This is a genomic window from Rhodothermales bacterium, from assembly GCA_041391505.1.
Lineage (GTDB): Bacteria > Bacteroidota > Rhodothermia > Rhodothermales > JAHQVL01 > JAWKNW01.
The window spans coordinates 115,344-173,014 of the sequence record JAWKNW010000008.1 but is presented as its reverse complement, the minus strand read 5'-3'; the positions used below and the strand labels follow the sequence as shown (position 1 = coordinate 173,014).

Here is a 57,671-nt window from a genome sequence, read left to right as displayed (position 1 = left end):
CGTCCCGATATAGCCTTTATGTCCGGTTACAAGAATACGCATGGTAACGTTGGTTTTATCGTTGCAGGGTGCGCCGGGCGGGTCTCAGTCTTCCCAGATCTTCCACGGCGCGTGGCCTGAATCCCACATGGTTTCGAGAATATGTTTTTCGCGCAGCGTGTCCATGCACTGCCAGAACGAATAGTGTTTATAGGCCATCAACTGGCCTTCCGCGGCGAGGCGCTCCATGGGCGCCTGCTCCCACATGACGTCTCCCTCGATGTAGTCGAAAACGCCGGGCTCCAGCACGAAAAACGCGCCGTTGATCCAGCCTTCGGCCGTCTGAGGTTTCTCGGTGAAGCGGACGACCCGGTTGTCGTCCAGTTCGACGTGGCCGTAGCGCGCCGGCGGACGCACCAGCGTCACCGTAGCCAGCTTGCCGTGGGCCTTGTGAAAGGCGAGCAGATTGTGCAGGTTCACATCGGATACGCCGTCGCCCCAGGTGAGCATGAACGTGTCGTTGCCCAGATAGGGCTCGAGCCGCTTGATGCGGCCGGCCGTGAGCGTCTCGGAGCCGGTGTCGATCAGATCGACGTTCCAGTCCGGGCTCCCCGAGCGGCCGTGGTGGTCGACCTTTCCGCTGCCGAGGTGGACGGTCAGGTTGTCGTGCAGGGAGCAGTAATCGACCATGTACTTCTTGATGACGTCGCCCTTGTACCCGAGCGCCACCACAAAGTCGTTGAAGCCGTAGTGCGCGTAGTGGCGCATGATGTGCCAGAGGATCGGGTGATCGCCGATCTCCACCATCGGTTTCGGCTTGAGCTGGGTTTCTTCGGAAAGCCGCGAGCCCTTCCCGCCGGCCAGGATTGCTACTTTCATATGCAGTGGACCGTCAGGCCGTGATCAGTTGGGGGGTGAGGTTCATGGTGGCCAGCGTCTGGCGAACTTCCTCCTGGTAGATGGCATTCATCAGGATGACGACGTCGGGTTTGTAGGTGGTTAAAAACTCGGGAGGGCGGATTTCCTGCCCGGTGCCCGTGATGAATTTTCCCAGCTTGCGGGGATTGATGTCGATGGCGTAGGCGATGTCCGCCAGCCGGCCCACGGTGTTCAGGAACGTGTTGCCCTTCGAGCCGGCGCCCCAGATCACGGCCCGCCTGCCGGCCGACGCGACGGCGCGAAGCTCGTCGGACCAGCGCGCGATCTTCGCCCGGTAGGCGTCCGCGAAGGCGGCCACGTCGCGGGCCAGGCCCGTCGTGTCGGGCTCCTGCGCCGGCTTCCGTTCAGGCAGCGGGCGCGCCTCGATCGAGAGAAACTGGCCGGCGTACCGCGGCGTCACGCGGAGCACCTCGAAGCCGTTCGAGGCGAAGAGGTAGGCGATCGACTCGGGCGTGTAGTAGCCGCAGTGTTCGTAAATCAGATCCCAGATGGCGTCCTCGCGGAGGGTGGCCATGGTGTTCGGCACTTCCATGTAGACGACCGTGTCCGGCCGGCCGGCGATGGTATCGTGCAGGCTGCGAATGAAGCCGGCGGGGTCGGGGATGTGTTCGAGCACATGCCGGCAATAGACCATCGCCGCGTCGAGGTCGGCGTACGCGGGCGCGTAGGCCGCGCGGGCGATCCGCACGCGGTCCGACACGACGTCGGGGCCGATATAGCTCGGATCGAAGCCGATCCCGTCGCATCCGCCGCGCGCGCAGAGGAGCTTCAGGAAGTCGCCCTGCCCGCACCCGATCTCGACGACCGTGCGATCCTTCAGCGCGTACCGCTCCGCCAGCTCGTCCGCCAGCGCATCGGCGAAGGCCTGAAAGCGCGGAGAGTGGTGGAGCGAGTTTTCGTAGGTGGTCGTGTAGTCGATCCGCGCGGGGTCGAACGCCGCGTTGAAGAGGTGGCCGCAGCGGGTGCAAAAGACGACGTGCAGGTCTCCGAGGACGGCGTTGAGGGCGGACGCTTCGCTGTCGTGCAATTCGTTGCAGAGTACCGGCACCCGATCGATGACGACGACATCGGTCGGGCGGGGGGCGTGACAGACCGGGCAGTTCGACATGGCAATCAGGCGTACTCGGTAATGGGTTCGAGCGCGGGGCGCAGACCGCGCTCGTCGAGACTGCGCCTGATCTCTTCCATGTAGACGGGATTCATGACGATCACGCGATCGGGAGGATCGGCGATGAGCGCGTCCGGCCCGACGACCGGGTGCCCGGTGCCGGCCAGGAAGGAGCCGTGTTTATACGGGTTGATGTCGACCGCGCAGGCGATTTCATCCCCTACGCCGAGGGTGGTGACGAAGGCGACGGCTTTGGATCCGCCGCCCCACAGCACGACGCGTTCGCCCCGATCGCGCCAGGCGGCGAGCCGGCTGCGCCAGTCGGTCAGGACGCCCTGGATCGTGCCGGCGAAGCGGTCGACGAGGCTGCGCAGCTCGGTGAGGTCCGGCAACCGGTCGTGGTCGGGCGCATCCGGGACGGCTTCGATCATCAGGTACTGATCGTCGTAGTCCGTCCAGGTCCGCAGCGGCCGGAAGCCGGCGCGGCGGAACAGGACATCGAGCGACTCCGGCGAGAAATAGCTGCAATGCTCGTAGTAGACATCCCAGAAGGCGCCCTCGCCGAGCACGCGACGCGTGTCGGGGATCTGGAAAAAGACCAGGGCTTCCGGCTGGGCGTCGAGAGCGCGGCGGACGGTGCGGATAAAGGCTCCGGTGTTGGGGATGTGTTCGAGCGTCATCTTGCAGCAGACAAAGTCCGCCACGCGGTCCGCGTAGGCCTCGGAGTAAAAATCCTGCACGAACGTGGCGCGTCCCTCGCCGGCGCCGGAGTCGCGCTCCGGAATATAGCTCGGATCGAAGCCGATGCCGGTGTTGTCGCCCAGGGCGCACACCATGTTGAGGAAGTCGCCTTTCCCGCATCCGATTTCGATCACGCGCTTCCCGTGCAGGTCGTGGCGTTCGATGAGATCGCGCGCCAGCCGTTCGTGAAAGCGGTTGAATGTCGGCGAGAAGCCCTGTGTCTCCTCGTATTCGCGGGAATAGTTCAGCAGGCTGCCGTCGAACGCCTTGTTGCCGATGAAGCCGCAGACGCCGCAGTAGCCGAGGGCGATGGAGCCGGTAGGAAACGACCGCGCTTCGCGCTGATCCTTGAGCAGCAAAACGCTATGGACGGGCACGCGGGGGACTTTATAAAACGTCTCCAGGGCGCCGGAAGAGCAATTGGGACACTCAGAACGCATGACGAAAAAGTGGTGCGGGGGAGCAAAATACCGGCTCAACTCACGGGGTAGTCACCGGGCGATCTTTTTTTTTGAATCGAAGGTAGCTGTTCTTGTGGCGAACGCTGAGCCGGCTGAGTTTTTCCGGGCTCAGAGCGTACTGAAGGACGGCCTTGAGTCCGCGCATCCGCTGCCCGACGGGCAGCCGGGCGTGGAGCGCGGCGTGGATGTAGCCGGCGAGCACATGACGCTGCGGGAAGACGAACAGCCCGGGCTCCTTGCCCGAGATCCAGCGCTCGCGTTCCATGATGGGGCGCTTGCTCGACTGCACCGGGTGGCACCGGCGGTAAAACAGCGAGTCGAGCAACTGCTCGAATCGGCCCTGGAGGCACAACTCGGCGAGCAGCACCTTGTCCGAGCCGTAATAGGCGCCGATGAGCGAGGTATGCGAAAGCGCCTCGGTCCGGATCACGCCGAACACCTCGTGGCACAACTTGGACCGCGTCAGGATCGCGGAGAACCGCTCGATGGGGTCTTCGGAGAACATGGACTCCTCGAAGTAGATCACCCAGTTCCGGCCGCCGCTGTCGACGTACGCATTTTTGGATGGATCGAACACGACGAGGGAGCCGTCGTCGTTGATCAACTCCGTGCCGGTAAAGGCGAGCACCGTATCCGGATGCTCATCCAGGACCTGCACGCAGGCTTCGATGAAGGTCGGAGCGCACACGTCGTCGTGAGCGGCCCACTTGAAGTACTTCCCGCGAGCGTACGTGAAGACTTCATTGAAATTGGCTGCAGCGCCTACATTGGCCGTTTGACGACGGTATTGAATGCGGTCGTCCTTCGCGGCATACTCGCGGCAGATGGCTTCCGTCTCGTCGGTTGAGGCGTTATCCAGGATAACGATTTCCAGATCCGTGAAGGACTGGTTCAACAGCGAGTCGAGGCAATCCCGAATATGCTTTGCGCCATTGTAAACAGGCAACCCGATGGTAACGATCGGGGCTTTTTCGGCAGACATGTTGGGTCTTGTAAATGTGGTGGCTCTTAATGCGTTAAGATCGTATCGTCTGACACGACTGGCGAAGCTTGGGGATGATTCTAAGCGAAAATTAATGAAGCATCGTTCGCCAGAGCGACCAGACCGGAGCCTCTTGGGGGGGAAAGTGGGGGAGATCCTGTCAGAAGAGCTATCGGATGTTTTTCTATAATCAATAACTCTCGTTTTTGAATTCGTTCCTTCGGCCGCTGTCCATGTTCGATCATCAACAGGATTTAATCTGCGTATCCGCCAGCGTAGTGCTATTGCTGGGGTATTTTTTCTTCACCCTGCTTCGTGGCCGGCGCCGGCCGGGGGCTACCATGCAGAACGCCAACCAGGCCGTCCGCGCCATGTGGGTGAAGCACATCCTGGAGGATCCTCCCAACCGGTCGCTCCTGGCGATTCAGACGCTCCGGAATTCGACCATGGCGGCGACGTTTTTTGCGACCACGGCGGTCCTGCTGATGATCGGCACGCTCAACCTGTCGGGTCAGGCGGACAAGTTCATGCCGGCGCTCGAGCAGATCGGCATCCTGTCTCCGTCGCATTCGGGCCTCTGGCTTTTTAAGGTGCTGCTGCTGACGGGCGATCTCTTCGTCGCCTTCTTCGCCTTTGCGATGGCTGTCCGGCTGTTTAATCATGTCGGCTATCAGGTGATCGTCCCCCAGGCCGTACGCGACCCGCTGATCGACGAAACGGCCATCATCGGCTACATGCAGCGGGCCGGCGGTTATTATTCGTTCGGGATGCGCGCCTACTTCATCGCCGTGCCCCTCACGTTCTGGCTCTTCGGCCCGGTTCTGCTCCTCGCGGCGACCGTGGTGGTGGTGGTGGTGCTTTCTGTCATGGATCGCGTCCCGCACGAATAGTGGCCCCCGATCGGCGCGTTTGATAAGAAGGTTCTCATGAAGCCGGGACACGATCCGGCCCGGCCATTCGTTCCTGCCCCATGAGCGTGCGCTGATCGCGACAGGATGCGAACCGCATAAACAGGCTTCCGTGCCGCGCTCGGTGACCGCGCTCGATGTGTCACGAACGGAGCCTGTGCCATGTACATTTCCCCCAGGATTCCCCGCCCAATCGTCGCTACGACGCCTTTCACCCCGCGTGCCCGGTCCATCGGGCTGGCGACCGCCCTGCTGGTGGTGCTGACGCTGACCGGATGCACGGATCAAACCGCCGTCCCGGACCCGGCCACCGCCGAGGAGGCCTTGCCGATCGCCGCCGCTTCCGATGCCGATGTGGGGCTCCATGCCTCCAATCTGGCTCGCCGCCACCTGCACGAAGCGCGCGCCAACGTCGACGGCGGCCAGTACGCCCTGGCGATTGCCCCCCTCCGGGAGTCGGCCGAACTCCTGAACCGGCGCGCGGCCGAAGCGAGCGGCGAGGCGAAAGCCGACCTCGAGCGCAGCGCGCGCGTCCTCATACGGCTGGTCGAACGCGAACAGTTTGGGCCGAGCCTCAAGCCGCAGACGGTCGACCACGCGCTCGCCTACGCCTACTTCGCGCTGGCGGAATTTCACGTCCAGCAGGCGCTGGAGGTGTGGCAGCGGAAGGAAACCGACGAGGCGACCGCCTTTCAGCTGAATACTGCCGGCGTCTTCCTCAACGACGCCAACGAACAGTTCACCGACGATGCGCATCCCGACCTGCACGGAGTGGTGATCGATCTCGAGGCGATCGGCCGCAGCCTCGCGGAGCATCGCCCCGACGATCGCCAGCACATCACCGCACGGATCGAAAGCACCCGTGACGATCTGAACCGGTTGCGGCCCTTTTTCGAGGAGACCGCGCCGGACTGAGGGCGATTTCCGCCCACTTTTTCTCACGACGGGTCTGCTCGCCCGGCGAGGAGACCCCCAACCAGAGGCCACAACGCGTGGCGAGGTGATAGACTTATGAAACGCACCCCTATCGTACTTCTGTTCACGATGTATCTGGCGCTGACGAGTCCCGCATGGGGCCAGACGCTGGAAGAAACACCACGGGACCCGGCTCGCCGCGAGGCGGCGGGTCATGACGAGGGCTACCTCACGCTCACCGTCCCGGCATCGGATTTTAATCAGGTCCGCTACCTGCTCGACTACCTGCTCGAGCGCTCGCGGGACAACAGCAACCTGGGGAATCTGACCGTCGCCGCCGAAGAACTCACCCGGGCGGCTTCTTTGATGCGCGTCGACGCCGGCGAAGGAAATGACGATGTGCAGAACGAAGTCTACAGCGCCGCCGATCAACTCGAAAAAATCGCCCGGGCGGCGGAAACGGGCTCGAAGACGCCGGTTTCGGTGTTCGACAGCGCGATTTTTGATGCCCACCGGGCCATCGCGCACTACCATCAGCGGCGCGCCCGCACGTTGATGGAGGCGACGATGGAGACGAACGCCGGCCTCGCGCTCCAGGCCGCGCTCCTGCACTACGAACATGCCGCCGTGGCCGCGGCCCGGATGAGGAGCCGGCCGGCCGATCCCGACCTGTACGCGCAGGTAGACGACTGGGAAAAAATCGCCGAGCTGATGATACATAACGAAAACCAGAACACGCCCCTCGCGCTGGAAACCATCGATCAACTCGGAGACCGCATCCGTATGCTGGGCGGTGCCGTGAACTAGGCGCTCTCTACAAATTCTTCAGCCAGCGCCGTCTCCTGAACCTGATTCAAGGTCCATTCAAACCGAAGGTTCAGATACGCCCCTGCCACGGACGGCCCGTGCTATTCGAGGCGTAACAATCAAAAGGACCGCCGGGACCATCGCGTCTCGGCGGTCCATTTATACAGGATGGCGCGTGTTTACCTCGTTGTTGCGAGGAGGAGGTCCGGCCATGTACTTTGCGTACCCAGGGCGGCCGCCGTACGCCCGCTCCTCGAAGCTCGCGCCCCCACCCTTTTGTCCTGCTCATCCATGGCGATCCTCTCTCGACTCAAACGCTGGGCGCCACTCGGTATCGTCATCGTCTTTGCGGCCGCGCTCTTCCTGCTTCTTCGGGAACTCGAATCGCTCCAACTGGCCGATATCCTCGCCTATTTACACCAGCTGCCGGCGTGGAAGCTGATCCTGGCCGGCGTCCTGGTCGCGCTGAATTATCTGACGCTGATCGGCTACGACTTCCTTGCGCTGCGCCATCTCGGGAAGCAGGTGCCCCGGAGCCGCGTTTTTCTGGCGTCGTTTGCGGGGTATGCGATCGGAAACAACGTGGGGCATAACCTGCTCGCCGGCGGTGGCGTGCGGTATCGCATCTATGGCGAGGGGTACCTGAGTCTACCGGAGATCGTAACGCTCGTCATGATCGGCAGCCTGACGTTCTGGTGTGGTCTGGCCGGCCTCGCTGGGGTGGCCTTCCTCGTCGATCCACCGCTCATCGATGCGCGTTTTGCGCCATCGCCGCACGTGCTGCGGGGCATTGGAGCCGGCCTCGTGGCGCTCGTCGCGGGCTATCTCGCGTTCGGTTTTTTTGGAAAGAAGATGCTGACCATCCGAGGGTATGCGATACACATCCCGGAGCGGTCCATGCGATGGCGGCAGCTGGCGCTGGGGATGACCGATATGGCGCTGATCGCCGGCATCCTGTACGCGCTGCTCCCCGCATCCGGCAGCCTGTCCTATCTCCAGCTGATCAGCATCTACCTCGCGGCCCAGCTCATGGGCATCCTGAGTGCGGTGCCCGGCGGTCTCGGGGTGTTCGATACCCTGATGCTGATCGGGTTGCAGTCCGACTACCCCAAAGCCACGGTCGTGGGCGCCCTGCTCGTGTATCGGGCCCTGTATTACGTCATCCCGCTCGTGGCGGCGGCGCTGGCCTTGCTCAATCATGAGATCGGCCGGCACGGGCCGCGCTGGGCTTCCTTCGGAGCACGCTGGAATCTGTGGGTGTCGCCTGTGCTCCTGAGGGTGCTGACCGTTTGTGTGTTTCTGGCCGGCGTGGCGCTGCTTTTTGGCGGGGCGCTGCCTGCCGACTCCGCGCGCATGGCGCAATTGCATCGCCTCGTGCCGCTCTCCGTGATCGAGACCTCCCATTTCCTGGCGAGCGTGCTCGGGACGCTGCTGTTTTTTGTGGCGTACGGGATCATGAGGCGCATCGATTCGGCCTATTACGCCACGCTGATCCTGCTCGGCGCCGGCGTGGTGCTGAGCCTGCTGCGGGGGCTGGACTACGAAGAGGCGCTGCTGCTCGGTGCCGTGGCGGTGCTGCTTTATCCAGCCAGGAGCCTCTTTTATCGAACGACGCGCCTCGATCGGGAGCCGATCTCGATGCGCTGGTTCGTCGCGGTGGCGATGGCCTTCCTCGCGGTAGGCTGGCTGGGGTTTTTTGCCTATCGGGAAGTGGCCTATGCGCACGAATTGTGGTGGCAGTTCGAGCTGGACGCCAGTGCGCCCCGCTTTCTCCGTGCCGGCGTGGGTGTCGCCGCCACGCTGCTGTTGGTAGGCTTGACGCGCCTGTTCAATCCATCCCGGCTCCATACCGCGACAGCCACCGCCGATGAGCTCCAGGCCGCGATGCCCATCCTACAATCTTCAGCCAACCCGGAGGGCAACCTGGTTTTGCTGGGCGACAAATCCGTGTTGTTCGACGAGGACCGGACAGGTTTTATCATGTATGCCGTCCAGGGCCGCAGCTTCATCGCGTACGGCGACCCGATCGGGCCGGCGAAGACGCGCAAAGACCTGATCTGGCGTTTTGCCGATCGTTGCGATCGCGTGGGAGGCCGGTTGGTGCTGTATCAGATTGGTGAGGAGTCGCTGGGCGTCTGTGCGGATCTGGGCATGTCCTTCTACAAGCTGGGCGAGGAAGGACGGATCGATCTGGCCTCGTTCAGCATGGAGGGCGGGCACCGGAAAGGCCTGCGACGCACGGTGCGTTCGTTAACCGAGGCGGGCTACGGGTTTCGTGTCGTGCCGGCGGAAGAGGGCGCCCGGATGGTGGACGAGCTGCAGCGGATCTCGTCGAGCTGGCTGGCGAGCAAACATGCGCGCGAAAAAGGATTCTCGCTCGGTTATTTCGACGCGGCCTATCTGCGTCGCTTCCCCATCGCGGTCGTCGAGCGCGCCGGCGAGGTGGTGGCGTTTGCCAACCTGCTCCCGTCCACGGAAGTCCTGTCGGTGGATCTGATGCGTTACAGCGAGGCGGCCCCCGATGGGGTGATGGACTTCCTGTTCGTGCAACTCATCCTGTGGGCCCAGACGCAGCACTACAGCGCGTTCAGCCTGGGGATGGCGCCGTTGTCCGGGCTGGAGGTAGGTCCCCTCGCGCCGGTCTGGAATAAGGTCGGGACGTTCGTCTTCCGCCACGGCGAACATTTCTACAACTTCCAGGGATTGCGGCAATACAAGGATAAATTCGACCCCAACTGGTCCACTCGATACCTGGCCCTGCGTCGCGGCATCGATCTGCCCATCGCGCTCATGGACGTGTCCACGTTGATTTCCGGGGGGGTGCGGGGTATGGTCGGTCGGTAGCCATGCGGCGGTAAGCGGCGCGTCCCGCCGTCAGGCAGGGCGCGCGATGGAGTGGCCGACCTGCCAGCGGGTTTTGGTGTACGCGCGTGGGAGCCGCTCGACCCGGTAGCCGGCTTCCTCGACGGCCCGATCCAGCGCATCCCACCGCTCCTCGAAGGCCTTCGGGTCGTTCGCGTCCACTTCGTAGATCAGCACCGGGCGGATGGTGCGCAACGTGGTGCTCATGCCGCGAATCACCGCCAGTTCGGCGCCTTCGACGTCGATCTTGACGAAATCGGGCGGCGGCAGCTTGCCGGCCATCAGGAGGTCGTCGATGGAGACGACCGAGACGTTGACATACTCGCGCATGTCGGGCGGCACGATGCCGGTGGACCGCAGCGTGGCTCCGCCGGGATGGTCGGTGATCGCCAGCGCCTCCTCGCCCGTCGTCGCGCCGACCGCCATGGGCTTGACGACGATTTGCGCGAACTGGTTGAGTTCGGCATTGCGCCGGATGGCGTCGATATGGTCCGGCACGGGCTCGAACGCATAAACCCGGCCAGCCTCCCCGGTCAGCCGCGCCGCGAGGACGCTGAAAAAGCCGCAGTTGGCCCCGATGTCGTAGACGACCTGTCCGGGCTGCACGTTGGCGACGAGCGCTTCCTGGACCGCCGGCTCCATCGTGCCCTGCACGTACGCGAGGGGGAAGCCGGTGGCGTCGAAGCGGAGCCCGGCCGCCGGCCCCCGCTGGATGCGTCTGAAAAAACGCCAGGCTACGCGTTTCAGGGCGTTAGTGAGTGTCCGTTTCATGGCTGGTACGCCAAAACTGCTGGATGGTCTTCACAAAAGGGGGCATGGCCTTATCCCGGGGATGCGCCGTGACGACCCCGCAGGATCAGGCCGCTGAAGAGGCTTCCCGTGTCATCCCCCCATTCCCAGTTGGCCGCGAGGCCGGCACGGGTGATGCGAAGCGGCGCGATCTCCGGGTAGATATCCTGGAGCGAGCGATAGAGCACGGGCTCGTCGTCGATCGAGACCAGGTACCGGAGGCCGTCGAATCGGGCGCGCATCCGGTACGGCCGCCCCCAGCGGATGCGCCGGCCCACGTTGGTCCACACCGCCCGGAACGGGTCCTCGTACCCGTCGAGCCGGTGAAAGGACGACACGGAGGTGCCGTCGAATTGATCGTCGAGCCAGGTGTTGATGATGAAGTAGTTGGCCGGATCCTGCCAGAAGACGAGGCCGCCCCGGCCGCGTTCGTCCTGGCCGCGCTCGGTCCCGGGCGGATGGATCTCGACCTCCAGATCGGCATAGGCGGGGTTCGCCCAGGGCACCGTGTAGGCGGTGCGCCCCGGGTTGGGCCGCTCGCGTGTGGCGCGGATGCGCACGCGTCCGTCGCCCGTGCGCTCGAAGACGCCTTTTCCGATGGAGCGCTCCCAGTCGCCCGCGGCATCCAGCGGGCCGGCAGGTCCGTCGAGCGCGGGGGCGGTTTCCGGCGCCGCTTCGGGCGGATGCCAGGGCGCGGGCAGCGCCAGGGCCGCCGGAATTGGCACGGCGCGCGGGTGCGCCTCGAAGCGCCGGCAGCCGCCGCCCACGATGCCGACGCCGTCCGCGGGGTCGTCCGGTTCCACCGCGCAGGCGAGCAGGACCCCCTCGTTCAGAAAACAGCGGATCTCCCGTCCGTCGTCGAGGATCTGGAGGGCGCGGAGGTCGTCGTCCAGCGGCGTCTCGGCCAGCGCGCGTCCGTCCTCGGCACGGATCAGCTGAAACTGCCCGTCCGCGGCGACGGCGGCCAGATGGCGGGAAGGGCCGGCGTAGCGCAGAACGACGCCGCGCGGCCCGGCCTGGGGACCCTCCCAGCGAGCCGCCAGCAAACCGGTCGCCTCGCCGGGATGTAGCAGCAACGCTGGATGGGCGCCCGCGGCGCCGGCCGTCCAGTCCCCGCCGCGCGCGGCCGTTCGCCCCGCGCGCCAGGCCTCGCCATCCCGGTCGGCGGCATGCGCCGACCCGCACCAGGCGGACAACGCCTCCACGCGCGCTATGCTGGCGGCGTAGAGCCGGCTTTCGATGCGGAATCCGACCTCGCCCTGCGTGCTCTGGGCGACGACGGCGTAACACGCCGGCGCCGCGCCGTCCTCTACGACGGCGACCGGGCGCATCATCGGGAAGGCGGTCGAGCCGTGCGCCTGCGGCAACGAGGCCACGTAGTACGCCGCGCCCGTCTCGCGCAGCACGACGATGAGGTAGAGGGGGATGTTCTGGATGTCCGAAGCGACCGCGAGGGGGGTGCGTTCGTGGCCACAGGCCCACAGTTCGCCGTTGCGCGGACCCAGGGCATGCACGATCAGGCCGTGCCCCTCGTCGACGGGCGACGCCGGGGCGGGGTCGCCGTACCAGCCCACGGCGAGGTTCTCCTTCAACGCTGGCGCGTGATGCAGCACGGGGGGATTCTGCGGCGCCTCGAGGATCCCGAGGCGATGCAGTATCGGGCCGACGAGCCGGCGAAGGCTTCGTTTCAGTGAGGGCCTGGCGGGGGGAAGCGACTGCGAGCTGTGGTGGCCGTTGAGCAGGAAGACGCCGAAGGCGAGGCCGGCCTCGCGCTCGAAGGGGCCATACGCGAGGCATTCGCGCCCCCAGCCGGCCTGCGACGGGTAGCCAAACCGCAGCGCGCCGTGATCGATGCCGATCACGCCGTCGAGGTCTTGCACCAGCCGCTGCGGCCCGGTGGCGGACGGGGTCTCCCGAACGCGCCCGGGAGCGCGGTCATCCGCGAAGGTGTCCCTGAGGATAACGGTATCGGAAGAAGAACTCATGCGCTTGAAAGAAACAGTCGAGAAACTCGCCGTCGGCGACGTCCGCCAGAATGGGCCAGCGGTCCTTCAGGCGCTGGGCCTGACTCGCGTGAGCCTCCAGGGCGTTGCGCTTGCGGTCGAGCGCGTCGCCGATATACACGGCGGTCCGGAAATCCCGGAAGGCACGGGCGCCGAAACGGTTCAGCAGCGAGTCCCGCCAGACGCGGAGCGTCTTGCGTTCCAGCGTGAGCGGGAGGCTGATGAAGGGCCAGTGATGCCAGTGCCAGATCGGGTATTCGTTGATCCAGACCGGGCGTTTGGATGAGCGAAGGGCTTCGCGCACGATGCGCCAGGTGGCCAGGTGGTCCGGCGTGACGTCGTGCCGGTAGGGGATGAACACATCCTCAGGGCCGAACTGATCCATCAGGCCGCGGACGCGGGAGACGGCATCCGCCTCGCTCTGGCCGAGCCGGCGGTCCTCATACATCAAAAACGTGCTCTGGCCCGGATCGACCCCCAGCGCCGCGAGGGCGGCCCGGGCCTCATCCACCCGAAGCAGCCCCAGCTCCCGGGGGTCCATCAGGTGCCGATGGGAGCGGCTGCCGTCGGTCATAAAGACGACATGGACCGACGCGCCGGCGGCGAGCTTCTCCACGATCGTTCCGCCGCAGCCGAGGGTCTCGTCGTCGGGATGCGGCGCGAACACGATGGCGGGGCGGGCCAGCGCCTCCGAGGGGAGCAGCTGGGCCTGCTGGAGCAGCTTCTGGTCGAATGCAGGTCGTCTGGGGATTTTCACGCCGTTTCGGGTCGTTGTCGCCTTCAGGAGGCCAGGGTCGCGGGCGTCCGGGTCTGCGGGGCATCGGCGAGCAGGGACGCGTAGATGGCGCGCAGCTCGCCGGCGAGCACGTTCCATCCGAAGAGGGCTCGCGCCCGCTTCTGGCAGGCATCGCGCATGCTGGTGCGGAGCGACGCGTCGCGCAGGAAGCGCACGACGGCGTCGGCCATGGCCTGCGGGTCGTCGCGCTCGACCACCGTTCCGGTGACCCCTTCGTCGATCACCTCCACCACGCCGCCCGAGCGGGCCACGACGGAGGGGACGCCGAACACCATGGCTTCCGCCGGCGTCATGCCGAAGGCCTCGTTGCACACCGAAGGCAGGACGAACAGGTCGGCGTTCCGGTAAAACGCATCCATCCGCTCGCCGTGGGGCACGTAGCCGTGGTAGGTGGTGCGCGCCGCCGCGTCCGGCGTCTGGATGCGTTTCAGGTAGGCAAGATAGCTCTTTTCCTTCTCGATCAGCTGGATGCGGATCTTTTCAGACAGCGAGCGGCCATAAAACCGCTTGAGGTTGGCGGTCTTGTCGTCGTCGCTGAGGCCGACGAGGAAGTTGTATGCCAGCAGTCCGGGCGGGCCGACGACATCGAGATGGACGTTCGGCACCTGCTCGGCGATGCGGTTGAAGGCGTCGATCAGGACGTGGACGCCTTTTTCGGGCGAGAGCCGGCCCACATACAGCAGGCGGAGGGGCGCATCCGCCGCGCGGGGATCGAGCGGCAGGTCTTTCTCTGGGATCTGCACGCCGTTGAACAGCGTGGCGAAGCGGCCGGCGTACCGCGGAAACCGCTCGCGGGCGCCGTCGGTGATGTAGTCGCTGCATCCCAGCACGAGATCCACATCCTCCAGCCGGCGCGCCAGCGCCCGCTCGCTCAGCTGCGTCAACCACTGGCAATGCATGTGGAGGACGATCCTGGCGTTCGGGTTGTATTTGCGGATGATCGGGGCGAACTGGGAGAAGTTATGCAGGTGCACGATGTCGCACCCCTGCGTGTGAATGTCGCGCGCCACCTCGGTCGCATACCGTTTGTAATACCACGACGTGGCGACCAGCGGGATGCGGGGGTTGAAAAAAGAGGTTACGCGATCGGCGATCACCAGCGGGGTGAGGAGGTTCTTTTCCATCCGGGTGTCGATCCGGCGGTACAGGATCCCCTTGTCGTCCCGCTCCGTCGCCGCCTGTCCTTCGCGCCGCTTCGCATAGATGACCACCTCGTCCTGTTCGGCCAATCCCCGGGCGAGGCGATAGGTGATGGTGGCGATCGACGAGGCGCCGACGGCTTTCTGGTTGATGGCTTCCCAGGGTTGGGAGACAATGGCGATTTTCATACGTAGTATGGGCCGGAAGCAGATCGGTGTGACGCTACACATTCATCTCGCTGCGTGCGCATAACGGATGACGGGGTCTTGCGTCGTACATTCATGGCGCTTTATTACGCGAAGGGTATCGGCCGGGGGGACTTTTATCCCGGTCCCGCACGTCAGGATGATAGCCCGTCAGTTCAGTGCGCACGTCCGTGCCCAGAAGAAACGTACACGCATGTTCACCTCCTTTGGGGCGTATATCGCCTCTTTTTCACGACGTCTGAAGGGAAAAGGTAACCTGGCTTTGTTCGCGCGGGGCGCCGGCGGCGGATTCCTGATCCGAGGCCTCGCCGCCGGACTCACGTTCGTCAGCGCCGCCGTGATGACGAACGTGCTCGGAGATGTCGAATACGGGGTGTATGCGTTCGTGCTGGTCTGGGTGAACGTGCTCGTGCTGCTTTCCCGGTCGGGATTCAACCGGTCGGCCGTGCGCTACATTGCGTCGTACCGGAGTGTTGAACGCTGGGACCTGTTGAAAGGCTTCCTGCGGTACAGCCGGCTCCGCGTGATTCTTTCGTCGACGACGATCGCGGTCGTGGGGGCCGCCGGGGTGTACCTGTTTCGGGATGCGCTGCTCGAGCGGCAGCAGCCGACGCTGATCGGCACCGCCTATGTGGCGACCGTGGCGCTCGTGCTCATGGCGCATCTGCATCTCCAGGAGGGCATCCTCGACGGGTTCAAGAAGGTGGTGCTGTCACAGATCCCGCAGCAGGTCATCCGGCCCATCCTGATCGCGCTGGGATTGCTGGCGCTTTCCCGCGCGGCCGGCGTCACCGTCACCGCGCCCGTGGGGATGGCCACGACGGTGGGCGCCACGCTGCTCGTGCTGGGGATCAGCTACACGTTCGTAAAACGCGCGCTCCCGCCCCAACTCGCGGAGGTCGAGCCGGCGTACGACAAGAAGGAGTGGGTATCGACCTCGCGCGACATGATGGTCGCCACCGGCTTCAACCAGATCCTGATGCAGGCGGACATCCTGCTGCTGGGGATGCTCGTTGATACAACCCAGGGGGGCATCTACCAGATCGCGAGCAAGGTGGCCGGCCTGCTCACCATCGCCAACGTCGCCGCCAACTCGATCCTGCATCCGATGGTGGCGGACCTGTTCGCCAAAAAGGACGACCGGGAGCTGCAGCGCGTCGTCGTCGTGGGCGCCAACCTCGTGTTCGTCCTCGGTCTCGTAAGCGGCGCGGTGCTCTTTTTCGGCGCCGGCCTCATCCTGCCCATCTTCGGCGAGGCTTACGCGGCCGCCGGCACGCTGCCGCTGCGCATCCTGACGGTCGGCGTGATCCTCAACCTGCTCAGCGGCCCCGGCCTCCTCCTGCTCAATATGACCGGTCACCAGCGCGACAGCATGTACATCATGGGGACGGCCGCCGCGATCAACGTCACACTCAACCTGATCCTCATCCCCCGCTTCGGGGCCGCCGGCGCGGCGACCGCCACATCGCTCTCGATCATCCTCTGGAATACGGCGGCGGCGGTGATGGCGTACCGTCGGCTCAAGATCGTGCCGATGGCGTTCGGCCTGTCGCTGGCGAAATGGCTGCGGCGTCGTCGAGGCTGAAAGCGCTCAGCGGACGAAGGCGATGCGTTCGTGCGGGTAGTCGAACACGACCCTGAAATTTTCTAGGAAGCCGCGCCCGATGATGCCGTCGTAGCTGCCGTCGCTGTTGTAGGTGCCGGGTATCTTGGCGTGGAAAAGCGCGTTCCGAAACCGGTAGCCGGCGAACTGGACGGCGTCGAGCCGGGAGCGGTATTCAAAGGTGTCGCCGTAAAACGTCTCGGTGGGCGTCAGCTCGATCGAGCGGTTGGCGAGCAGGTTGTGCCGGGCCGCGAAGCCGCTGCGAAAGCTGATCCGCGCCGATTTGCCGGTATCCACGACGAAGCGTCCCGCAACCGACTCATCCACCCGGGCGTCGATGGACGGGCGCGCCTCGACCTGCATGGGCTCCCAGATGCCGCCGGCGAGGCGGTAGGTCGCCGGGTCGTGGATGGCGATGCGGTCGTTGGGATAGTCGACCGACACCACGGCGCTGGCGAAGAACGGAAACCCGAGGATGCCGGCGCGTTCGCGCCCCTCGGGCCCGGTGAGCCCCGAAAGGTCCCGCGCGATGAAGACCGGATCGATCAGCGTCAGCCGGCCGATGCGCAGCGCGCCGCCCTGCCGCAGGGTGACGCCCGGCGAAAGCTCCCGGATGACCGGCATCCCGATCCGGTCGGCGATGAGGTTGTCGATGACGAGGTCGCTCGCGCCGCTGTCGACCAGAAACCAGCCGGCCGTGTAGCCGTCGATCTCGGGGTGGACGAAGTGGTGGCCTTTCTGGCCGCGGCCGGTTTCGACCTCCACCTCCGCCGGCCGGCGCTCGTCGAACGCCGCGCGGGGCCGGACACCGGGGTTGTCGAACAACGCGGCCGGCGCCTCGGCCCGCAGCGGTTCGCTCAGGCGGGACGACGTCTGCCGGTCGTTCTGGGATAGCGTCCAGCTCTCGGGGAGGTAAAAGCCTCCGGCCGCGTGCGGCGCACCGAACGACAACTCGATCAGCCCCTGCTCGTCTTCGACTTCGGCGCGGAGGACGGTTTCGTTCGCCGGATCCACCCAGATCCGCGCGCCGACGGTGCCGCCGCGGGGCTGCATGAACAGGATGGCGCTGCCATCCGACGCGTCCAGCCCCTCGAAACGGAGGTCTATGCCTGCGTTCGCCGGCATCCACGATCCGCTGCGCAGCCAGGCCATCAGCTGGAGGCGTTCCGACTCCGGCGGCGCCACGTATTCGCTCAACCCGTCGGGCCGCATGCGCCAGTATCGGCGCCCGTCGAATCCTTCCTCCGGGGCTCCCGTGGCGGCGTCCTGCACGACGTAGCGGCCGTCGCCGAGGTAGGTGTGCTGGAAGCCGACACGCCCCTTGCCGGGCTCGATGCGGTCCTGCCATTCGATGAACCGCACGTCAGGTGCGGACGCGGCGCGGCTCCGGATCCGGTCGATCAAGCCGGCCTCCGGGGCGGCGTCGATGCGGACGGCATCCCAGCGCCCGCGCACCACGATCCGGTTGCCGAGCGAGACGCCCAGCATGCGGTTGGGCACCGTGGCCTGGATCACGCCCGACATCCGGGACCCCTCGATCCGGCCCACGAAGCGGTAGTCGGTTTCGAGCCAGGTGAGGGTGAAGGAGATCTCGCCGCCGGCGATGCGCGCCCGCTCCAGGGCGAGCGGACGCATCTCCCGGTCGGCGGACAGGGTGAGCGCGGGCGACTCCCGGACGGAAGCCGGAGGGTTGATCAGAAACAGATGGGACGATGCCGGGAAAACCATGTGGCCGGCCCACGTTTCGCCGTCGGCAAACGGCGTGGCGGGCGCCGCGTCCCGCGTATCGAACCGGCCCGGGCCGGCGAGGAGGGTCAGCGCCAGGAAGACGATGCCCAGCGGAAACACGGTACCCCGGCGCATCCATCGCCGGATGCGCCGGGGTTTGAGGGCCGCTGCGGAAGGAGTCCCTGATCGGGGCTGTCGATACACGCTTAGTCCGTACGAGTGCGTTTTCCTGTGACGGTGATGCTGAGGATGCCGCCGCCGGCACGGAACGAGGCGACGTCCGCGGCGGGCGCGCCGGCGAGCATGTCGTCGGGCACGTCGATCGGCCGTTCCTCGGCCACCGTGATGTCCGAAAAGCCCTGGGCGCGGAGGAGGTCCAGATAGATCTCCTTCTCCTGCGCTCCGGCGACGCAGCCGGCGTAGGCTTCAGCGGATTGACGAATCGAAGCCGGCAGCGTTCCCTGGACGACGATATCGGAGACACAGAAATGCCCGCCCGGCTTGATCGCCCGGTGCATCTCGGCGAACGCATCCGCCTTGTTGGGCACCAGGTTGAGCACGCAGTTGCTGATCACGACGTCGGCCGAGGCGTCGCGGACGGGCAGCGCCTCGATCTCGCCAAGAAGAAAGCGGACATTGGCGTAGCCCAGCTTGCGCGCGTTTTCGCGGGCGCGCTCGACCATCTCGGGGGTCATATCCACCCCGATCACGGCGCCGTCTTCACCCACGATGGATCGTGCGATGAAGGCGTCGAGGCCGGCGCCCGACCCGAGGTCGAGCACCGTGTCGCCCGGCCGGATATCGGCAAGATGCGTCGGGACGCCGCAGCCCAGCTTGAGGTCCGCGTCCGCCGCGTACCCCTCCACGTTGTCGTAGGCGTCGCCGATGAGCGAGACCGTGTCGGTCGTGCTGCACCCGCATCCGCAGCCCCTGGCTTCGGTACGCGCCGCGATTTCGGCATATTTGGTTCGTACATACGCGCGGACGTCGTCCGGCGAAGTGGTTTCGTCTAACAGCATGATGATGCCTGGTCTAGATGTTCGAAAAAAGCACCGAAAGCCTCGCGGGCCCGCAGGAGGGCCTCCGGGTTGAGACAGTAACAGGACCTTGGCCCCTCGATGGTGCCCTGCACGAAGCCGGCTTCCTTCAGCGCCTTGAGGTGCTGGGAAACGGTCGCCTGCGCGAGCGGGAGGACGTCGACGATCTCGCCGCAGATGCAGGCTTTCCGTTCGGCGAGCACCTTCAGCACGGCAAGCCGCGCCGGGTGCGCCAGGGCTTTCGCCCATTCCGCGAGCTGAATTTCATCCGGTAAGAACTGGTCGCTTTTCGAGTAGGCCATGGTCGGGTTGGTTTGTGTCTGATCGTTTATCGTAGATATACGATGTATAGTTCCGGGGGATGTTGGGAAATTTTTCGGCGTCCGGGCGGCAGGCCGGGCCATTTGACGATAATGCCGGCGCGGCCTATCCTGTTGGATCCTCTCATGCAGCGACTCTCGTATGAAAGCTCTCATCAGTCCGGCGCTGGCCGGCAACATCCTGCTTGTGGCATTCGGCGGGCTGGCGGTGTTTCACGTCCTGGTGCTGGCCGGCCTGGTCCCGGCGGACATCGTCTGGGGAGGACATGTCGAGGAAGGGCCGGCGAGTAGGGTGGGGCCGGAAATTGCGGCGCTGGTCCTGAGCCTGCTGTTCATGCTCGTGATCGCGGTGCGGCTGGGGTACGTCGGGTCCGAGCGGCATCGGAAACAGGTCACGGGCGGGGTGTGGGTGATCTTCGCCTATCTGGTATTGAATACCGCGGGGAATCTGCTGGCGCAATCGTCCACCGAGACCCTCATTTTTACGCCGCTGACGGTGTTGCTGGCCCTCCTGGCGCTGCGGCTGGCTGTGGAGAAGACGCCATGAGAGCCATCGTGCTGGAGCGCGCCGGCGCGCCGCTCGCGCTCGTCGATCTACCGGTGCCGGACCCCGCGCCGCACGAGCTGTTGCTGAAGGTGCACGCGTGCGGGGTGTGCCGGACCGATCTGCATATCGTGGACGGCGAGCTGACGGATCCGGCGCTGCCGCTGATACCCGGGCATCAGATCGTCGGCGTGGTCGAACGCCGGGGGGCGGGCGTTACGCGGTTTTCCGTCGGCGACCGCGTCGGCGTGCCGTGGCTGGGCGAGACGTGCGGGGTGTGCGACTTTTGCCTGAACGGGCGGGAAAACCTGTGCGAGTCGGCGGTCTTCACCGGCTACACGCGCCCCGGCGGTTTCGCGCAGTACACGACGGCGAACGAACAGTTCTGCTTCCCGATCCCGGAGGGTTTTCCCGACGTGCAGGCCGCCCCGCTGCTGTGTGCGGGCCTCATCGGGTATCGCGCGTACCGGTTTGCCGGCGACGCCCGGGTGATCGGTTTTTTCGGGTTTGGCGCGGCGGCGCATATCCTCTGCCAGGTGGCGGTCCACCAGGGGCGCACGGTGTTCGCGTTCACGCGCCCCGGCGACGCGGACGCGCAAGCCTTCGCGCGCGCCCTCGGCGCGGCCTGGGCGGGCGGCACTGACGAGACGCCGCCGGCGGCGCTGGATGCGGCCATCCTGTTCGCGCCGGCTGGCGAGCTGGTGCCGCTGGCCCTTCGGCGGTGCCGGCCGGGCGGACGCGTGGTGTGCGCCGGCATCCATATGAGCGAGATTCCGGCCTTCCCGTATGACATCCTCTGGCGCGAACGGTCCATCCAATCCGTCGCGAACCTGACGCGGGAGGATGGCGAGGCGTTTTTGCGCATCGCGCCGGACGTGCCCGTGCGCACCGAGGTCACGACCTATGCCCTCGCGGAGACGGCGCAGGCGCTGGACGACCTTCGGCATGGGCGATTTAACGGCGCCGCGGTCGTGCTGCCCTGGGCGTGAGGGGTGTTATGTGCAATCCGGATGAGAAAACTGCACGCCTTTACATCGCGCGCTGTATCTTTTAGACGTTACGGTATCAAAGCGGACATCCCATGATCGATCGACGAGAAGCAGTACTGCGCATCACGGCCCTGCTGGGCTGCACCCTGTCTGCGCCGACGCTGGCCGGCGTGCTGAGCGGTTGCCAGGCATCGGCCGACGGCGCCCTCCGGTCCCTGTCGGCCTCCCATAAAGCCTTGCTCGACGTGGTCACCGAGCACATCATCCCCCAGACCGATACCCCGGGCGCCCGCGCGGCGCGCGTCACGGAGTTTATCGATATGCTGCTGACCGATTTTTATTCGGACGCGGATCGCGCCGGCTTTCTCGAGGGCCTCGCCGGCTTCGACGCCGCCGCGCAGCGCGCCACGGGCAACACGTTTCTGGACAGCACGCCCGAGGAGCAGTTCGCCCTGCTCGATGCGATGGACGCCGAGGCTTTCCCCGATCTCGATGCGATGAGCGAGGCGGATCGCGAGGCGTACGAGCGCCGGCGCGCCGCCGAGGGTCGGCCCGTCTTCGCCCGCGTCAAGGAATTGACGCTCTCCGGGTTCTATACCTCCGAGCTGGGCGCGACGCAGGAGCTGCGCGTGAACCCGATGGGGAGCTATCGCGGCGACATCTCGGTGTCGGAAGTGGAGCGCGCCTGGGCGTGAGGCGCTGCCAGGGGCCAACATAAACATGCAAAACGGCTCGCGTCGCGCGGGCAATGAGGTAAACATGGCATCGATTCAGGTACGGCAGGAGTACGACGCGATCGTGGTGGGATCCGGCGTGGCCGGCGGCTGGGCGGCGAAGGAACTGACCGAAAAAGGGCTCAACACGCTCGTGCTCGACCGCGGGCGGAATGTGGAGCACGGGAAGGACTACATCACCGAGCACAAGGAGGTGTGGGAGCTGCCAAACCGGGGCCGGATGCTGCCGGAGGAGCTCGAAAACGTGTATCCCGTCCAGAACCGGGCGCACGTGATCAGCGAGTCGACCAAGCATTTCTTCGTCAAGGACTCCGAGCAGCCCTATGTGGAGGACAAGCCGTTTATCTGGGTCCGTGGCGACCAGGTCGGGGGCCGTTCGCTGATCTGGGGGCGGGGCGTGCCGCGCTGGAGCGAGCTGGATTTCGAGGCGCCGGTGCGGGACGGCCACGGGATCGACTGGCCGATTCGCTACAAGGACATCCAGCCGTGGTACGACCATGTCGAGCGCTTTATCGGCGTCAACGGCGAGCCGATGAACAGTCCGGCCATTCCCGACGGCATCTTCCAGAAGCCGATGGAGATGAACGCCGTCGAGAAACACGTCCGCAAGCGCATCGAGGCATCGTTCCCGGGGCGTACGATGACGATTTTCCCGATGGCGATCCTCACCGAGGCGCTCAACGGCCGGCCGGCGTGCCACTACTGCGGCCCCTGCATGCGCGGCTGCTCGACCGGGTCGTATTTCAGCAGCCAGGGCGTCACCCTGCCGGCGGCCGCCGCGACGGGCAAGATGACCCTGCGGCCCGATTCGGTCGTCCACAGCGTGATTTATGACGAGGCGAAGGACCGCGCCGTCGGCGTGCGCATCATCGACCGGGTGACGAAGGAGCCCATCGAGTATTACGGCAAGCTGATCTTCCTCTGCGCCTCGGCGCTGGGCAGCACGCAGGTCCTGCTGAACTCGACATCCGCGCGTTTCCCCAACGGCCTGGCCAACTCGAGCGGCGTGCTCGGGCATTATCTGATGGACCATCACTTCCGCGTCGGCGCGCGGGGCATGATGCCGGGCTTCGAGGATCGCTATTACATCGGCAACCGCCCGTCCGCCACGTACATCCCGCGTTTCCGAAACGTAGGGCCGGGCACGATGCGGGACGATTACATCCGGGGCTTCCACTATTCGGGGGGCGCGAGCCGCTCGTCGTGGAGCCGCGGCGGCCGGCAGCGCGGCATCGGCGAGTCGCTCAAGAACAGCCTCCGCGAACCGGGGCCCTGGTACATGAGCGTGAACGGATTCGGCGAGATGCTGCCCGAGTTTGATAACCACGTGTATCTCGATCCGGAGAAAACCGATCAGTGGGGGATCCCGCTCCTGCACATGAGCAGCGCGATCGGCGCGAACGAATACGCGATGCGGAAGGACATGCAGGAATCGGCCGTGGAAATGCTGGAGGCGGCCGGCGTGGAGGAGATCTCCGCCTACGACGACATCGCCACCTCCGCCCCCGGCGACGCCATCCACGAGATGGGCACCGCGCGCATGGGCCGCGACCCGAAGACGTCGGTCCTCAATGCCCACAATCAGGCGCACGACGTCCCGAACCTGTTCGTGACGGATGGCGCGTGCATGACCTCATCCGCCTGCCAGAACCCGTCGTTGACGTACATGGCGCTCACCGCCCGCGCCGTCGATTACGCCGTAAAGGCGCACAACCGGGGCGAAATCTAGCCCCCCGGTCGCGTCCCATCCCGTGGCCCCCGGTTGCGATCCCACCCCGTGCCCCCCCGTTCGCGATCCCACCCCGTGCCGGTTGCGATCCCATCCCGTGGCCCCACGGTCGCGATCCCACCCTGCCCCCGGTGCGATCCACCCCGTGCCCCCGGTCGCGATCCACCCCGTTCCCCCGTTTGCGATCCCACCGTAGGTCGGGTTAGGTCCCCTCAGGGACCGTAACCCGGCCTGATGTCCCGACTCGTAACCCGACGATGGCCCGACCCGACGATGGCCCGTAACCCGACGATGGCCTTAACCCGACGTGCCCGTAACCCGACGATGGCCCGTAATCCGACCGGTGACCGTAACCCGACGATGGACCGTATCCGACCGGTGACCGTAACCCGACCGGTGACCGTAACCCGTGGCACCCGAATTTCATGGTGGGGCCGATCCCCAATCCGCGTCGTAGAGGCCGCGCTGCACGTATGCGTGGAAACTCGAATGAGGCCAGTCGCCGGCTCGGCTGACAAGGCCATGCTTCACGGGGTTGTAATGGATGTAATCCAGGTGCCGCTCGAAATCGGTTTCGTCCCGGATCACATGCTCCCAGAAGCGATGCTGCCAGAAGCCTTGTATGCGCTTGGCGCGTCTCGAGGGCGAGATCGGCGGTCGCTCGCGTTGTACGGCATGTCGGGTGAAATACGTTTTGATGAGGCGCCAGCGCGTTGAGAAATCCGCATCGCCGGGGGGCAAGGTCCATAGCGTATGGATGTGGTCGGGCAGGATCACGAAGGCGTTCTCCCGAAACGGGTGTTTCGCCTGGACGTGCGCGAACGCGCGCAATAGGGCATGGGGATGGGTACCGACGAGGATCGGGCGTCGGTGCTGCGTGACGACGGTGAAGAAGTAGGTGCCGCCTGGGACGTAGGCGCGTCGGTATTCCATGGCGTCCGGGTCTTGATTGGAGGAATTTTACCTCCGGGAGACGCCGAGCAGTGTAGCGGGTGCCGGATCCCATAAACAGGAAATGGGGGCGCGTCGGGTTACACCGGCATTGGATTCCGGGCGGGTTCTGGGGGGCGCCGGGTTATGGTCGTGAGGGGGACCTGACCCTACGGGTGGGGTGCGTCGGGTTACGGTCCCTGGGGGGGACCTGACCCGACTTACGGGTTGGTGACCGGTGTGACGGGTGGGGTGCGTCGGGTTACGGTCCCTGGGGGGGGCCTGACCCGACCTACGTGGTTGGTGACTGGTGTGATGGGGGGTGCGTCGGGTTACGGTCCCTGGGGGGGACCTAACCCTACCTACGGGGTTGCTTGGGTTGCGGGCGGGTTATGGGGGCGTCGGGTTACGGACGTGAGGGGGACCTAACCTGACCGACGTGGCTTGTTGCGGTACGGGAGAGGTCGGGTTGGTGCGGGGTTTACGCCGCCGCGCGCTCTTGCTCCTTGTACTGCAGCTCGTAGAGCTTGCGGTAGAGCCCGTTGAGCGCGAGTAGCTCCTGGTGGTTGCCTTTTTCGCGGAGCTGGCCGTGATGCATGACGAGGATGCAATCGGCGTCCTGGATCGTGGAGAGCCGATGGGCGATGACCAGCGAGGAACGGCCTTTGAGCAGCGTTTCGAGGGCCGACTGGATGAGGTGTTCGGACTCGGTGTCGATGCTCGATGTCGCCTCGTCCAGCACCAGGATCGCCGGATCGTACACGAGGGCGCGGACGAACGAAAGCAGCTGCCGCTGGCCATGGCTGAGCGATGCGCCGCGTTCGCGGACGTCGTGCTCGTAGCCGTCGGCGAGGCGTTCGATAAACGCATCGGCGCCGATCGAAGCGGCGGCGGCGCGGACGGCGTCGTGGTCGATCTCCGGGTTTTCGAGCGTGATGTTGCGCTCGATCGAGCCCGAGAAAAGAAACACATCCTGGAGCACGAGCCCGATGTGCCGGCGCAGCTCCGCGAGCCGCATCTGCGTGATGTCGACCCCATCCACCAGGATCTGCCCCTTCTGGATGTCATAAAAACGCAGCAGGAGGCTGATTATCGTCGTCTTGCCGGCTCCCGTGGCGCCCACGATCGCCACCGTCTGCCCCGGCTCGACGACAAACGAGACATCCTTCAGGATCCAGTTCGGCTCCTTGCCGTCCTCGATCTCGCGGTCGTACGAGAACCACACGTTGCGAAACTCGATGTGGCCCTTGAACCGATCGACGCCGACGGGCTGGGGGATCTCGCGGATGGATTCGTCCTCATCCAGCAGGCCGAAGATGCGCTCCGCGCCGGCCATCGCGCTCTGGAGCGTGTTGTACTGGTCGGACAGGTTGCGGATCGGCTCGAAGAACTGCCGGGCGTACTGGATGAATGCGATGAGCACGCCCAGCGTGAGCGTGTCGCCCATGGCGCGCATCCCGCCGAACCAGATGATCATGCCGAGCGCGATCGAGGCGATGATGTCCACCGCCGGCCAGAAGAGTGCGAAGTAGAAGATGGTCTTGATCTGCGCCGTCCGGTGCTCGTCGTTGATCACCTCGAACCGCCGCATCTCCTCGTCTTCCCGGTTGAAGAGCTGCACGATGCTCATCCCCGTGATGTGCTCCTGCAGGAACGAGTAGAGCCGCGACACCTGCTTGCGGGTCTCCCGGTACTGATCCCGCACCTTCTCGCGGAACCAGGACATCACGAGAAACATCAGGGGGAGGACGGCGAGCGTCACGAGCGCCAGCACCCAGTTCAGCGAGAACATGAATGCGGCGATGAAGAGGATGTGGAACAGATCCCCCAGGATGGTCACGATGCCGGCCGAGAGGACGTCGCTGAGCGACTCGACATCGCTGGTCGTACGCGTGATGAGCCGGCCGATGGGCGTCCGGTCGAAGAACCGGAGCGACTGCCGCTGGATGTGGCGATAGACCCGGGTGCGGACGTCGTAGATGGCCTGCTGGCCGATCCACTGGGTCAGGTAGCTGTTCACGAACGACAACACGCCCTCGCCAACGAGCACGGCGACGAGGATCAGGATCATCCGCTGGAGCCCGTCGACATCGCCGGCGACGACGTGCTGGTCGATCGCGATCTGGACGAGCTTGGGGCGCAGGGGGCCCAGGAAGGCCGCCACCATCACAAGCACGAACGCCAGGGCGACCCACCCTTTGTAGGGCTTCAGGAAGGTGATGATGCGCCTGAACAGCTTGCCGTCGATGCCCGGCGGTTTTTTGTCTTCGTCGCTATGTGCGTCCTTCTGGGCCAAAAGTCTGTGCGTTAGGGTGCGGTGCGCCGGGAAGCGGACCTTTCGCCTGCCGTCGCGCCGATCGGCTCGACGGGGTAGCGCTTTAATTCCTCAGCCGCGCCGGTGTTCTGAAAGATGTCGCGGGCTTCGTTGAGCAGCGCCTGGATGCCCGCCGCATCGTACCGCGCGCTGAAATGCCCGAGCAAGAGCCGGCCGGCGTTCGCCTTCCGCGCCACCTCCGCGGCTTCGCGCGCCGTGGCGTGGCCGGTCTCGCCGGCGCGGCGCGCGTCGGCCTCGCGAAAAGTCGCCTCATGATACAGCAGATCGGCGTGATCCGCCAGCCGGACGCCGCTTTCACAGGGTTTCGTATCCGTCACGTACGCGAACGAAGCGCCTGGAAGCGGCGCGCCGAGCACGTCCTGTGGCGTCACCACCCCCCCGGCGACAGCTACCGCCTCGCCGGCTTTGAGGCGTTTGAAGTCCTTTACATCCGTCACGCCCAGCGACTGCGCCTTCTCGGGGTCGAGCGGCCCCGGGCGCGGCTTTTCCTCGAACCGATAGCCGGCGGCGAAGATGCTGTGCGCGAGCGGGCGGGCCTCCACCCGGTACTCGGGCGTATCGAGCACGACCGCGTGCTCGAAGCCGGGGTCCAGGACGACATACTCGATCGGATACGGGATGCCCCGTTCGCCGGAAGGCTGCATGAAGGCCGCAAGCGCCTCCCGCAGGCCGGCGGGCCCGACGATGCGCAGCGGCCGGTCGTGGTCCAGCAGCGCGAGCGTCGAGAGCAATCCGGGCAGCCCGAAGACATGGTCTCCGTGCAGGTGCGTGATGAAGATCGCCTCGATGCGCGGCCGCTTGATGCCGGCGCGGGCAAGCTGCAGCTGCGTCCCCTCCCCGCAATCGAACAGAAAGACATGCCCCTCCCGAACGAGCGCGGTCGCAGAAAAATGCCGGTCGAGGGTCGGCAACGCCGAAGCGACGCCGAGCGGGACAATGGAGAACATGGGGTTGGTTGCAGGTTTCAGGTTAGCAGGTTACAGGTATTGCCGGCTGCTGATCCCCACGAACCTGCAAACCTGTAACCTGTCAACCTGAAACTAATTCAACGATGCAATCTCCTGCTCCAGCAGTTGCTTCCGGTGCAGGTCGGCGTAGAGGCCGTTGTGTTCGAGGAGCTCGCTGTGTGTGCCGCGTTCGACGATGCGGCCGGTATCCAGGACGAGGATCAGGTCGGCATCCTGCACGGCGGAGATGCGGTGGCTCACGATGAAGATGGTGCGCCGGCCGTAGTGTTTGCGAAGGTGTCCGAGGATGAGGCTCTCGGTGTTGGTGTCGACGGCGGACAGCGCATCGTCCAGAATCAGAATCTGCGGTTCGCGGATGAGCGCCCGCGCGATGGAGCTGCGCTGCTTCTGGCCGCCCGAGAGGGTGATGCCACGCTCCCCGACGAACGTCTCGAACCCCTCGGGGAACGACGCGATGTTGTCCAGCAATTCCGCCTCGCGCGCGGCGTTTTCGATCTGTTCCTGGTCGGCTTCGAGGGTCCCGAACGCGATGTTGTTGGCGATGGTGTCGCTGAATAGAAATACTTCCTGGGGCACATAGCCGATGTGCGACCGCAGCGTTTCCAGCGGGAAGTCGCGCACGTCCCGCCCGTCGATCCGGACGACGCCCTCGCTCGGGTCCAGCAGCCGCGGCACCATCTCCACCAGCGTGCTTTTCCCGGAGCCGGTGCGCCCGACGATCGCGAGCGTGGAGCCGGCCGGGATATCGAACGAGAGATCGGTCAGGACATCGGGGCCCTCGGCGTTGTAGCGAAACGTCACGTTCTCGAAGGCGATGCGGCCTTCGAGGGACGTCAGGCCGGCATCGGTCGCCTCGCCGTCGGCGATCGCCGGCTCGGTGTCGAGGATGGTCGCGAGGCGCTTCATCGACGCCGATGCGCGCTGGATCATCGTCAGGACGAAGCCCACCGAGGCCACGGGCCACGTCATGAGCGTGACGTAGATGATGAACTCGGCGATGTTGCCGATGGTGATGGCGCCGTCAATCACGAGCCGGCCGCCCACCCATACCACGATGATGGTGGACATGCCGATGAGCAGCAAAAATACCGGGCGCCAGGCGGCGTCGACGCGGGCGAGGTCGAGGTTGCGGTCCCGATAGGCATTGCTTTCGGCGTCGAACGCGCGCGCTTCCGCCTCTTCGCGGGTGTAGGCCTTGATGACCCGGATGCCGGCGAGCGCCTCCTGCACGCGGCTCGTCAGCCGGGAATACTGCTGCTGGAGCGCGTCGCTCCGGGTATGGACCAGCCGGGCGACGAAGAAGACCGACACCGCGAGGAAGGGCATCGGGAGCAGCGCGAAAAAGGTGAGCTTCGGCGAGATCAGGATCATCGCCGTCAGCGCGGCGACCATCAGGACCACCGCGCGGGCGATGTACATCATCGCCGGCCCGATGTACCGCCGCACCTGCTCGATGTCGCTCGTCGCGTGCGTCATCAGGTCGCCCGTCGCGTGATCCACATAAAAGCGCCGCGGCAGCCGCTGCATGTGGTCGTAGAGCTCGTTTCGCATGTCGTATTCGACATGGCGCGACATCACGACGATGGTCTGCCGCATCAAAAACGTGAACAGCCCGCTGGACAGGCTCAGGCCGATGATGATCAGCCCGAACACGAGGAGGCTGACGGAGAACGAATAGAAGAGGTAGGTTTGGAACGGGGAGCCGTCATACACATGGTAGAGCTCGACGAAACGCGGAATGCTGTCGACGGCCTCCCGCACGACGACCGGCACCACCACCGAAAAGGCCGCGGACACGGCCGCAAACAGGAGCCCCGGGATGAACTGTTTTCGGTATTTCCAGAAGAAATGATTGAGGCGTTTGAGCGGGTTCATCCTGAGCAGCGGGACTGACGGCTGATAAGATCACCTCCTGCAAACGCCGGCCATGGGATTGAGTTCAAGGTTCGAAGTTCACGGTTCGAGGTCCTTGAAATTTTGGCGTTGGACGGAGCGCCTGCGCGCGTTCAGTCCCCGGTCAGCTCATACGACAGGCTCCGGCTCACGGATTGTCCGGTCACATCGTCCGTGACCCGCACGACGATGTCCACCGTGCCGCGGCCGCGCCAGTCGCTGAGGTCGAGCGCCAGCTGTTCGCGGGCCGTGCGCTCCTCGCCGGCGAACGAGGCGCTGAACGCCGTGCGCTCGCCGCGCCGGCGAAACAGTCCGCCCGGCTGCTGGACGACCTCGTAGGCGACGGTGTACCGGGTTCGGTCGTCTCCGTCGTAAGCGAGGTGATACACTTCGAAATAGAGCACGAGGGGCGCCTCGGGCGCCAGTTGCGCGCCGGGGAAGAGCGCGGGTTCGCCGGCCGGATCGAGGGCGAGCAGGGGTTTGATGTCGCTCATCTCGAGCCGGCGCGGGTCGGCGCTGAGCGCGGTGAGGGAGTCGATTCGGAGCACGTTGGTCTTGACGCGCGGCCCGGTTTCGAGCGGCGTCTCGCCCCGGCCCACATACGCGGCGAGCAGGTCCCACTGGACCGCCAGGTGATAGCGCCCGGTGTCGCCCGGAGCCGTCAGCATGCGCGCCGGCAGGGCGCCCGTTTCGGCGCCGGCATGCGGCACCGCGAGCCGGCTGTACTGGATGGCGCGCGATCGGTAGTCGTCCGTCTGCTGGATGAGCGACGCCACCACCAGCAGGTCGGGCGACATGAATCCTTCGTCCTCGAGCCGGCGTTGCGTCGCGGGTTCCAGCTCCAACCCTCCGGCGGGGATCCCCCAGTAGATTTCCGTACGCGTGCTCCCGTCGGCGTCGAGGAAGCGCGCGGAGCGGGCGCGGACGGGGAGGGGCGCGAGTTCGTCGAGCGACTGCGAACGGTAGGCCGGCACCCGGTCCTCCCGGTGTGCGGCGATCATCTCGTCGCTGGCGCGGGCCTCGGAGAGCGCGTGCTGGATGTAGAGATCCGGGCGATTCAGGTTGAACGAGCCGCCGGGCAGGCTCACGTCGGCGGGGTTGGCGCGGCTGTCGTTGATGGCCCGCCGAACCGGGTCGCTGCCCTCGGAATCGATGTCCTCGCGCTCGCTGCCGAAGGCGCGCTCGACCGCGGCGGCGTTTTCCGCTTCCTCGATCATGCCGGCGAACGCCGCCACGTCGGTGTAACGCGTCGCGTAGGCTTCGTTGTAGAGCGACAGCTGCTGGTAGATCTGTTCGAGCGTCCACATCATCGCCTTCGCTTTTTGCCGGCCCCGGGCGCTGTTGCCCAGCCCGCTGCGGACGGACGTCGGGATGAGGCTCTGCACGTCGCCCAGCCGGAACCGCCCCCCGGTATCGTGGAAAATGAACTGGGCGGAGGGGTCGATCCGGGCGTAGTACCAGAATTCGTTCGCGGGGAAATCGGACGCGTTGATGGTGAGGCTCCGATCCATCACGTGATTCCGGAATTCGGTCGCGTCGAAGTTGACGTGGGTCTGGTAGTCGGGCGCTCCCAGCCGGATGTATACCTGGCCGCGATCGTCGTAGCCCTCGGCATCCCGGTAGGCGACGCGGGCGTGGGCGATGCGGCGGAGGTGTTCCTCCAGGAATTCGTTGTGGAGCGACGCCGGCTGGGGATCGCGCCGGCGCCACCAGGCGGCGACCGACTCCGCGATGGCTGTCGACAGCGGGAGGCACGTCGCGGCGGGGACCCATTCCGGCAGCAGGAGGTGCAGGGCCTCGCAGTAAGGCGCGAGGGGAGCCTGCAGGGAGTCGGGCATCGGGCCGGGGTACCGGAGCAGGCCGGCGTAGGCCTGGGTGGCCAGCGGATACGCATCGGCCGCCTGGCTCTCGAACACCCGGTCGACGAAGGCAAGCGCGACGCCGGGGTCGAACGCGCCTTCCGCGTCGAGCGCCAGCAACTGGCTGCGGAGGGTATCGACGTCCTGGGCGCGGGCGGTGATGGCCGGCGCGGCGAGTCCGGCCAGTGCCAGCCCTGCGACCAGCCATACGGCCGCCCGGCGTGCCGGCCGCCCGGGTAGATGCGTACACTGCGCCATCGCCGTCTCCGTTCGTGGTGCGTGGAGGCTCTTGAAACGAACGAAGGGCTGCCTCGGTCCGAGACAGCCCTTCGTAACTACAGCCGAACCGGGAGGGATTCGAGGTTCAAGGCTTGAGGTTCAAGGTTCAAGGTTTATAGGTCAAGGATAGATTTCACGAAATAAACGCTCGGTCGATCGCCTTGAATCTCGAACCTTTGAACCTTGAACCCTTACCCACGAACCCGAAGCCTTGTACGCGCGGGAATCCTTCCCGCGCTAGATGTTCGTATTGATATTCCGCTCGTTCTGGGTGATCGGGAAGTACTGCCACGTGTCCGGGCCCAGATGCCAGATATCGAACCGGCGTTCGTCGACGAGCCGGAGGCCCATCGTGAAGAGCTCCTTCTCGCGCTCGACGATGAGCGTGCTCTGGTCGAGCGCGCCCAGCGGGTCGATACCGTGGCTGGCGCGTACCGCGTTGACGCGGGCGAGGGCGCCGGCCGGGTCGGAGGCCAGGTCGAGTTCAGCCAGCATCAGCTCGTTTTCCTGCCAGGTCGCGAAGGCGATCGGCGTGGAGCGGTCGATGTAGCGTCCCTGGCGTTTGAACACCGTGCCGTCGCTGCCCGTGATGTCCTGCAGCTGGATGCGGTTGGCCTCGTTCGGGTCGTTGGCGATGTAGCCTTCGTACCGGAAATCCACCACCCACTGGGTGCGGCCCACGCCGGCCTGGACGTACCACTCGTTCGAGTTGTCCACGCTGTGGAGCGACTGGAAGGGCGCGTCGCCCTCCTGCATGCCGGCCAGCGCGGCCGTGCGGGCCTCGGCCGTATTGCCCTGGATCAGCTGGATCCGGGCGATCAGGGTGTTGATGGCCCGCGCGTTGTAGTCGTCGGCCAGCCCCAGCGCAGCGTTCAGCTTGGCGAGCGCCTGCGTGTACATCTCGGGGGCAGGGATGAACGGACCCGGGTTGGCGGGATCCTCGGTGATGATGCCGCCGCCGCCGCCGTCGATATCCAGCCCGAAGTAGGTCGCGTAGAAATACCGGGCGATGCCTCCGTAGAGGTTGCCGGTAAACGTCGCTTCCTGCTGGAGGTCGGTGTCCTCGAACGTGATCTCCGCCGCACGGGCGAGCAGGTTGTCGGCGAAAAAGCGCAGTTCGCCGAGGGCGTTGTATACGCCATCGTTGGAGTTATTGGCGAACTCGATCACGCCCTCGTCGATCTCCGCGTAGGTCGGGAAGGTCGCGTTCGGCACGCGCTGATCGAAGAACAGCTCGTCCGACAGGCCGCCGGCGTGCAGGGAGATGCGGTCGTAGGTCGTGGAGAACCGGGATTGCACCCCCTTGATCACGAACTCGATCTGGCTCTCGCTGTTCAGCTGGGTGTCGTCGATGCTGTCGATCGGCTGGTCGACGTCTCCCACGAAGGAGTCGCAACCGGCCATCGCTCCGAAGAGGACGAACAGGGTCGTATATAAAGCTAGTTTTTTCATCGTTGTATCCTGAATGGGTGACAGTTCCTGGGTGCGGGCACCACGCGGGCATCAGAATCCGATATTGATCGAACCGTAGATGACCCGCGGCTGCGGCAGCGTCAGGAAGTCCTGACCCCGACTGGCGGAACGCGCGCCGGCGAAGTTCACTTCGGGGTCGGCGCCGCTGTATTTCGTGGTCGTCCAGAGATTGCGCGCGGCAAGGCTGAAGCTCAGGCTGCGGATGTACTTCGTGGCGTTGGCTTTCCGGAGGATGTCCGTAAAGTCGTAGCGCAGGCTCACCTCGCGAAGCTTCAGGAAGTCGGCCTCTTCGATGTAGTTGCCGTCCGTGGAGACGCCGTTGACCGCGGTCTGCGTGCTCGCCACGATTTCCGCCGCGGCGCGGTACGCGTCGGTGCCCACGTCCGGGATGACGATGCCGGCATCCTCGAGGCCCACCGATTCCGGCGTGATCTGGCCGATCTGGACCCGGGCGACGTTGCGGTTGTAGTTGGCGCCGAAGAGCGTCTGGAACACGGCCGTGTTGTTATACAGGCTGTAGCCGAGGCTCCAGTCGATGAGGCCGTTGAACGTGAAGTTCTTCAGGAAGCGGACGTTCAGGGAGAACGATCCGTTGTGTTTCGGATAAGGCAGGCCGAACAGGGCGCGGTCGACTTCGCCGTCGCCGTCCGCGTCGGTCTGGACCAGCTCGGCGCCGGCGTAGGAGCCGTCCGAGTTGAAGATGGCGCGGGAGGACCACGTATAGAACGCGGACTGCGCCAGGCCCTCCTTCGTCACGTTGAGGTCGAAGCCGTCGAAGATCGGCTGCGCGCCGCCGAGGTCCTTGACCTCGTTTTCCTGATAGTTCCACAGGAAGCCGAAGTCGACCCCGGTATTCCGGGTGCGGATGACATCGACCCGCAGGCTCGTTTCGATGCCCCAGCCGTCCGAGGCGCCGACGTTAAACGGCACGCTCGAGGCGGTCTGGCCGCTTGAGGGCGGGTTCTGGAACCCGATGATCGAGTTCTCGGCGCGCTGGATGTAGCCGGTGACGTCGAGGCCGAGGCGGTCGTTGAAGAGGCCGAGCTCGATGCCCGACTCCAGCTCGCGGATGCGCTCCGGCTCGATTTCAATGTTGCCGATGAAGTTGGTCACCGCGCCGGCGCCGTAGCCGGACGGCTCCGCCTGCCAGCGGAGGAGCGAGGCGTCGAGCAGCCCCGGAAGCTGTCCGGTTTCGCCATACGCCGCGCGGAACTTGAAGAAGTCGATGCTCTGCGGCAGCGTGGTGAGTTCGTCGACCCGGACGGCGAAGCTGGCTTTCGGGTAGTAGATGCTCGGCGCATCGGCGCCGATGGCCGTGGCGAAGTCGCGGCGCAACCCGAGGGTCACGAACAGCCAGTTCTGGTAGGCCAGTTCCTGTTGGAGGTACACGCCGGCCTCACGCGCATGCGTGAACGCCTCATCGCCGCCGATGAAGTCGGCGCCGGCGCCCACGTTCGTGATCAGCTCGGTCGAGAAGTTCTGCTTCGTGATCTGGAAGCTCCGCAGGATGCGGTTGAACGACTGCGACCCGAGGATCGTCGTGGCGGTCAACGCCTCGCCGAGCTGGTACGAGTACCGACCGTTGAAGTCGTACGTGTACTGCTCGTTGCGGCGGTTGAAGATGTTCCGTTCGCCGTTCGTCCGCCCCGAGTAGGACAGGTTCGACGGGTACGATGCGTCGTTGCGGAGGTCCGTGCCGTCGAAGCCGACGGAGGCGCGGAACGTGAGCGCTTCGATCGGGCGGTACTCGGCTTCGACCCCGCCGGTGAAGCGGGCGATGCGCTGCAGGTTCACGATGTTTTCCAGCGCGGTGCTGTCCGTGAAATTGAACGGCGCGCGCGCCAGCAGGGTGTTGCCCAGGTAGCCGAAGATGTTGTTGTCGTTCTGCGGGCGGTTGATGTCGTTGATCGAATAGCCGGTGTTGGCGCGCAGCGTAACATTCTTGGCCGGGAAGGCCTCGAAGTTGGCGCGGAAGCTCTGGCGATTCTGGGCGTTGTTGTTGATGTGGCCCTTTTCGTCGCGCAGGTCGTACGAGGCGAAGTAGCGAACCCGTTCGGAGCCGCCGGAGAAACCGACCGTGTGCTGCACGATGGCGCCGTCGTTGAAGAACGCGTTCGCCGTCTCCGGCGAGCCGGCGTTGAACTTGGTGTATTCGTCCGCCTGCTGGTTCGCGCCGTACACCGCCTTGTACGTCAGGCTGTACGGGCGCTCGCCGCCGGCGAGGCGGCCGCGCTTGGTCGTGATGAGCACCACCCCGTTGGAACCGCTGGTGCCGTACAGCGCGGCGCCGGCGGGGCCTTTGAGGACCTCAACCGACTGGATGTCTTCCGGGTTGAGGTTGGCGAGCATCGATACACCCTGGCCGCCCGCGCCGAAGCCGTTGACCTGCGCGTTGTCGATCCGGACGCCGTCCACATAGATCACCGGCTGGCCGTCGCCGTTGAGACCGGTGCTGGAACGCATCACGAACCGGATGCCCCCGCCCACGTTGCCGGACGCCGGCTGAACCGTCACGCCCGAAATTTTGCCGTTCAGCAGCTGGGAAACATCCTGGTAGGCGTTCTGCTCCAGCAGGCCCTCGGTGGTAATCGCGGACACCGCGACTTCGGCCCGCGCCTTCGATGTGGCCGAGGCGATGCCGGTGACGACGACTTCTTCCAGGCCGGTGAAGTCGTTCGCCAGCATGAAGTCCTCGGTGGTGACGCCGGATCCGATCGATACCGACCGCTCGGAGGCTTTGTAGCCCACGAAGGTGACGCGCACCGTGTAGGTGCCGGCGGGCAGGTCGCGGATGGTGTAGGTTCCGTCGAGCGCCGTGGCCGAACCGGTGTTGAGTTCAAGAATCAACACGTTGGCGCCGGGCAGCGGGTCGCCCGTTTCGCTCTCGGAGATCATCCCTGTCAGACTTCCGGTTTGCGCGTACAGCGCCGCCGGGAAGGCGAGGATGACTAGCAGCGTACTCAAGAATCTGTTCATATGTCCTCCTGATCGTTAAGCCGTCGCTAATGCATTCGGGAAGTCGGCTCGCGCCCCCGTGTGCGGAAACGAGCCGTGCCGTCCGACGGCTGTGTGTCTTTTTCCGGTTGCGCCCTGCGTCTGGATGGCAACCGCAAGGGGGATAACGTTCGACTGCAGCACCCGATGGCCGGGCGTCAGCCGTTTGGTGGAGTGGCTTGAGGATTCGGGCCTTCGCAATACATCATGTCTTGTGGCAAAGGCCCCACTTATTTAGACAAAATCAACATAAGGCTTTCCGGGAATCGATTTCCAGCCTGGCAGCGCGGGCGGGCCTATACGCCTCGTGAATGGCCGATATAGCCCGTTGAACGGGCGATCATGGGGCGATGAAACTGCCTAACTCCAAGCGCGCGAAGACAATGCTTGCATAATCGTCCCGTTCGTAGAGCAGGCCGACGGTGGCCGAATCCACCGCCACGAGTGAGGAGTAGGCCGCCATGCCGGCATCGACGAGCCGGCACGTGCGCCAGGTCGCGCCATCGTCGAGGCTGGCGCGCACCGTCATGCTGTCCCGGCTGCGGCTCGCGGGGTTGGAGAAGAGGAGCACGCCGCCGTCCGGACGGGTTAGGCGCAGCAGGCTGGCCTGGCATACCGGTTCCACCAGCACGGTGTCGAGCCGGATGTCCGACCAGGTTACGCCGGCGTCCGAGCTCGTGGCTACGGCCCGGGCGTGGCGCCCGTGATACGACCGCATGTTGAGCATCAGCCGGCCATCCGACAGCTGGGCCACGGTCGACTCGTTCGTGAACGGGGCGGCCACCCCGCCGATCTGCCAGGTGGCTCCACCATCGTCGCTGAAAAGGATGTGGCTGCGGTAGGCGGCGGGGTCGCGCTCGGCGACGGGCGTCGAGTGATTCGCGGGGATCACCAGCCGGCCGGCGTGGGGGGCCTGTTCCAGCTGGATGCCCGCCACGGGGCCGGTAGCGTACCAGCGCCACTCGGGCCGGCGCGCCTGATCGCTGATGTCCCTCGGCGCCTCCCACGACCGTCCCCCATCCGCCGAGCGGGTATACCAGACGCGGCGCACATCCTCGCTGGTCCCCGTGATGATCGCGGCCTCGCGGTCGGTGCCCAGGTTGCGCGTCATGAGCAGGTGGATGATGCCCGTGCGTCGATCGACCACCGGGGCCGGATTGCCGCACGTATGCGGGCCGTCGTCGCAGACGATCTGGATCGGCCCCCACGTCGTTCCGCCGTCCTCGGATCGCCGGAGGACCACATCGATGTCGCCGGCATCGCCGAGGCCCGCCGTGCGCCCCTCGGCAAAGGCGAGCAGATGCCCTTCCGGCGTCGCGATGGCGACCGGGATGCGATAGACCGGGTACGGGCCCTCGCCCGTGTGGTATACGGTGACCGCGGCCGGATCGGCATCGGGGGTCGAACAGCCGGCGAGCCCGATGAGCATCAGGAGGACGGGCAGGAAGCAGGGCTTGAATCGGGGGCGGATCGTCATTACGGAATTACCCGGCCGGGTGGCGTTTCGAACGGTGCGCGGGCCGGTGTCGGTGCCCGAACGCAGCGTGTGAGCGTCGATTTCTCCGGGAAAAGTACGCCTTTGCCGGGAATAAGGCACTTTTTTCCTCTCGACGCTCCCCGGATCCGTTGCCGGCATGCTCCTTGGTTTCCTCGCTGAAAAATCTGCTGACAGCGTCATTCGCTTGCCCCCCGCACCGAGCGCGCTTGTCAGATTTGCTTGTCACGTTGAATCGCCAGCACTTATGAAAAATCTACCCCCGGCGCGCTCCCGTATCGCCCTGGTCATTCTGGTCGCCCTGTTTCTCAGCCCTTCCTTCCTGCAGGGCTGCGATACGGTGGAAACGACCGGCGTTGCCGGCGACCAAGCCACGCCAGAAGCCGTCCCTGAAAGCAATGGGCCCAAATTCAGGAACTCCCATCTGTTGGAGAACGCCATTCGTGATCGAGAAGGGGCTGGAAAAAGCGGAAGCGCCAGCCTCGGCCTCGTGGTGGCCATCAACGCCCAGAATGTAGTCGATCGCTACCAGGTGCTGGATCGCTATCAGGTGCTGGATCGCTATCAGGTGCTCGACCGGTACGAGTACAACGAAGGATTCGACGGCTTCGCCATCACCGTCAGCGACCGCCAGGGGCTCGAAGACTATTACGCCTTCCTCGATCAGCTCGAGCAGGATCCGGACATCTTATGGTACGAGCCGGACTACAGTGTCGAGACGCCGACGAGTTCGACCGCTTTCGGGTCGTTCAATCAGGTCGTTCCGTGGAGCGTGGCGGCGATCGGCGGAAGGGACAGCTGGACGCGATCGGGCGACGGTTCCGGATCGGTCGATGTGGACGTGTTCATCCTGGACAGCGGCATCGGATCCGGTCTGACGGGCACTTCGTGGATCGACGACATGAACCTGGCGTCGAATCTGGACTTCCGCGGCGGATTTCTGCCCAAGCCGGCTGACGGCATTGGCCATGGATCGCACATCGCCGGCATCATCGGCGCCATTGACGACAACGACGGCCTCGTCGGTGTCGCCCCCGGCGCGCGCCTCCACAATCTGCGTGTGCTGAACGACAATGGGCAGACCGACGTGTCGGTCGTGATCGCGGCCATGGAGCATGTCATCCGCTACAAGCGCAACGCCCCCTCCAAACCGATGGTGGTCAACCTGAGCCTCGGCGAGCATGTCGGTAATAACGGGTACACCGGGCTTGATCTCGTGGTGAAAAAGGCGATCGAACAGAAGATTACGGTGGTGGTCGCCGCCGGCAATCAGGGTGTAACTGCCTCGAACGTAACGCCTGCGCACGTTCAGGACGCCATCACGGTGGGCGCATACGATGTGAATGGCGTGTTTGCCACCTTCTCCAACTCGGGTCCGATGGTGGACATCCTCGCGCCGGGCGTCAACGTGATGTCGTTCGGCAGGACGCCGCTCGATGCGCCGGTCAATATGAGCGGCACCTCGATGGCGGCGGCGCATGTGACGGGTGCAGCGGCGCTCTATCTGGGGCAAAATCCGACCGCCACGCCGGAGCAGGTGCGCGACGCCCTGCTGGGTATGGCCAAGACGTTCGTCACGGGCACGCCGAACAACACGACCAGGAAGTCGGTCTGGGTCGCTCAGCCCCCCGTCTATGCGAAAATGGTGGCCAAAAAGAGCCAGAAATGTATCGACATCCCCGGCGGTTCGATGGACCCGCTGGCGGAACTGATCCAGTGGTCGTGCCACGGCGGCGACAACCAGCGCTGGAATCTGGTCTCGGCCGGCGATGGATACTACCATATCGTGTCGAAACACAGCCAGCAGTGTATGGACGTCATGGGCGGTTCCTCGTCCGACGGCGCCAAGGTCATCCAGTACGGCTGCCACGGCGACGACAACCAGCGCTGGAAAAAGGTGGATGCGGGCAGCGGGTACTTCCAGCTTCGCGCGGCGCACAGCAACAAGTGCCTCACCGTCATGTCTTCCAGCTCGTCGGATGGCGCATCGATCGAACAGCGCGGCTGCTCGCTCTTCGGTGGCGACAATCAGAAATGGAAATTCGTCGAGTGATTCCACACGGTGATAAGGCGTCTCAAGAAGAAGGGCGGATCGAGCGATCCGCCCTTTTTTTTTTCGGGGATACCTGATCCCGTACGCGGTACGGATCTGCCCCATGGTGCCGGGTTTTATTACGGCATGAAGGGAGTGTAGCCGAATCTGCTCCGCATCGTCCGTGCGTGAATCGGATGGGTGCTCCCGAACGCCCCGACCCACGGTTCGGGGCTTCGTTGTTTTACGCCCGGCCTTGACGAAACCAGAATAGAGTGATATTATCAATTTGTTGTTCTTCCGAAAACGGCCACCCTTGGCTGCCACAGACGTTTCGCCACCATGGTACACCCCCGTTCCACCCGCGCCATCTGCGCCTTCGCGATGATCCTGGTTTTCGCCGGCCGCCTCCAGGCCCAGGATGCGCCGGCCCCCCTCTACCGGAATGCCGCCGCGCCGATCGACCAGCGCGTGGAGGATCTGCTCGGACGCATGACGCTCGAAGAAAAAGTCGGCCAGATGCAGAGTCTGTGGCAGGGCAAGGCCGCCATCACCGACGCCGAGGGCCGTTTCGACCCGACCAACGCGCCGGAGTGGTTTCGGATCGGGATCGGCCGCATCGAACGCCCGGCCGACGGCCATACGGCCCGGGGCTCCGCGGAGTTTACGAACGCGATCCAGCGCTGGGTGATCGACAACACGCGGCTCGGCATCCCGGTGCTGTTTCACGATGAAGCCCTCCACGGCGTGCAGGGTGCGCAGGCGACGAGTTATCCGCAGGCGATCGCGCTGGCCAGCACGTGGAATCCGGACCTGCTGGAACGCATCTTCGCCGGCGTCGCGTCCGAGGCGCGCGCCCGCGGCGCCCAGCAGGTGCTGGCCCCGGTCGTCGATGTCGCCCGCGAGCCGCGCTGGGGACGCATCGAGGAGACATACGGCGAGGACCCCTACCTCGCGGCGCAGATGGGCATCGCGGCGGTGCGCGGCTTCCAGGGCGCCGGCGCGCCGATCCACGCGCCGCACGTCATCGCCACACTCAAACACATGGCCGGACACGGGCAGCCGGAGTCGGGCATGAACATCGGGCCGGCCAACTTCTCCGAGCGCGTGCTGCGCGACGTATTCTTCTATCCGTTCGAGACGGTCATCCGCGAGGCGGGGCCGCTCAGCCTCATGCCGTCCTACAATGAAATCGACGGCATTCCCTCCCACGGCAATACCTGGATGCTCAAGGAGGTGCTCCGCGAGGAATGGGGCTTCGACGGCGTCATCGTGTCCGACTGGGAGGCGATCCGCCAGATGATCAACCGGCATCATGTGGCGGCGGATCATGCCGAGGCCGCCCGCCGCGCGCTGGCCGCCACCGTGGACATCGAACTGCCGGACATCCAGACCTACTACACACTGGTGGATGAGGTGCGCGCCGGCCGCGTGCCGGAATCGGCGATCGACACCGCCGTTCGCCGGCTGCTGAAGGCCAAATTCCTCGTCGGGCTCTTCGAGCATCCCTTCGTCGACCCGGACGAAGCCGACGCGATCAGCGGCGCCGCCTCCTTCCGCCCGCTGGCGCTGGAAGCGGCGCAACAGGCGATCACGCTCCTCAAGAACGACAACGGCCTGCTCCCGCTGCGGGCCGACCGGCTGAAACGGGTCGCGGTCATCGGGCCCCATGCGGCGGAAGTGCTGCTCGGCGGCTACGCCGGCCGGCCGCGCCACACCGTGAGCATCTACCAGGGGCTGCAAGAGAAACTGGCCGGCCAGGCCGAGGTCGTCTATGCCGAAGGCGTCCGCATCACGGAAGACACCTTTACGGATGAGCCGCAACCGCATATGCAGGGCGAGCGGTCGTATCCCCGGTGGAACAGCGACGCCGTGCAGTGGACCGATCCGCGCACCAACCGGGACCGCATCGCGCGCGCCGTCGCGCAGGCCCGCCGGAGCGACGTGGCGATCGTGGTCGTTGGCGACAACGAGAAGACCTCGCGCGAGGCGTGGGCGGAGAACCACCTCGGCGACCGGTCCGACATCGGCCTGCCGGGGCAGCAGGCCGAACTCGTCCGCGCCATCGTCGCGACGGGCAAGCCGGTCGTGCTCGTACTCATCCACGGCAGCCCGCTGGCGATCCCCGACGTGGTGGACTCGGTGCCGGCGATCCTCGACGGCTGGTATCTCGGCCAGGAAACGGGCACGGCGGTAGCGGACGCCCTGTTCGGCGACATCAACCCGGGCGGCAAGCTGCCGCTGACCATCCCGCGCGACATCGGACAGCTCCCGATGTTCTATAACCACAAACCCTCCTGGGGCCGCGGCTATCTGACCGGATCCACCGAACCGCTCTTTCCCTTCGGCTACGGGCTCTCGTACACCACGTTCGGCTACGCCAACCTCCGGCTGGAGGCCGACGCGATCGGCCGCTACGGCGCCACCCGGGTGATGGTGGATGTGACGAATACCGGCGACCGCGCCGGCGACGAGGTGGTGCAGCTCTACATCCGGGACCAGGTGAGCCGGGTGGCCCGGCCGGTCAAGGAGTTGCGCGGGTTCCGCCGCATCACGCTCCAGCCCGGAGAGACGCAGACGGTGTCCTTCGAGATCGGGCCGGACGCGTTGTCCTATCACGGCCTTCATATGGAGCGCGTCGTCGAGCCGGGGGCCTTCGATGTGATGGTCGGCGGCAACTCGGCGGACCTGCAGACCCTCGTACTCACTGTAACCGAATAATGCGGACGATCCTCGCATCGGAACAGGATCCGGGATGCGATGCGAAGCGTGGGGCGGCCTTCGCCCCATCGAGCGGTGCGCCGGCCCGGTGAACGCGAGCGGCCATTACTGCGCCAAAGCTGGATGGGTCGAGTTGCCTAACACCACGTTTGTAGGGTGGAATGAGGCATTATGTTGATCCAACCTGGCTTGCCGCAGCCTTATCGCACTTCTTTCGGATCGATAAAGACCCATGACGCTTCAGATTTCAGCCCGGGGCACCATCCGGGTGCTTTCCACCGTAGCCCTGCTGCTGACCCTGGCGCACGGCGTGAGTGCATACTGGTGGCACATGGATGAGAACCGATTCAGCGAGCTGCTCGTCGAGAAATTTTCGTTCGAGGGGGAGGGCAATTTCCCCTCCTTCTTTTCGGGGGCGCTGCTGCTGCTCGCCGCCGGCCTCTTCGGCCTCATCGCCCGCAGCGCGCGGGCCGGCGGGCGACCCGGATGGGGATACTGGAGCGGACTCAGCGCGCTGTTTTTTTTCCTGACGTTCGACGAAGCAGCCCAGCTCCATGAAAAACTCGATACCGATCTGATCTGGGCCTCCATCGAGACGACGGGCTTCCTCGCCTGGCCGTGGGTCATCATCTACGGTGGATTGACGCTGGCCTTTATCGTCGTTTACGGGGCGTTCTGGTACCGGCTGCCGCCGTTCTATCGCCTGCGCTACGGCATCGCGGGCGCCCTGTACGTCTGCGCGGCGCTCGGGTTCGAGATGGTGGAAGCCAACCTGTACGTGACGCAGGGGGGCGTGACGCCGCTGTACATCGTGGTTGCGTCTCTGGAGGAAGTGCTCGAAATGGTCGCCATCATCGCCACGATCGGACTCAACATGCGGTACCTCTCCGAGGAGGTGCCGGCGCGCTTCGTCTTCACCGCGCGCGACGCCATGCCGGCCTGACCCTGCCTCGCGTCAGGACGCCGTCTGGGTTTCGGGCTCGAGGACCGGCAGCCGGAACCAGAAGGTGGCGCCCTCGCCGGCGACGCTCTCGACCCCCACCTCGCCCTCGTGCTGTTCGATGAGTTGCTTGACGATGTACAGCCCCAGTCCGGTGGAATGCTCGCCGCCCGTGGGCTTCGCGCTGAGCTGCTGCCCCTTGCCGAAGACGCGGTCGAGGTCCTCCTGCGTCAGGCCCGGTCCTTCGTCGCGGACGCGCAGGATCGCGCCGTTGTTTTCGTGCTCCAATCCCACCCACACCTGGCTTCCGGGCGGGCTGTACTTGACGGCGTTGGAGACCAGGTTGTCGACCACGCGCATGATCGCGTCGACATCGACCTCCACCGCTACGCTGGAAGCCCGGGCGAAATGGATGTCGATCTGCTTGTGGATGGCCTGCTGATGGTTCCACCGCAGCGCCGTCTCGATGATGTCGTTGAGATCGATGTGCTCTTTGTTGAGCGCGAGCTGTTCGCCCTCGCGGTGCTTGTCCAGCAGTTCCTTGATGATGCGCAGCATCCGCGCCGCCTCGGAATGCAGCAGGGTGATGCATTCGAGCGCCTCGGCCTTCATGTCGTCGTCCGTCGAATCCCGGATGCTTTCGAGGATCAGTTCGGCGAGACCGATGATGCCGGCGAGCGGGTTCTTGAGGTCGTGCGACGCCACGCCCAGGATTTCGTTGTTCTGCGCCAGTGCCTCAATCAGTTCCGCCGTGCGCTGAATCAGCGTCTCGTTGGCGCGGGTGAGGTGGTCGTTCGATTCGCGCAGCGCCTCGTTGGAACGGCTGAGCAGCAGCTGCTGCTCGCGCATCATGAGCAGGTTGCGCACGCGCGCCAGCAGTTCGCGCGCGTTGAACGGCTTGGCCATGTAATCGTCCGCGCCTTCCTCGAGACCTTCGAGCATCATTTCGCTCGTGGCGCGCGCCGTGAGGAGGATGAGCGGCGTGTGGCACAGCGCTTCGTCCTGCTTGATGGCCCGGCACATGGCGTGGCCGTCCATGCGGGGCATCATCACATCGCTCACGATCAGGTCGGGGCGGATGGCTCGCGCGGTGTCGAGCCCTTCCACGCCATCGCAGGCCTGGACGACGCGGTAGTGTTCGGCCAGGATGCTTTCGAGATAATCGCGCAGGTCGGGGTTGTCGTCTACCACGAGCACGACCGGCGCCGATGCGGGCGCGACGCGTTTCGGGCGCGGCGCCTGGGGCGTTTCGGGCGTCTTGTGCGCTTCGTCGAACGCCACGCCGGCCTGGGGCTCGTAGCCGTCTTCCGTATTCGCCGTGATCTGATCCTGCGCCAGATGGCCGGCGCCCGTCTGCAGGGTAATGATAAACGTCGTGCCGGCGCCCGGCTCGCTTTCCACGCGCACGCTGCCGCCGTGGATCTCGATCATCTCCTTGACCAGCGCCAGGCCGATGCCCGTGCCCTCGTGCTCGCGGGTGTTGGACCCGTCCACCTGATGGAAACGGTCGAAGATGTGCGGGAGATGGTCGGCGGGAATGCCCCTGCCGGTATCCTGGACGCGGACTTCGAGCCGGCCGTCGGCGTCGTCCAGCCGGGTGACGGTCATCGCGATGCGGCCGCCCGTCGGGGTGAACTTGGTCGCGTTCGAGAGCAGGTTGTAGAAGACCTTCTCGAACTTGTCCGGCTCGAAATACACCTCGGCGGTGGGGTGGCTGGAGGAGAAGGCGAGCTCGATGCCTTTTTTCTCCGCGAACGGCGAGACGGTGAGCATGACGTCTTGCAGGAACCGCACGATATCCAGCGGCCGCGTCCTGAGCTGCATCTTGCCGGCTTCGAGCTTGGAGAGGTCGAGCAGCTGGTTGATGAGCCGCATCAGGCGGAGCGCGTTGCGGCGCATGATGTCCAGCTGCCGGCCCAGCCGGTCGTCGACCGCTCCGTACGTTCCGTTGAGCGCATTCTCAATCGGGCCGATGATCATCGTGAGCGGGGTCCGGAATTCGTGCGAGACGTTCGCGAAGAACCGCGTCTTGAAGCGGTCCAGCTCGCGGAGCTTGTCCGCCTGCGCTTCGATGACGGCCTTGGCCTCTTCGGTTTTTTCTTTCTCGACCTGCAGGTCGTGCGTGCGCTCGGCGACGAGGAACGCCAGCTCGCGCTCGCGGGCGACGAGCTTGGCGACGCTGAGTTTGTGGCCTCCGATGATCGCCAGGAAGATGATCAGGCCGATGATGAGGTAGAACCAGACCGTCTGGTAAAAGAACGGCTCCAGGTAAAACGTGAATGTCGCGGGTGCTTCGCTCCATACGCCGTCGGCGTTTCGGGCGATCACGCGGAACGTGTAGGCGCCCGGCGCCAGGTTTCGGTAGTGCGCCGTGCGCTGCGTGCCGGCCTCGATCCAGTCGTCGTCCTCGCCTTCCAGGATATAGCGATACGTCGTTTCGGTGGGCGATACGAACGTCAGCGCGGTGTAGTCGATCTCGAGCCGGCTGGTCCCGGCCGGCAGGGTGTAGGAGGTGCCGTCGAAGCGCAGTTCGGTATTGACGCCTACGTGGCGGATGGCGACGGGGGGCGGCTGCGCGTTAAAGCGCATGTGGGAGGGCGACACCACCACGGCGCCGCGGTCGGTAGGGAACCAGAGCCGGCCGTCGCTGGATTGCCAGCCGGCGGGCTGGATGCCGCCGGTGAATTCCTGGCTCAGCAACCCGTCGTGCCGGTCGTAGACCTGGGAGGTGATCCGGTCGATGCGGCCGGCTGCAAGAGCGGCGACCTCATCGCGCGAGATGGTGTAAAGCCCGATGTTCGAACTGATCCACAGCCGCCGGCTCTCGTCTTCGAGGATCTGGAAAACCTTGTCGTTGAACAGGCCCTCGCTGCTCGTGATGACCGTGATGACGCCGTCTTCGATGCGATTGAGCCCGCCGCCGTAGGTGCCCACCCAGAGCACGCCGGCGCCGTCTTCGTGCAAGGACAGGATGCCATCGGTCGACAGCCCTTCCTCCTTGGTGAGGGGCACGATCGTCCCGTCCTTGAGCCGGTTCAGCCCGCCGTCGTACGTGCCGATCCACAGGGCCCCTTCATGGTCTTCCAGGAAAACGGTGACGTAGTTGCTCGTGAGCCCGTCGTCCGTGGAATACGTGGTAAAGGTGCGGCCGTCGAAACGTGACGCGCCGCCGCTCGTGGCGATCCAGAGTTGCCCCGCCCGATCCGTGTACAGGCCGAAGATGCTGTTGTCCGGCAATCCGTCGTTGGAGGTATAGACCTGCATGGCGCTGTTGCGCATACGGACGAGGCCGTTCGTCGTGCCGAGCCACACGCTGCCGTCGGGCGTGCCGGCGAACGAGAGGACGAAATCGGCCGGCATGCCGTTTTTCTGATCGTAGATCGTGGTGCTGCCGTCGAGGTCGAGCCGGAGGGCGCCTTTTTCCGTTCCAAACCACGACACGCCGGAGGGTTCGACGTAGATGGGGTAGACGTGTTCGTCGGGCAGGCCCTGATAGTGGGTGATCGGCGTCACCTTGCTTTCGTGCAACTGGTTGACGCCGCCGGCGTCGACGCCGATCCACAGGCTGCCTTCGCGGTCGATCATCAACGACCGGATGCTATTGCTCGTCAACCCTTCGTCCTGCGTCAGGCGATCCCGGTCGGGTACCGGCAGAACGGGTGTGGAGGGCATGCGGAAGATGCCGGCGTCGTTGGTGCCGACCCAGAGCTGATTGTCCGAGTCGGTCAGCAGCACGCTGATGTTGTCGCTCGGCAAGCCTTCCCTGGTGCTGAAATGCTCGACACGCCCTTCCGTGATCCGGAACAGGCCGCTCTTTTTGGTGCCCACCCAGAGCGCGCCCATCGTGGATTGCGCGAGCGAGGAGATGGGGGCGGATTCCAGCACGTCGAGCGGGAAGGGGCGGCTGAACACGCCGTCGGCAAGCCGGATGATCTGCCCGTCGAGCGTGCCGATCCAGACGGCGTCGGACCGGGTGTCTTCGAGAAGCGCGCCGACGATGCCGCCGTCATATCCCGTGATGGCGGTGACGAGGGTGTCCCTGATTGAAAAGAAGGCCTCCTGGGTCGATACCAGGATATCGCCGTTGCGCCGTTGAAGCAGGCCGGTGATGCGTCCGTCGACGAGGCTGTCGACCGGCGTGAAGGTCTGGTCGTGATACCGGAGGATGCCGCCGGCCTGGGTGCCGATCCACAGGTCGCCGTTGCGGTCGCCGAGCAGCGATCTGACGGTGTTGGAGTAGATCGTCCCCGTGGCGTTCGCATCGTAAACCTTGAGCTCGACCCCGTCGAAGCGAACGAGTCCTTCCTGGGTGCCAAACCAGATGTACCCATCCGTCGTTTGTGCCACGGTGCTGACGGTGTTCTGGGGCAGGCCGTCGTCCCTGTTCCACGAAGAAAGCACAAACTGCGTCAGTGCCTTGTTCGCCGGCAGCGGCGGCGGCATGACCGATTGTCCCCAGGCGATGCGCGCACTTATCCCGGCGATACACGTCAGGTATAAGACGCCTTTCAGAACGTGACGGAGCATGAAATCGGGGTTGGCAGGATGCTGGGGGCCGAGGGGTGTCGTGTGATTTCGCCGCATCGACGCCGCTAAACGCGCCTATGACCGGAAAAGACACCAGCTTCGATGCCTCCAAGCATCGTCAGATCGGCGCGTTTTCTTAAGCGCAAAAACCGCCTGATCGGGCTGGAAACGAAAGATAGAAGGGCCCTGAGAAGAGGTGGCAGGAACGGGATGTCGCGCGCCACAGGTCGGTGGCGCCGGGTATGGTCGCGCTGCCGGGTTCGGGAAATCGTTGAATTGCGTATGAACGGCCCGAGAGACGGCTGCTACCTGCCAGGATGGCGGGGGTTCCGGGGCGCCGGGATCGGCCGCATGATGCGAGCTCCCCAAACGACGAACGCCTCAAACAAGCCGTTGCAGACCTGTTCGAGGCGTTTTCTAGTGTGGGCCCGGTAGGATTTGAACCTACGACCAATGGATTCACCTTCCACATGTTTCCACGTGGGGTAGGACTATATCATCATCCACGCGAGGGTACGCGCTAGGATGGCGGGCGCTGATGATGGCGTATCGCATGGCCTGCTCACCATCTAGTCTCTGCACCTTTCGGTTACTGCGCCGTTAGACGCTGGCCTTCACCGACTTGGCTCAGGATTGCCGTATCGCGAACGACGTAGGGTTCCCTGAATTCACCCGCTGCGCACCGGACGATTACTCGACCGGGGCACCAAGAACCGTTTTTCGGAGGTTTTGGGTGTCGTATTCGGGACTGTGTATTTCCGCATGGCAGTTCGCACACACTAGAATACACTTTCGTGATTCTTCCAGAATGGCCTGCCACGTACGATTGGATAAATGCCTCAGATCCAACGGGAACGCTTTACCATCGCGAGAGACATGATGGAACTGAAGCGCTGCCAGATTAGCAGCATAACCGCAACGACTACATCCCCCACCCATCTGATCGACGAGTATCAGCTTTCTCGTCAAACCTCGACGGGTCTGGGAATATGCGGTGTTCGTTTGACGGCTAACCTTTCGATAGTGCGCGCGCTGCTTACAAGCGGCACGGCAATACCTAATCTGTTTGCCTACCAGCGGCTCACCGCATACGACACATATTCGCATCCGATCAAAGAACGATTTCTTGATGAGTCCACTGCTCTAACCGCTGAGCTACGGGCCCGGATCTTCGTGTTCAAGATCTGGCGGTGATACCCCTCAATGCCGGATGGGTTCGCAGGTGTTTCAACAGCGCTAATCGGCAGTGCACTCAGGTCCACAGAACCCTCGCATCCTCTTGGTTCTCTCAGTTCTCGACCTCATACAGGTCGTGGATCGCCTGCATGGTGGCGCGGAGCATGTGTTCGGCCTCTTTGCGGTCTACCTTGATGTAGCCGTGGATCAGGTCGTTGCCGCGGTCGACGATGTGACGGAGCTGGTGCTTCAGGGCCCGATACGGACGGAGGAGGCACAACATCCCGATCATCTGGGCCAGCGAGGGATCTTCGGCGTCGAGAAACCAGCGATGCGACGTGTGGGCGACGCGCTGTTCGACGTAGAGGTAGTTCTGGGAATGCGGGTCGTCCAGGCCGGCGCGGACGAAAATGTCTCGCACGGAAATCTCCAGCACCGTCCGGCACAGCGCGCAGGTCGCGTTGTATTGCTGGAAGACGAAGCAGTTGCGCAGCTCGTTGACGAGGTCCTCCAGGAAGTCGGGCAGCAGCCCGATGCCCAGCACGACCGACCCGACATCATACAGCCCTTCGATGTACCCGTACGGATCGAACCACGAAAAAAACAGGTCCTCGCTCAGGCTCATGATGTGATCCGCATCCAGCGAGTCCTGAAACAGCCCGCGGATGAAGCCCTCGGGCAGGTCGTTCCCGGTGCTGATCTTCTGGAGCTGGGCCCGGATTTTTTTGTCGGTGATTTCCGGCAACGCGGCGACCGAGCGGGGCAGCAGGCTCAGGCGTATGTCCTGACGCACCTTGTGGTACGACCGCAGGTGTGCGTGCGCCTTTTCCACATCCTGTTCCTCGATGGCGGCATCGAGGACGGCGTGATAGAGCGTTTCGAGCTGACGTACTTTTCCGACCAGGTCTTCCATGGCGGCAACGCTGCTTGTGCGCGCAGGCTCGGAAACGCCCGTGCGCTGCCGTTCAAGGCTCAGGATTACGGGTTCAGGACAGGGCGCAAAGATAACCGACCGCTGTATCCAGGTCATGGCCGGCCGCGAGGAGCGCGGGCGCCGGCATGGGGTCGATCTCCGTCGATGTCCGCTTCCAGGCCGCCGGAGGACGTTCCGGGCCCGGAAAGAGAGATAGGAAACGTATCGGCGGCAGGGGCTCCGACTTAAGCGACTGCTTATAGAAAGGCAGGGTGCCGCGCGGCGGCGTCTCGGATCACCGGTCTTCGCCGGTGTCGATCTTGATCTTGAGCGGCGAGGCGGCGGACGGGTAGTAGCTCACCACGCGATCGTTTTCGAAGGAGACGGTCGAGTGACCGTATTTGAACATGCGCTCAGTGTACTGGTCCGGCGTACCCTGCACGGCGATCACCTCGTCCCGGGTCGATCCGATCGAGAAATACTTCGTGCTCGTCGGCCGCGACGGCTCGAGGATGACGTTGAGCGGGTTGGATGGCGAGGCATGCCATCCGATGACATGGCCGTCGCGGAAAGAGACGGTCGAATACCCGTAATGGAGCGTGTTTTCGTTGAAGCTGTCCGGGCTGCCCTGCGCGGCGATGACTTCGTCTTTCGTCGAGCGCAGCGTGAAATACGTCGCGCTGGTGCGCGAGCCCGGCATGAGGCGGGCGTTGAGCGGGTTCTCCGGCGCCTGGTGCCAGTTTACGACGCGGCCCCGTTCGAACGTGATGCGGGACTTGCCGTACATCAGTTCGCGGCCGTCCTCGCCGAAGTGGTCGGGCGTCCCGTGAATGGAGATGATCTCGTCGCGGGTCGAGCCGACGGTGAAGTACTCGACATCGCGGTAGATGAACGGTAGCAGCCGGACCATAAGCGGGTGGTCCGGCGCCTGGTGCCAGCCGACGACGCGGTCGTTGTCGAAGACGACGGACGAGTAGCCGTAGCGGTAGAGGTTGTCGCGGACGATGATGTCCGGCTGTCCCTGTGCGGCGAGGACTTCGGCCTTGGAGGAGCCGAGCGTGAAGTAGCCCGCCGGCACGGCCGGCGCCAGCCGGCGCCGCGTCGTGTTGCGGGGTTCATCTTCCGCCGCGCCGGCCGGGTCGATCGGCCAGACGCTCGAGGTATCGGTGTCCGGAATGACGGCGCCTTGCGCCACGGCCGGCTGGGCCAGCTTGCGGGTGGCGGCTTCGCGCTCCATTTCGTCGACCCAGCTCCGGGTCTCCGCGACGCGGTCGTTGCGCTCGGTGAAAAAGAGGATGGCGGCGAAGCCCAGGATCAGCAGGATGCCGACGGAGAGGTAGAGCACCACCGGGCTGCGTTTCTTGCGGGTGCGGCGATACGGGTTGCTGTAAGCGTTTCCGTAGCGGCCATACTGGATCGTGGCGCGGCGATGCGTCAGGGACGCGGCAGGCGTCCATCCGCGCGACTTGGTGTGCGACGAGGAGGGGTTTGCGCCGGTCCAGTTATTTTGTTTTGCGTCGTCGCGAAACGCATTGAAGGTACTCGCGTTGGATGGGCGTTCAGCAGGGCGCCGGCGTCCATTCTGGCCATTCGTAGGCCGCCGGTATCCGCTATAGTACGCGCCGGACGCGCCGTTCGACGGACGCTGGCCTCCGGGCCGGTTGATCGTGCTCGAATCGGGCGAAGACGCCGGCGGCGCTTCAGATGCCGAGGGGTAGATGGGACGCTGCTGATTGGCCGTCGCTTCCGCGCGCGCACGCTGCCGGGCCTGATAGGCTCGGATCTTCTCGTACGCATCATTGATCTCCGCGAGCTTTTCTGCGGCCTTCGATTTTAGACGCGCATCTCCTTCGAACCGGTCAGGGTGCCAGACCTTGGCCAGATCCCGGTACGCCGCTTTCACCTCTTCGGGTGTAGCGCCGGGTTGCAGCTCAAGTATGTCGAAGTATTGCTTCATCGAGGCACCAGCGAATAGTCGTTATTCGGCGCGTGGATTCAAGGGTGCTTGTGTACCATCTGGACCATCATGCGCTCCAGGTTGCGACACCATTTCAACTCAGGCAATCGCCCGAAGGTGCAGCGTTGAGCGCCGACCGGGAGCTAGATGCTCCTATCGTTTCTCAGGATGCACTGGTACTCTCGTCCCATCAGATTGGATGCACGGAGCCGGGAGGCGGCGAAAAAAGCATGGAAGGGCAAACGGCGCTTCATGGCGCCATGCCCCCAAGATAGCCTATCAAAACCGTTGTGTAAACACCATTTCCACACTTCTTAGCCCCTCTACCGTTATGACCAGGCAAATTACAATACACTTACGATTGAAAGGACACAGCTTCGTGACAATCCAGGAGCCTCCTCTCTGTTGATTAGGGCTGCACACACGCTCTGTGTTCGTTTCGCTATCCAGCCGGTGCAAAAATACGCCGGATCACACCTCCAGAGAGGTGCTCCAAACCCGCAGTGATTGATCGATTAAAGGCGCATCCATCACCAGTCTAAAGTGCATAACCACTCGCGGTTAGCGCTGAAAAAAACCCTGCAGACTGGTGGTATCATGCACCACCCCTGGGCAGCGATCTACTCACCACCCCATGACGACCGAAGACGTTGAAAATCAAACGAATCCTCGCCGCGACTCTTTGCGATCGGCCCGAGCGCGCCTCGGTAAATAAACTGGTTGATGAATGCTACCGGCTTGCGCTGGCCTATCTGCAAAAGAAAGCCCGTTCCGGGTATCTCCTACCGCATCTTTTCGGGCTTACCCTTGAAGATCTGGCCCTCGACTGTTTCGCGGATCTCTTCCAGCGTGACGAACGGGGCCGCTTCAACTTGTTGGACCAGTATTTCGCCTCCGTCAAATGGCAGAAGATGGGCGAGCAGGACCTCTATATCGTACTTCGCCGGCTGATCTTCAGCAAGGTGAACGAGGGGCTCTTCCGCCGCTATCGTGAAGCCGACCCGACGCTGGCCAAGATCATTCGCAATATCAAGGACGCGGTGAAGGCCGATACCCGGCTCCAGCTCGAGCGCTACAATGGCAGCGCGTGGCTGATCGCCGGCGACTTCGACGCCTCGGAACTGAGCGGCGCGCCGATCGCGCCGGTCGAAGTCCTCGAAGCGCATCTCATCGCCTGGCTGTGCCGCTCGGCCAGCTCGCACGAACTGGTGTCGTCGTTCGTCGAGTTCGCCGCGGAACACCCCTACTACTGCAGCGCCTACCCGGTCACGGGCTTCGCCCAGGCCATCCGCGCCGCGTATGTCCATGTCGGCGAGACGAGCGAAGAAGCCGCCGCCGCCCACGAACAGGTGCTCCGTCCGGAAGAGGTCGAACAGGCCATCGAGCAGGCCACGCAGAAAGTGCAGACGGTCATGCACGACTCGTATGTGAAAAAAGGCAAGGTCTGCGTGTCCACCTTCGACACCTACTTCCATACCGTGCGCGACATCCTGACCGCTCAGTTCGTGCGGGATTCCCCGCCGGTCGGGTCGTATTTCGATGCCCTCAAGACGTACATCCCCAGCCTCTCGCGCGGGTCGTACAGCCAGGAGCATCGCAATATCCTGGAGTACATCACCAAGCTGTCCCGCTCCCAGCTCCTGGTCTATCTCAAGAACCAGGCTTAACCGCGGTCGGTCGTCCCAGACGGTGTGTGCGACCGCGGCGATACAGGAGCGCTGCTATCGAAATGCGAGGATCCGGGTGCGCGACTATCGCGCGCTTTCGTCGGATCCTCGCATTTTTTGGTTTCAGACGGCGCCGGCCGTCGATGATGGAGAGCGTAAGAATTTAAACTGCGAGTTGACTCGTCTCGCCTCGTTGATGTAGCTTTGGGGCAACTGTGTTAAAAATATTAGGGGGGCGCTGTCGATGGACAGAATAGATGAGATCGATGTAAAAATCCTTTCGCTGCTCCAGGCGCAGGGGCGGATGAAGCGAAATCGCATCGCGGAAGAAGTCGGGCTCTCGGTCCCGTCCGTGAGCGAACGCATGCGGAAGCTCGAGGAACGGGGCGTGATCACCGGCTACTACGCGGTGGTCAATGCCAAGCGGCTGCATATCGATATTACCGCCTTCATCCGCGTGCGCGTCGAAAATTCGGATGGCTATCCGGATTTCGTGCGGCGCGCGTCCGAGATGTCCGAAGTGCAGGAAGTGCACTCGATCACGGGCGAAGGATCGCACATCCTCAAAATACGAACACGCAACACGACGACGCTCGAACAACTCCTGGCCCGGATCCAATCGTGGCCGAGTGTGCAGGGGACGTCGACAAGCATCGTGCTCAGCACCTACAAGGAGACCCGGGCGATAGAGGTCGGGCCCACCGAACTCTTCGCCGGCGAAGGCACCTGAAGGTATCCCGGAAGGGTCGGACATCGTCCGGCCCTTTTTTTATGGACCCTTTTTTATGGAACGGCCGCGACGCACCCAACGCCGCTCCCGGCGGACTCCCACCCCGCTAGGGTCTAAAAAAATTAGGGGTTACGCCGACCGCCTGTGGGCACCGGCCCGGTGTGGAAGCGCTTCTTTTGTCTTATTTATTAAGGCTCAGGGCGGATAAGGTGTTCATAAATATTTGGCGAAGTGGGTTCCGGTTTCTTCCGGCCCGATTGCTATGATATAGGGCGCTGGCTATATTGCCGGCGGATTGGCCTAAATTATTTAGACATTTTGTTGCGACATCGTGATTTACCGACGATGCTACGCCCCGGCCATCGCGATGCGAAGCCTGTTGTACCCACGCCGCGCCGGCCGCGATGCCGACCGCCGATCCGCTCCCATGGAGTTTTCCATCCACGCACTCACTCATTCACGCTTGAATCCCTATGAGCACCAAGTATAAGCTCGAGTACATCTGGCTGGACGGGTACAAACCCGAGCCGAATCTCCGCAGCAAAACGAAAATCGTCACCCTGAGCAAGCCGCCGACGCTCAAGGATTGCCCGGAATGGGGCTTCGATGGCAGCTCCACGGAGCAGGCGGAAGGCCGCTCGTCGGATTGCCTGCTCAAGCCGGTCAAGATCGTTCCGGATTCCGAGCGCGTAAACGGCTACCTCGTGCTTGCCGAAGTGCTCAACGCCGACGGCACGCCCCATGCCACGAACATGCGCGCCGCGTTCGACGACGACCCGGACCTCTGGCTCGGCTACGAACAGGAATACGTGCTGATGCTCGATGGCAAGCCCCTCGGCTTCCCGGCCGATGGCTTCCCCGGCCCGCAGGGCCCCTACTACTGCGGCGTCGGCGCCGGCAAGGTCGCCGGCCGCGAGATCGTCGAGGAGCATCTGGATGTCTGCCTCAACGCCGGCCTCGAAGTGACGGGCATCAACGCCGAGGTGCTGCTCGGTCAGTGGGAATACCAGATTTTTGGCAAAGGCGCCAAGGAAGCGGCCGACAGCGTACAGCTGACCCGCTACCTCCTGATCCGCACGGCCGAGAAATACGGCGTTACCGTCGAACTGCATCCGAAGCCGATCAAGGGCGACTGGAACGGCAGCGGCATGCACACCAACTTCTCCACCACGCGCATCCGCGAGAAAGGAGGCGAGAAGTATGTCAGCGCCCTGATGGAACAGTTCAAGGCCACCCACAAGGAGCACATCGCCGTCTACGGTTCGAGCAACGACCAGCGCCTCACCGGCAAGCACGAAACCCAGAGCATCAAGAAGTTCAGCTTTGGCGCCAGTGACCGCGGGGCTTCGATCCGTATCCCGGTGGCCATGATCCAGAACAACTGGAAGGGCTATCTGGAAGATCGCCGGCCGGCCTCGAATGCCGACCCGTACCGCGTGGCGGCCCGCCTGATCGAAACGATCAAACAGGCCAAGTAAACGGAGCTTCCGGAGTGCGGGAGTCGGGGGAAAGGGCGTTTTATGCGTCCCTACCCTGGCTCCCGCGCTTACGTTGGGTCCGTCATCCGGCGAAATAATGCCTCGGCCTGCCGGCGCAGGTCCTCCAGATCCCCATCGTTCTCGATCAGGATATCGGCGCGCCGGCGCAACGTCGCCGGCGGCAGCTGGTGCTGCATCCGCGCGCGGATCTGCCCCTCATCCACGCCGTCCCTCGCCGCCACGCGCTCCAGGCGCGCCCGCTCCGGCGCATGCACGACGGCAACCGCATCGACGTACGCGTCACCCCCCGTCTCGTAAATCAGCGCGGCCTCGTAAACCAGCAACGGCGCCCCACGCTGGGCCGCCTCCGCCTTCCGCGCAACCAGGGCCTCCCGTACCCGGGGATGCACCAGTCCGTTTAACGTCGCCAGCCGCTCCTCGTCGCCAAAAACCTGGCGCGCCAGATACGCCCGGTCGAGCCGTCCGTCCTCCATGAACGTTTCCGCCCCGAAGGCGGCGATGAGCCCCGCCCGGAGCGCCGGATCCTCGTTCATCAGCCGTTTCGCTTCGGCATCCGCATAAAACACCTCCGCGCCCATCGTTTCGAGCATGCGGCAAACGGTCGTTTTGCCGCTTCCGATTCCGCCGGTGACGCCAATGGTTTTCATGGGAGCAGGGTACGGGTTGCAGGAACGGGGCCTAGAGCGGCCAGGACAGGGTGACGGCCAGGTTTGGAATATAGCGGCGCGTGCCCTTGTCCGCTTCCTTCCGGATGTGGGCGGCGGACTCTTCCGGCAAGTCGCCATAGAGCCTGTACCGGATCCGCTGCCAGTTCACCCAGCCCTCGAAGCGGAGGCTCCCGCCCGACGTCATGCGCCAGTCGATGGCGGTCGTCGGGCCGACCTGCTCGATCCATCGCCGGCCGGGGCGCGTGACCGTGGTGCGCAGGACGGCGCCCTGTTCGTCGCGGAGGATCCGGCCGGCTTCGTCCAGCCGGCGATAACGCACGGTCGTCGCCCGGTCGTAGTCGGTCCGCACGAAAAAGCGGAAGCCCAGCTGCGCCACGAGACGCCGGCCCGTCTGGATCCGAAGACGCCCCCCGTAGGTCCGCAGGGTATCGAACGGGATTTCCGCAAACCGGTCCTGCAAAAACCGCCCCAGCCGCAGATCGCTCAACGTCCCGTCGGCCAGCAGGCGGAGGTGACGGCCCAGGTCCTGCTCGAACGATCCGTCGTAGCGCAGTTCGCGGGCCGACTGGTCGGTGGCGCGCCGGCCTTCGAGCACAAAGTCGTCGACCGTGTACGTGGCGCGGACTTCAGACGACAGCTGCGCCTTCGTGGCCGGCGACGGGGACCACGTGAGGCTCGGGCGGAGGCGGAGCGACCGCTGGATGTTGTTCTCCGCCGAGCGCTGGGCCTTCAGGTATACGGTGTGGTAAAACGTGCCCAGCATGCGGACATCGGCTTGCAGCGCCCGGCTGATCTGGTACTGGAAGCCGGCCTGGCCGTTAAAAAACACCTCGTCGCGGTCGTCCTGGTTGATCTCCGGGGTGTCGTGGCGCAGGATGGTGGCGGTGCCTTCGAGGATCAGTCCCAGCCGGCGGGAGAGGGTCGCCTGGTTGCGCAGCTGGAGGGTGTAGAAGTTCTGGTCGTAGTCGGCCTGTTCCAGGAGCGACCCTTTCTGCGCGGCCTGGGCCGGGGGGAGGTCGTCCCGGTTCGCCAGCGTGCGCGCCTCGGTTTCGGCGCCGATGCTGAGGGTGAGCGACGAGTGCAGGGCCGGCGCGTCGTAGCGGAGCCCGGTCTCGATGTCGATCGAGCGGCGGTGGAAATCGGTGTCGAAGTAGAGCGCGTCGTCCGGTGTGCGGTAGGAGCGCACGAGCCGGTTGTTCGCGCCGAGATCGACCGAGCCGGCGAGCGTGAGGCGCGGGGCGATCGGGGCGGACAGGTCGATGCCGGCCGCCAGGGTGTCGCTGGTCGTGGCCTCG

41 protein-coding genes (2 of these 41 cut by a window edge) are annotated in these 57,671 nt (G+C 64.7%); 16 read left to right on the top strand and 25 right to left on the bottom strand.

What is annotated here, in order from left to right:
• The 5 genes in view from R2834_10425 to R2834_10405 are tightly spaced (at most 42 nt apart) and all read right to left on the bottom strand, a layout consistent with a single transcriptional unit that may run on beyond the window.
• Positions 1–42: the beginning of an SDR family oxidoreductase gene (locus tag R2834_10425; GenBank protein ID MEZ4700734.1), read on the bottom strand. It extends 996 nt beyond the left edge of the window; 42 of the gene's 1,038 nt are visible here — the first part of the coding sequence; the start codon lies at positions 40–42; its stop codon lies off the left edge, out of view.
• Between the two features lie 42 nt (positions 43–84).
• Positions 85–858, bottom strand: coding sequence for a glucose-1-phosphate cytidylyltransferase (gene rfbF, locus R2834_10420; protein ID MEZ4700733.1), 774 nt, complete (start codon positions 856–858; stop codon positions 85–87).
• Positions 859–871: 13 nt separating this feature from the next.
• Positions 872–2,026, bottom strand: a complete 1,155-nt coding sequence (locus R2834_10415; protein MEZ4700732.1) for a methyltransferase domain-containing protein — start codon at positions 2,024–2,026, stop codon at positions 872–874.
• Between the two features lie 5 nt (positions 2,027–2,031).
• The gene (locus R2834_10410; protein ID MEZ4700731.1) at positions 2,032–3,207 is read right to left on the bottom strand and encodes a class I SAM-dependent methyltransferase; all 1,176 of its coding nucleotides are present in this window, start codon (positions 3,205–3,207) and stop codon (positions 2,032–2,034) included.
• 40 nt (positions 3,208–3,247) lie between these two features.
• Entirely contained in the window at positions 3,248–4,210 is a 963-nt protein-coding gene (locus tag R2834_10405) for a glycosyltransferase family 2 protein (protein MEZ4700730.1), read from the bottom strand.
• A gap of 233 nt (positions 4,211–4,443) precedes the next feature.
• On the opposite strand from R2834_10405, the gene R2834_10400 reads away from it, so the two are divergent.
• The 4 genes from R2834_10400 to mprF all read left to right on the top strand — a co-directional run bounded on the left by R2834_10400 (position 4,444) and on the right by mprF (position 9,684).
• The gene (locus R2834_10400; GenBank protein MEZ4700729.1) at positions 4,444–5,100 is read left to right on the top strand and encodes a DUF599 domain-containing protein; all 657 of its coding nucleotides are present in this window, start codon (positions 4,444–4,446) and stop codon (positions 5,098–5,100) included.
• A 180-nt stretch (positions 5,101–5,280) separates the two neighbouring features.
• Entirely contained in the window at positions 5,281–6,033 is a 753-nt protein-coding gene (locus R2834_10395) for a hypothetical protein (GenBank protein MEZ4700728.1), read from the top strand.
• Positions 6,034–6,129: 96 nt separating this feature from the next.
• Positions 6,130–6,840: a hypothetical protein gene (locus R2834_10390; GenBank protein ID MEZ4700727.1), complete on the top strand. Its 711-nt coding sequence runs from the start codon at positions 6,130–6,132 to the stop codon at positions 6,838–6,840.
• A 291-nt stretch (positions 6,841–7,131) separates the two neighbouring features.
• On the top strand, positions 7,132–9,684 hold the full coding sequence (mprF, locus tag R2834_10385) for a bifunctional lysylphosphatidylglycerol flippase/synthetase MprF (protein ID MEZ4700726.1): 2,553 nt from the start codon (positions 7,132–7,134) through the stop codon (positions 9,682–9,684).
• A gap of 30 nt (positions 9,685–9,714) precedes the next feature.
• Here mprF and R2834_10380 read toward each other — a convergent pair whose 3' ends face one another.
• The 4 genes from R2834_10380 to R2834_10365 are packed head-to-tail and all read right to left on the bottom strand — an operon-like array spanning position 9,715 to position 14,618.
• Positions 9,715–10,473, bottom strand: coding sequence for an FkbM family methyltransferase (locus R2834_10380; GenBank protein MEZ4700725.1), 759 nt, complete (start codon positions 10,471–10,473; stop codon positions 9,715–9,717).
• Between the two features lie 50 nt (positions 10,474–10,523).
• A complete protein-coding gene (locus R2834_10375) occupies positions 10,524–12,476 on the bottom strand; it encodes a hypothetical protein (protein ID MEZ4700724.1) in 1,953 nt (650 codons plus the stop codon).
• Positions 12,427–13,251 (bottom strand): PIG-L deacetylase family protein, encoded by an 825-nt coding sequence (locus tag R2834_10370; protein ID MEZ4700723.1) that lies wholly within the window; start codon positions 13,249–13,251, stop codon positions 12,427–12,429. Before R2834_10370 ends, R2834_10375 begins: the two co-directional genes overlap by 50 nt.
• Before the next feature lie 23 nt (positions 13,252–13,274).
• Positions 13,275–14,618 carry a glycosyltransferase family 4 protein gene (locus R2834_10365; GenBank protein MEZ4700722.1) on the bottom strand — a complete coding sequence of 448 codons (1,344 nt, stop codon included), beginning with the start codon at positions 14,616–14,618 and terminating at the stop codon, positions 13,275–13,277.
• Between the two features lie 211 nt (positions 14,619–14,829).
• Between R2834_10365 and R2834_10360 the strand changes: the two genes are divergently transcribed.
• Positions 14,830–16,221 carry an oligosaccharide flippase family protein gene (locus R2834_10360; protein MEZ4700721.1) on the top strand — a complete coding sequence of 464 codons (1,392 nt, stop codon included), beginning with the start codon at positions 14,830–14,832 and terminating at the stop codon, positions 16,219–16,221.
• Between the two features lie 6 nt (positions 16,222–16,227).
• On the opposite strand, the gene R2834_10355 is transcribed toward R2834_10360, so the two are convergent.
• From R2834_10355 to R2834_10345, 3 genes are all read right to left on the bottom strand, one after another.
• Entirely contained in the window at positions 16,228–18,102 is a 1,875-nt protein-coding gene (locus tag R2834_10355; protein ID MEZ4700720.1) for a pepsin/retropepsin-like aspartic protease family protein, read from the bottom strand.
• A gap of 71 nt (positions 18,103–18,173) precedes the next feature.
• Positions 18,174–18,986 (bottom strand): arsenite methyltransferase, encoded by an 813-nt coding sequence (gene arsM, locus R2834_10350; protein MEZ4700719.1) that lies wholly within the window; start codon positions 18,984–18,986, stop codon positions 18,174–18,176.
• Complete coding sequence (locus tag R2834_10345) at positions 18,977–19,306, bottom strand: metalloregulator ArsR/SmtB family transcription factor (protein MEZ4700718.1); 330 nt, start codon at positions 19,304–19,306, stop codon at positions 18,977–18,979. The genes arsM and R2834_10345 overlap by 10 nt, the downstream gene beginning before the upstream one ends.
• A 160-nt stretch (positions 19,307–19,466) precedes the next feature.
• Here R2834_10345 and R2834_10340 point away from each other — a divergent pair, with 160 nt between their 5' ends.
• From R2834_10340 to R2834_10325, 4 genes are all read left to right on the top strand, one after another.
• A complete protein-coding gene (locus R2834_10340; GenBank protein ID MEZ4700717.1) occupies positions 19,467–19,871 on the top strand; it encodes a hypothetical protein in 405 nt (134 codons plus the stop codon).
• Entirely contained in the window at positions 19,868–20,857 is a 990-nt protein-coding gene (locus tag R2834_10335; protein MEZ4700716.1) for a zinc-dependent alcohol dehydrogenase family protein, read from the top strand. The genes R2834_10340 and R2834_10335 overlap by 4 nt, the downstream gene beginning before the upstream one ends.
• Before the next feature lie 92 nt (positions 20,858–20,949).
• Complete coding sequence (locus tag R2834_10330) at positions 20,950–21,552, top strand: gluconate 2-dehydrogenase subunit 3 family protein (GenBank protein ID MEZ4700715.1); 603 nt, start codon at positions 20,950–20,952, stop codon at positions 21,550–21,552.
• 64 nt (positions 21,553–21,616) lie between these two features.
• Positions 21,617–23,320 carry a GMC family oxidoreductase gene (locus R2834_10325; GenBank protein ID MEZ4700714.1) on the top strand — a complete coding sequence of 568 codons (1,704 nt, stop codon included), beginning with the start codon at positions 21,617–21,619 and terminating at the stop codon, positions 23,318–23,320.
• A 423-nt stretch (positions 23,321–23,743) separates the two neighbouring features.
• Here R2834_10325 and R2834_10320 read toward each other — a convergent pair whose 3' ends face one another.
• From R2834_10320 to R2834_10285, 8 genes are all read right to left on the bottom strand, one after another.
• A complete protein-coding gene (locus tag R2834_10320) occupies positions 23,744–24,253 on the bottom strand; it encodes a transposase (GenBank protein ID MEZ4700713.1) in 510 nt (169 codons plus the stop codon).
• Positions 24,254–24,731: 478 nt separating this feature from the next.
• Positions 24,732–26,546 (bottom strand): ABC transporter ATP-binding protein, encoded by a 1,815-nt coding sequence (locus R2834_10315; protein ID MEZ4700712.1) that lies wholly within the window; start codon positions 26,544–26,546, stop codon positions 24,732–24,734.
• Between the two features lie 11 nt (positions 26,547–26,557).
• Complete coding sequence (locus R2834_10310; GenBank protein ID MEZ4700711.1) at positions 26,558–27,532, bottom strand: ribonuclease Z; 975 nt, start codon at positions 27,530–27,532, stop codon at positions 26,558–26,560.
• A gap of 93 nt (positions 27,533–27,625) precedes the next feature.
• Positions 27,626–29,428 (bottom strand): ABC transporter ATP-binding protein, encoded by a 1,803-nt coding sequence (locus R2834_10305; GenBank protein ID MEZ4700710.1) that lies wholly within the window; start codon positions 29,426–29,428, stop codon positions 27,626–27,628.
• A 131-nt stretch (positions 29,429–29,559) separates the two neighbouring features.
• Entirely contained in the window at positions 29,560–31,563 is a 2,004-nt protein-coding gene (locus R2834_10300; protein MEZ4700709.1) for a GWxTD domain-containing protein, read from the bottom strand.
• Positions 31,564–31,821: 258 nt separating this feature from the next.
• On the bottom strand, positions 31,822–33,036 hold the full coding sequence (locus R2834_10295; GenBank protein ID MEZ4700708.1) for a hypothetical protein: 1,215 nt from the start codon (positions 33,034–33,036) through the stop codon (positions 31,822–31,824).
• 51 nt (positions 33,037–33,087) lie between these two features.
• A complete protein-coding gene (locus tag R2834_10290) occupies positions 33,088–36,021 on the bottom strand; it encodes a TonB-dependent receptor (protein ID MEZ4700707.1) in 2,934 nt (977 codons plus the stop codon).
• 370 nt (positions 36,022–36,391) lie between these two features.
• Positions 36,392–37,528: a sialidase family protein gene (locus R2834_10285; protein ID MEZ4700706.1), complete on the bottom strand. Its 1,137-nt coding sequence runs from the start codon at positions 37,526–37,528 to the stop codon at positions 36,392–36,394.
• Between the two features lie 265 nt (positions 37,529–37,793).
• On the opposite strand from R2834_10285, the gene R2834_10280 reads away from it, so the two are divergent.
• The 3 genes from R2834_10280 (at position 37,794) to R2834_10270 (ending at position 43,242) form a co-directional block, all read left to right on the top strand.
• Positions 37,794–39,599: a S8 family serine peptidase gene (locus tag R2834_10280; protein ID MEZ4700705.1), complete on the top strand. Its 1,806-nt coding sequence runs from the start codon at positions 37,794–37,796 to the stop codon at positions 39,597–39,599.
• A 321-nt stretch (positions 39,600–39,920) separates the two neighbouring features.
• Positions 39,921–42,299, top strand: coding sequence for a glycoside hydrolase family 3 N-terminal domain-containing protein (locus R2834_10275; GenBank protein MEZ4700704.1), 2,379 nt, complete (start codon positions 39,921–39,923; stop codon positions 42,297–42,299).
• A gap of 232 nt (positions 42,300–42,531) precedes the next feature.
• Complete coding sequence (locus tag R2834_10270; protein MEZ4700703.1) at positions 42,532–43,242, top strand: hypothetical protein; 711 nt, start codon at positions 42,532–42,534, stop codon at positions 43,240–43,242.
• Between the two features lie 12 nt (positions 43,243–43,254).
• On the opposite strand, the gene R2834_10265 is transcribed toward R2834_10270, so the two are convergent.
• Entirely contained in the window at positions 43,255–47,766 is a 4,512-nt protein-coding gene (locus tag R2834_10265; GenBank protein ID MEZ4700702.1) for an ATP-binding protein, read from the bottom strand.
• Between the two features lie 876 nt (positions 47,767–48,642).
• Between R2834_10265 and R2834_10260 the strand changes: the two genes are divergently transcribed.
• The gene (locus R2834_10260; protein ID MEZ4700701.1) at positions 48,643–48,960 is read left to right on the top strand and encodes a hypothetical protein; all 318 of its coding nucleotides are present in this window, start codon (positions 48,643–48,645) and stop codon (positions 48,958–48,960) included.
• Positions 48,961–49,054: 94 nt separating this feature from the next.
• Here the strand turns inward: R2834_10260 and R2834_10255 are convergent, their stop codons facing one another.
• Positions 49,055–49,855, bottom strand: coding sequence for a hypothetical protein (locus R2834_10255; GenBank protein MEZ4700700.1), 801 nt, complete (start codon positions 49,853–49,855; stop codon positions 49,055–49,057).
• 295 nt (positions 49,856–50,150) lie between these two features.
• Positions 50,151–51,812, bottom strand: a complete 1,662-nt coding sequence (locus tag R2834_10250) for a J domain-containing protein (GenBank protein ID MEZ4700699.1) — start codon at positions 51,810–51,812, stop codon at positions 50,151–50,153.
• A gap of 650 nt (positions 51,813–52,462) precedes the next feature.
• On the opposite strand from R2834_10250, the gene R2834_10245 reads away from it, so the two are divergent.
• From R2834_10245 to R2834_10235, 3 genes are all read left to right on the top strand, one after another.
• Positions 52,463–53,479, top strand: coding sequence for a hypothetical protein (locus tag R2834_10245; GenBank protein ID MEZ4700698.1), 1,017 nt, complete (start codon positions 52,463–52,465; stop codon positions 53,477–53,479).
• Positions 53,480–53,723: 244 nt separating this feature from the next.
• On the top strand, positions 53,724–54,209 hold the full coding sequence (locus R2834_10240) for an Lrp/AsnC family transcriptional regulator (protein MEZ4700697.1): 486 nt from the start codon (positions 53,724–53,726) through the stop codon (positions 54,207–54,209).
• Positions 54,210–54,682: 473 nt separating this feature from the next.
• Positions 54,683–55,687, top strand: a complete 1,005-nt coding sequence (locus R2834_10235) for a glutamine synthetase beta-grasp domain-containing protein (protein MEZ4700696.1) — start codon at positions 54,683–54,685, stop codon at positions 55,685–55,687.
• A 68-nt stretch (positions 55,688–55,755) separates the two neighbouring features.
• On the opposite strand, the gene coaE is transcribed toward R2834_10235, so the two are convergent.
• Together coaE and R2834_10225 are read right to left on the bottom strand one after the other, a co-directional pair.
• Positions 55,756–56,355 carry a dephospho-CoA kinase gene (gene coaE / locus R2834_10230; protein ID MEZ4700695.1) on the bottom strand — a complete coding sequence of 200 codons (600 nt, stop codon included), beginning with the start codon at positions 56,353–56,355 and terminating at the stop codon, positions 55,756–55,758.
• Positions 56,356–56,386: 31 nt separating this feature from the next.
• Positions 56,387–57,671, bottom strand: the 3' portion of a protein-coding gene (locus R2834_10225) for a hypothetical protein (protein MEZ4700694.1). The gene runs 767 nt beyond the window's last position; the window shows 1,285 of its 2,052 coding nt (coding positions 768–2,052); the start codon falls outside the window, past its right edge — the gene reads right to left on this strand; its stop codon occupies positions 56,387–56,389.

Coding starts and splice junctions, on each gene's coding strand:
- rfbF (MEZ4700733.1), bottom strand. CDS start 858: ATGAAAGTAGCAATCCTGGCCGGCGGGAAGGGCTCGCGGCTTTCCGAA.
- R2834_10415 (MEZ4700732.1), bottom strand. CDS start 2,026: ATGTCGAACTGCCCGGTCTGTCACGCCCCCCGCCCGACCGATGTCGTC.
- R2834_10410 (MEZ4700731.1), bottom strand. CDS start 3,207: ATGCGTTCTGAGTGTCCCAATTGCTCTTCCGGCGCCCTGGAGACGTTT.
- R2834_10405 (MEZ4700730.1), bottom strand. CDS start 4,210: ATGTCTGCCGAAAAAGCCCCGATCGTTACCATCGGGTTGCCTGTTTAC.
- R2834_10400 (MEZ4700729.1), top strand. CDS start 4,444: ATGTTCGATCATCAACAGGATTTAATCTGCGTATCCGCCAGCGTAGTG.
- R2834_10395 (MEZ4700728.1), top strand. CDS start 5,281: ATGTACATTTCCCCCAGGATTCCCCGCCCAATCGTCGCTACGACGCCT.
- R2834_10390 (MEZ4700727.1), top strand. CDS start 6,130: ATGAAACGCACCCCTATCGTACTTCTGTTCACGATGTATCTGGCGCTG.
- mprF (MEZ4700726.1), top strand. CDS start 7,132: ATGGCGATCCTCTCTCGACTCAAACGCTGGGCGCCACTCGGTATCGTC.
- R2834_10380 (MEZ4700725.1), bottom strand. CDS start 10,473: ATGAAACGGACACTCACTAACGCCCTGAAACGCGTAGCCTGGCGTTTT.
- R2834_10375 (MEZ4700724.1), bottom strand. CDS start 12,476: ATGAGTTCTTCTTCCGATACCGTTATCCTCAGGGACACCTTCGCGGAT.
- R2834_10365 (MEZ4700722.1), bottom strand. CDS start 14,618: ATGAAAATCGCCATTGTCTCCCAACCCTGGGAAGCCATCAACCAGAAA.
- R2834_10360 (MEZ4700721.1), top strand. CDS start 14,830: ATGTTCACCTCCTTTGGGGCGTATATCGCCTCTTTTTCACGACGTCTG.
- R2834_10355 (MEZ4700720.1), bottom strand. CDS start 18,102: ATGCGCCGGGGTACCGTGTTTCCGCTGGGCATCGTCTTCCTGGCGCTG.
- arsM (MEZ4700719.1), bottom strand. CDS start 18,986: ATGCTGTTAGACGAAACCACTTCGCCGGACGACGTCCGCGCGTATGTA.
- R2834_10345 (MEZ4700718.1), bottom strand. CDS start 19,306: ATGGCCTACTCGAAAAGCGACCAGTTCTTACCGGATGAAATTCAGCTC.
- R2834_10340 (MEZ4700717.1), top strand. CDS start 19,467: ATGAAAGCTCTCATCAGTCCGGCGCTGGCCGGCAACATCCTGCTTGTG.
- R2834_10335 (MEZ4700716.1), top strand. CDS start 19,868: ATGAGAGCCATCGTGCTGGAGCGCGCCGGCGCGCCGCTCGCGCTCGTC.
- R2834_10330 (MEZ4700715.1), top strand. CDS start 20,950: ATGATCGATCGACGAGAAGCAGTACTGCGCATCACGGCCCTGCTGGGC.
- R2834_10325 (MEZ4700714.1), top strand. CDS start 21,617: ATGGCATCGATTCAGGTACGGCAGGAGTACGACGCGATCGTGGTGGGA.
- R2834_10320 (MEZ4700713.1), bottom strand. CDS start 24,253: ATGGAATACCGACGCGCCTACGTCCCAGGCGGCACCTACTTCTTCACC.
- R2834_10310 (MEZ4700711.1), bottom strand. CDS start 27,532: ATGTTCTCCATTGTCCCGCTCGGCGTCGCTTCGGCGTTGCCGACCCTC.
- R2834_10305 (MEZ4700710.1), bottom strand. CDS start 29,428: ATGAACCCGCTCAAACGCCTCAATCATTTCTTCTGGAAATACCGAAAA.
- R2834_10300 (MEZ4700709.1), bottom strand. CDS start 31,563: ATGGCGCAGTGTACGCATCTACCCGGGCGGCCGGCACGCCGGGCGGCC.
- R2834_10295 (MEZ4700708.1), bottom strand. CDS start 33,036: ATGAAAAAACTAGCTTTATATACGACCCTGTTCGTCCTCTTCGGAGCG.
- R2834_10285 (MEZ4700706.1), bottom strand. CDS start 37,528: ATGACGATCCGCCCCCGATTCAAGCCCTGCTTCCTGCCCGTCCTCCTG.
- R2834_10280 (MEZ4700705.1), top strand. CDS start 37,794: ATGAAAAATCTACCCCCGGCGCGCTCCCGTATCGCCCTGGTCATTCTG.
- R2834_10275 (MEZ4700704.1), top strand. CDS start 39,921: ATGGTACACCCCCGTTCCACCCGCGCCATCTGCGCCTTCGCGATGATC.
- R2834_10270 (MEZ4700703.1), top strand. CDS start 42,532: ATGACGCTTCAGATTTCAGCCCGGGGCACCATCCGGGTGCTTTCCACC.
- R2834_10265 (MEZ4700702.1), bottom strand. CDS start 47,766: ATGCTCCGTCACGTTCTGAAAGGCGTCTTATACCTGACGTGTATCGCC.
- R2834_10260 (MEZ4700701.1), top strand. CDS start 48,643: ATGATGGAACTGAAGCGCTGCCAGATTAGCAGCATAACCGCAACGACT.
- R2834_10255 (MEZ4700700.1), bottom strand. CDS start 49,855: ATGGAAGACCTGGTCGGAAAAGTACGTCAGCTCGAAACGCTCTATCAC.
- R2834_10250 (MEZ4700699.1), bottom strand. CDS start 51,812: ATGAAGCAATACTTCGACATACTTGAGCTGCAACCCGGCGCTACACCC.
- R2834_10240 (MEZ4700697.1), top strand. CDS start 53,724: ATGGACAGAATAGATGAGATCGATGTAAAAATCCTTTCGCTGCTCCAG.
- R2834_10235 (MEZ4700696.1), top strand. CDS start 54,683: ATGAGCACCAAGTATAAGCTCGAGTACATCTGGCTGGACGGGTACAAA.
- coaE (MEZ4700695.1), bottom strand. CDS start 56,355: ATGAAAACCATTGGCGTCACCGGCGGAATCGGAAGCGGCAAAACGACC.